This is a genomic window from Streptomyces longisporoflavus, from assembly GCF_014649775.1.
Taxonomy (GTDB): Bacteria; Actinomycetota; Actinomycetes; order Streptomycetales; family Streptomycetaceae; genus Streptomyces; species Streptomyces longisporoflavus.
The window spans coordinates 614,425-672,095 of the sequence record NZ_BMTR01000001.1 but is presented as its reverse complement, the minus strand read 5'-3'; the positions used below and the strand labels follow the sequence as shown (position 1 = coordinate 672,095).

The following is a 57,671-nucleotide window of genomic DNA, read 5'->3' as shown; positions in this document are numbered from 1 at the left end:
TCACCGCGGCCGGCCTCTTCGAACGGCAGGCGTCCGCCACCCCCGACGCCGTCGCCCTCGTGTGCGGCGACGTGACCTTGACGTACGGGGAGCTGAACGCCCGCGCGAACCGTCTCGCACGCGCGCTCCTGCGCCACGGCGCGGGGCCGGAGCAGCTGGTGGCCCTCGCCCTGCCGCGCTCGGCCGACCTGGTGGTGGGGCTCCTCGGCATCTGGAAATCCGGGGCGGGGTACCTGCCCGTCGACCCCCGCTATCCGAGCCGCCGCCTCGGCCACGTCCTTGCCGAGGCACGGCCCCGCTGCCTGCTGACCGACTCCGCGACCCGCGACGTCCTGCCGACGGGCGGCGACGGACCCGTCCGGCTGCTCGTGGACGAGCTGAGCCTGGACGAGGGCGACGGCACGAACGTGCGCGACGGCGAACGGACGGCTCCGCTGTCGCCGCAGAACCTCGCCTACGTGATGTACACCTCCGGTTCCAGCGGCACCCCGAAGGGCGTCGCGATCACCCACCACGGCGTCGTGAACGGAGTGCTGCGCCTGGCGGGCCCCGCCGGTGTCGGCGCCGGCTCGCGGATCCTGGCCGCGACCTCGGTCGCCTTCGACGTCTCGGTGTTCGAGATTCTGACGGCTCTGTCGGCCGGCGGCTCGGTCGAGGTGGTCCGCGACGTCCTGGAGCTCGCCGAACGGTCCTCCTGGAGCGGCGCGGTGATCAGCGCCGTGCCGTCGGTCTTCGCGGAGCTGGTCGACGACATCGCCGGACGCGTCGAGGTGTCCACCCTGGTCTTCGCGGGCGAGGCGCTGCCCGCCGCGCTCGTGGCCCGGCTGCGGACGGCCCTGCCCGGCGTGCGAGTGGTCAACTCCTACGGACAGAGCGAGAGTTTCTACGCGACCGTGGCCGAACTGCCGGTCAACGACGACGCCTGGAGCCCGGACGCGCCCGCCGACGCGGGCAGCGCACCGATCGGCCGGCCCCTGGGAAACATGCGCACCTACGTCCTGGGCCCCGGCCTGGGGCCGGTGGCGCAGGGCGTGGTCGGCGAGCTGTACGTCGCGGGCGCGGTGGGCCGCGGCTATCACGGGCGGCCCGCGCTCACCGCCGAACGCTTCGTGGCCGACCCGTACGCCCCCTCGCCCGGCGCCCGCATGTACCGCACCGGAGATCTGGCACGCTGGAACGAACAGGGGCAGCTGGAGTACGCGGGCCGCGCCGACGCCCAGCTGAAGATCCGCGGGCTGCGCATCGAGCCCGGCGAGGTCGAGGCCGCCCTGACCGCTCACCCCGGTGTCGCCCGGGCCGCGGTGGCCGTGCGCGCGGGCCGCGGAACGGGCCGGCAGCTCGTCGGGTATCTGGTACCCGGCACGGGCGCGAGCGGCGACGACATCGGCCTCACCGGCGGGCTTTCGGTCGGCGAGGTGCGCCGTTTCGCGGCGGAACGACTGCCGGAGTTCATGGTTCCGGCCGTGTTCGTGATCCTTGACCGGCTGCCGCTGACCCTCAACGGGAAGCTGGACCGGTCGGCCCTGCCCGACCCGGAGTGCGGCGGCGGCAGCTACCGGGCGCCGCGGTCCCCCGTGGAGCAGATCCTGGCCGAGGTGTACGCCGAGGTGCTCGGCGTGGAACGGGTGGGTGCCGACGACGACTTCTTCACCGTGGGCGGGGACAGCATCCGCTCCATCCAGGTCGTCTCCCGCGCCCGGGGCCGGGGCGTCGAGGTCACCCCGCGCCAGATCTTCGAGGCCCGCACGGTGGCCGGTCTCGCCCGGCTCGCCTCGGCGCACGGGACGCAGGCCGCGGGTGCGGTGCTCGAAGAATTCGACGGCGGCGGCGTGGGACCGATGCCGCTGCCCCCGATCGCCCGGCACATCCGCGAACTCGGCGGCAGCTGGGCCGGGTTCACCATGTCGGTGCTCGTCGCCCTGCCCGACGACATCGACGGGGCGGGTCTTGCCGCCACCCTGGGTGTGGTCATCGACCACCACGACGTACTGCGGTCGGTCCTTGATCCGGCCGGTGAGGGGAGCCTGCGGGTCGCGCCGCCGGGCTCCGTGGACGCGGCGGCGCTGATCCACCGCGTCACGTGCGACGGCCGCTGGGACAAGGACTGGCAGCGGGAAGCAGCGGCCGAACTGGGCGCCGCCACCGCACGACTGGACCCCGAAGCCGGGGTGATGGTCCAGGCCGTCTGGTTCGACCCCGCGCACCGCGGCGGCGCGGGCCGGCTCGCCCTTGTCCTGCACCACCTGGTGGTGGACGGAGTGTCGTGGCGCATCCTGCTGCCGGACCTCGCCGCCGCCCGGGCCCGCGTCCGTGCGCGCCGGGCCCCGGCACTGCCGCCCGTGCTGACCTCCGCACGGCGCTGGAAGCACGCGCTCGCGACCGAGGCGACCGCCGAGGGCAGGGTGGCGGAGCTGGAACTGTGGCGGTCCATCCTGCACGGCCCCGACCCGGTGCTCGGCTCCCGGCGGCTCGACCCCCGGATCGACCGCATGGACACGGTGGACACCGTGCGGGTGCGCCTTGCGGCGCCGGTCACCGAGGCGCTGCTCACCGCGCTGCCCGCGGCCTTCCGCTGCGGGGTCCAGGAGGCACTCCTCTCGGCTCTGGCGGTGGCCGTCGCCCGGAGAGAGGCGGCGCGCGACACGCACGTACCGACCGACCCGTCCGACCTGCCTCTGTCCTGCGACCTGCCCCTGCCGTCCGACGCGTCCCTGCCCTCCGTGCTGCTCGCCGTGGAAGGGCACGGCCGCGAGGAGAGCGCCGTCCCCGGCGCGGACCTGTCGCGCACGGTCGGCTGGTTCACCAGCCTGTTCCCGGTCCGCGTCGACCTCGCCGGATGCGATCTCGACGAGGTGCTCGCCGGCGGGCCGGCCGCCGGCGCGCTCTTGAAGTCCGTCAAGGAACACCTCCTGGCGATCCCCGACCACGGCCTGGGCTTCGGGCTGCTGCGCCACCTGAACCCACGGACCGCCGAGACCCTGCGCCAGTATCCGGCACCGCAGATCGAACTCAACTACCTGGGTCGCTTCTCCGCCGCCGACATGCCCGAGGAGCTGCGGGGCCTCGGCTTCCACCAGCTCACCGGCACCGCCGAACCGGTGGCCGCGCCCGACCCCGGCATGCCCGCCCTCGCCGCACTGCACGTGGAGGCCCTGGCCACCGACACCGCTGAAGGGCCGTGTCTGGAAGCCGAGTTCGCCTTCGCCACCGGAGTGCTGGCGCACGAGGAGGCCCGGCAACTGGCGGAAGAGTGGCGTGCGGCCCTGGAAGGCCTCGCCCGGCACGCCGCCGCGCCCGGCGCGGGCGGCCTCACCCCCTCGGACGTACCGCTGGTAACGGTCGGCCGGCGCGAACTCGAACAGTGGGAGGGCACCTACCGGGGTCTTACGGATGTGTGGCCGCTGACGCCCTTGCAGGCCGGCCTGGTGTTCCACGCGCTCCTTGCCGACGCGTCGTTCGACGCCTACCACATGCAGCTGGTGTTCCATCTGAGCGGCGACGTGGACCCGGAGCGGATGCACACGGCCGGTCAGGCTCTGCTCGACCGGTACGCGGCGCTGCGGGCGGCCTTCGTGCCCGGCGAGGCCGGCGATCCGGTGCAGCTGGTGGCCGAGGACGTGACGTTGCCGTGGCGGCACATCGACGCGACGGGCCTGGACGAGGCGGGGCGTAGCGCGGCCGTGGAGCGTTACCTGAGCGAGGACCTGCGCCGTCCCTTCGACGTGACCGTGCCGCCGCTGCTGCGGATCGGTCTGGTGAGCCTGGCGCAGGACCGCTGCGAGCTGATCCTCACCGCGCACCATCTGCTGTTCGACGGCTGGTCGTTCCCGCTCCTGATCGAGGATCTGCTGCGGCTGTACGCCTCGGCCGGGGACGCCTCGGCGCTGTCCCGGCCGCCCCAGTACCGGGACTTCCTGCGGTGGCTGTCCCGGCAGGACCAGCAGGCGGCCGCGCACGCCTGGGCCGGGGAACTCGACGGCGTGGACGGCCCGACCCTGCTGGTACCGCCACGTGCTGTCGCCGCCGGACCGCAGGACCAGCCCGCGCCGCAGGAAGTCCGCTACGGGCAGGTGGAGGTGCCCCTGCATGCGGACACCGCCCGGCAGCTGGCACGGCGGGCGGCCGGCCTCGGGGTCACCCTCAACACGGTGGTGCAGGGCACCTGGGGTGTGCTGCTCGCCGGTCTCACCGGTCGCCGGGACGTGGTGTTCGGCGCGACGGTCTCCGGCCGCCCGGCCGGGGTGCCCGGCGTGGACACGATGGTCGGCCTCTTCGCCAACACCCTTCCCGTACGGGTGCGCTGCGCGCCCGCCACTCCCCTCGCCCGGCTCCTCACCGACCTGCAACAGCGCCAGGCCGCACTCCTCGACCACCACCACTACGGCCTGTCCGGAATCCACCGGGCCACCGGCACCGACGTCCTGTTCGACACGCTCGTGGCCTTCGACTCCTACCCCGTGGACAGCGTCGGCCTCGGCGAGGCACACGCTGCCTCGGGCATCGAGGTCACCGGCCTGCGCCCGCTGTCCGGCACGCACTACCCGCTGACCGTGAACGCGGCCGTCGACCCCCATCTGCGGCTGACCCTGCAGCACTGGCCGGACGTCCTCGACCGGGCGACCGTGCAGCGGATCGCGGACCGGTTCCAGCGGCTGCTCGTCCAGTTCGCCGAGCACCCCGAAACGCCGGCCGGGCAGGCGGACCTCCTGGAGCCGGACGAGCGGGAGCAGATGCTGCACGGCTTCAACGACACCGCGGCTCCCACCCCCGATGTGACGATCCCCGCCCTCGTCGCACGGCAGGCGGACCGCACCCCGGACGCGCCCGCCGTCACCCACGACGGCCTCACCCTCTCCTACCGGGAGTTGGAGACGCGCGCCGACCGTCTCGCCCACGAGCTGATCGCCCGCGGGGTGGGCCCGGAGACCGTCGTGGCGCTGGCGCTGCCACGGTCGGCGGACCTGGTGGTCGCCCTGCTCGCGGTCCTCAAGGCGGGCGGCGCCTACCTGCCGATCGACCCGCGCTACCCGAGCGCGCGCCTCGCGCACATCCTGGCCGACGCCCGCCCGGTGCTGCTGCTCACCGACACCCCCACCCGCGACACACTGCCGCGCACCGACATCGGTGCGGCGCACCTGTTGCTCGACGAACAGCCGCTGACCGAGTCCGGTGCCACGCGGCCCGAATTCGCGCGGCCCGAAGTCGCGCTGCGGGGCGACAACGCGGCGTACGTGATGTACACCTCCGGCTCGACCGGCTCGCCCAAGGGCGTCACGGTCACCCACGCCAACGTCGTCAACGGCGTGCTCCGGCTCGCCGGGCGCACCGGCATCACCACGGGCACCCGCACCGCGGCGGGCGCTTCGGTCAACTTCGATGTGTCCGTGTTCGAGACCGTCACCACCCTCGCCCACGGCGGCACCGTCGAGGTCGTACGCGACGTGCTCGCCCTCGGCGAGCACGACGGCTGGAGCGGCGGGATGATCTCCGCCGTGCCCTCGGTCTTCGCCGAACTGCTCGACCAGGCCCGGGGCCCGATCACCGCCGACACGGTGGTCTTCGCCGGCGAGGCGCTGTCAGCGCCCGTGGTGCGGCGGGTGCGCGAGGCCCTCCCCCACGCCCGCATCGTCAACGCCTATGGACAGACCGAGTCGTTCTACGCCACCACCCACGCCCTGGAGCCCGACGAGGAGCCAGCGGCCGCCGCCCCGATCGGCTCCCCGCTGGGCAACATGCGCACCTATGTCCTGGGAGCGGGGCTCGGACCGGTGCCGGTGGGCGTGATCGGCGAGCTGTACGTCGGGGGCAACATAAGCCGCGGCTACCACGGCCGTCCGGGCCTGACCGCCGGGCGGTACGTGGCCGACCCATACGCTCCCGAACCGGGTGCGCGGATGTATCGCACCGGTGATCTGGCGCGCTGGAACGAACAGGGGCGGCTGGAGTACACGGGGCGCACCGACGCCCAAGTGAAGATCCGGGGCTTCCGTGTCGAGCCCGGTGAGATCGAGGCCGTCCTGACCGCACACGCGGGCGTCGATCAGGCCGTCGTAGTCGCCCATGAGGCTCAAGGGGCGGGCGGGGAGCGCCGGTTGGCGGGCTATGTCGTACCGGTCGCGGGCGGGCCCCTGCCGTCCCCGGCGGAGCTGCGCGCTTTTCTCGCCGGGCGGCTTCCCGCGTACATGGTCCCGGCCGCCTTCGTCATCCTCGACCGTCTGCCGCTGGCCCCCAACGGCAAGCTCGACCTCAAGGCGCTCCCGGCCCCCGTGCCGGTCGGCACGGGCCCCTACCGGGCGCCGCGCACCTCGCGGGAGGAGATCCTGTGCGAGCTGTTCGCGGAGGTGCTCGGCATCGAGAAGGTCGGGATCGACGACAACTTCTTCGAGCTGGGCGGGCATTCACTGCTGGTCACGCGCCTGGTCAACCGGATGCGTCCGGTGCTCGGCGCCGAGGTCTCCATCCGGACGGTGTTCGAGTCGGCGACGGTGGCGCAGCTGGCGGAGCACGTGGGCGCCGGAACGCGGCCCGCGCGGCCGGTGTTGCGGGCGCGGGTCCGGCCGGAGCGGGTGCCGCTGTCGTTCGCGCAGCGCCGCCTGAAGTTCCTCGACGAACTCGAGCCGCTTGCGACGTATCACCTGCCGCTCGTGGTGCGTCTCGACGGCGATCTCGACGTAGCGGCGCTTGCCGCGGCGGTGCGGGACGTGGTGGCGCGGCACGAGAGTCTGCGCACGCTCTTCGTCACGGACGCCAGGGGCGTCGCGGCACAGGTGGTGGTGCCGGCCGACGGCATCGTCCTGGACGTGCCGGTGCGGGACGTGGCGCCGGAAGCGGTAGCCGAAGCGGTGTCCCGGGAGGTGAGCCGCCCCTTCGATCTGGCGGCGGAGATACCCGTGCGGGCAAGCGTGCTGCGCTGCGGGGCCCAGGAGCACGTGTTCGTGCTGTCGATGCACCACATCGCGGCCGACGGGGAATCGATGGCGCCGCTGGTACGGGACTTCACGACCGCGTACACCGCGCGCGTGAGCGGCCGGGCGCCGCGGTGGACCGACCTGCCGGTGCAGTACGCGGACTATGCCCTGTGGCAGCGGGAGCTGCTGGGTGACGCGGACGACCGCGACAGCGTGCTCGCACGGCAACTGGCGTACTGGCACCAGGAACTCGCCGGGGCCCCGCGACTGCTCCGGCTGCCCCTGGACCGGCCGCGGCCGCCGGTGGCGAGCCACCGGGGAGACACGGTCACTTTCACCATCGATCCCGATGTGCTCGCCCGGGTCGAGGAGTTGGCGCGGGCGCAGGGCGCCACGGTCCCCATGGTGCTGCAGTCGGTGCTCGCGGTGCTGCTGCATCTGTCGGGCGGCGGCGATGACGTGGTCCTCGGGGCGCCGATCGCCGGACGCACCGACGAGGGGCTCGCCGATCTGGTGGGGTTCTTCGTCAATACGTGGGTGCTGCGGGCCGCCTTGGCGGGCGACGCGTCGTTCGAGTCCGTGGTGCGTCAGGTGCGGGACAAGGCCGTCAGCGCCTACGACCACCAGGACGTACCTTTCGAGCGGCTCGTGGAGTCGCTGAATCCCGAGCGGTCCACCGCACACCATCCGCTGTTCCAGGTCGCGTTCTTCTGGCAGATCGGCATGGCGGATCTCGAACTGCCCGGTCTGCGGGCCGCCCCCGAACCCGTCGTGACCGGTACGGCGAAGTTCGATCTGCTGTTCCAGGTCGAGGAGCCGTCCGGGCCGCACGGCGCACAGCTGTCGCGGCACGGGCTTCGCGGGCTCGTCGAGTACGCCACCGATCTGTTCGACCGCGGTACGGCAGAGGCTCTCGCCGCCCGCTTCGTACGTCTCGTCGGGGCGTTGGCCGCCGACCCGCGCCGGCGGCTCGACTCGGTGGACGCCCTGGTCCCCGCCGAGCGGGACCGGCTGCTGAACGCGGTCAACGACACGTCCGCGGCCACACCGCGGCAGACGGTCTCCGCGCTCTTCGAGCAGCGCGCCGCAACCGCGCCGGACGCCCTCGCGCTGGTGAGCGGGCACGAGACGCTGACGTACCGGGAGCTGAACGAGCGTGCCAACCGGCTCGCCCGCGAACTGGTGCGGCGGGGCGTGCGCGCCGAGTCGCCGGTTGCGGTGGCCGTGCCCCGCTCGGCGCAGTACGTGGTGGCGGTCCTGGCCGTGCTGAAGTCCGGCGGCACCTATGTGCCCCTGGCGCACGACCACCCGGCCCAGCGCCTGGAGTTCATGCTCGGCGACGCCACCCCCGCGCTGCTGCTGACCACCCGCGAGGCGGCGGCCGCCATGCCGCACGGCGACTGCCCCCGGCTGGTCCTCGACGACCCGGCGACGGCCTCGGCCGTCTCCGCCCAGCCCTGCGGCGATCTGCCCGACGCGGCCCGTCCGGACCGGCTGGCGTACGTCATCTACACCTCGGGGTCGACCGGGGTGCCCAAGGGCACCGGCGTCAGCCATCGTGCCCTGGCCGACCTGGCGCTGGACCGGCGCTGGCGCGGCGGCGTCCAGGACCGGGTGCTGATGCACGCGGCGACGACCTTCGACATCTCGGGCTATGAGATGTGGGTGCCCCTCCTGAACGGCGGCCGGGTCGTGGTCACCCCGCCGGGGAAGCTGGACGTCAACGCGCTCGCCACGGTGATCGCCGAGCAGCGGGTGACCGCGCTGTGCATGTCCGCGGGCCTCTTCTCGGTGATCGCGGACGAGCGCCCGGAGAGTTTCGCCGGTGTGCGCGAGGTGCTGCCCTGCGGCGAGCTTGTGCCCGCTGAGGCGGTGAAGCGGGTCTTGCGGGCCTGCCCCGGCCTCACGGTCACCAACGCCTACGGGCCCACCGAAGCGACGATCTTCGCCACCACGCACAGCGTGACCGCGGCCGGTCAGGTCGGGGCCGCGTTCCCGGTGGGGCGGCCCATGGACAACACGCGCGCCTACGTCCTGGACAAGCGCCTGCGGCCTGTTCCGCCGGGCGTCGAGGGCGAGCTGTACCTCGCCGGTTCGGGCCTGGCCAGGGGCTACGCGCACCGGCCGGGACTCACGGCGGGACGCTTCGTGGCCTGCCCGTACGGCGGCGCGGGCGAGCGCATGTACCGGACCGGGGACGTGGTGGTGTGGGCCAAGGACGACGAGTTGGTGTTCAAGACGCGCGCGGACGACCAGGTGAAGATACGCGGCTTCCGGGTCGAGCCCGGCGAGGTGGAGTCCGCTCTGCTGGCCCATCCGGCCGTCGCCAGGGCCGTGGTGGTCGCCAGGCCGAGCCCTGGTGGCGCCGGCGGGCAGCAGCTGGTCGCCTACGTCGTGCCGGCCGACGTGCCCCGCCCGCCCCACGGCCTCGACGCGGAGTTGCGCGCACACCTGGCCCGCGGCCTGCCGGAGTACATGGTGCCCTCCGCCTTCGTCGAGCTGGAGGCCCTGCCGCTCACCCGGCACGGCAAGGTGGACCGCCACGCCCTGCCGAGCCCCCGCGGTGCCCGGGCCCGGCCCGGGGCCGCCTTCGTGCGGCCGCGCACCGACACCGAGCGTGCGGTCGCCGCGATCTGGGCGGACCTGCTCGACCGGGACGCGATCGGCGTGCACGAGAAGTTCTTCGAGGCCGGCGGAACCTCGCTCTCCCTCCTCGCCCTGAGCAGCCGCCTGGCCGAACTCGGCCTGGCCGAGGTGCCGTTGAGCGCCTACTTCGAGCACACCTCGGTCGAGGCGATGGCCCGGCTGCTCGACGCCACCGATGACATGACCGCCCGCGAAACGACTGACGAATTGGGGTACGAACTATGACGCACCCGAGCCTCCCCCCGTCTTTGTCCGGGGGCACCCCCCTCGGCCGGGACGCCGTGGCGATCATCGGGGTGGCCATGACCCTGCCCGAGGCCGACGACCTGGACACCCTGCACCAGAACCTGCTCGACGGACGGATCAGCGTACGGGCGCCGGGCAAGGACCGGATCCACTACGCCGGGGCGCCCACCGATGTCGAGTACGTGGCGATGGGCTACCTGAACCGGATCGATCTCTTCGACCACCGGTTCTTCGGGCTCTCGCGGCGCGAAGCGGAGTTGATGGACCCGCATCAGCGTCTGGCCGTTCAGCTGGCGCACCAGGCGATCGAGAACGCCTGCTACGCGCCCGGCGACTTGAAGGGCTCCAACACCGCGGTCATCCTCAGCGCGCCCGAGCCCTATTACGCCGGCCTCTACACCGAGGACGACCCGCAGCAGATCCTCGGCTCGCACCCGTCCGCCGCGGCCGGGCGCATCGCCTACCTCCTGGACCTGGCCGGGCCCACGCTGGTGGTCGACACCGCGTGCAGCGGCAGCCTCACCGCGATCGCGACCGCCGTGGACCAACTGCGCAGCGGGCAGGCGGATCTGGCGATCTCGGGCGGGGTCAGCGTCTTCCCGGTCATCGCGCCCGAGCACGAACGCGTGCCCACGCCCGGCCTCGAATCCCTCGAGGGAGTGTGCCGCCCCTTCGACGCGCGGGCGGACGGCACCACCGGGGGCGAGGGCGGCGGGCTGCTGCTGCTCAAGCGGCTCGACGACGCGCTCGCCGACGGGGATCACATCCACGGCGTGCTGCGCGGCACAGCCGTCAATCACAACGGTTTCCGCGCCACGAGCATGAGCGCGCCCAGCGCCCGCGGGCAGGCCAGGGTGGTGGTCGAGGCCTGGCGGCAGGCCGGCTCCGGCCCGCCGGACTACATCGAGTGCCACGGTTCGGGCACCCGCCTCGGCGACGTCATCGAGGCCGAGGGGCTGCGGCAGGCCTTCGCCGAGGAGGGCCTGAACGGCCCGTGCGGGATCAGCGGCGTCAAGGGCAACATCGGCCACCTCAACCACGCGGCCGGTGTCGCCGGACTGTTCAAGGTCCTGGCCGGACTGCGGCACTCCACCCGCTATCCCAACCCCAACTTCGAGACACCCAACCCGCTGATCGACTTCACGGGTCCCGTCCGGGTCGACACACAGGCCACGACCTGGGAGCGCACGGCGGGCAGTACCCGCCGGGCGGGCCTGAGCTCGTTCGGCCTGACCGGCACCAATGTGCACGCCGTCGTCGAGGAACCGCCCGCCGCGGACCCCGCCCCGGCACCACGCGAAACCAGGGCCGAGCTGGTCACCCTCTCCGCCAAGTCGCCCCACGCCCTGGAGGCCTACGCCCAGCGCGTCGCCGACTTCCTCGACCGCACCGGGCAGCACCTGCCCGACGTGGCGCACGCCCTGAACCGGGGACGCGACGACCACCCCTACCGCTGGGCCGCGACGGCCCGCGACACCCGGGAACTGGCCGACATGCTGCGCACGCCGTTTTCCGGCGAGCGGGAGCCGGCGGCCGGGGCGCCCGTGGTGCTGCTCTTCTCCGGCGACGCCGACCTCGGCGACGAGACATGGGCGGGACTGCGCGCGGCCTTCCCCCGGCTCGCCGAGGAGCAGGACGCCGCGGGCGGGAACGGTGACGCCTCGCCCGGAGCCCGGCTGCTCGACCGGCAGCACACGGCCTACCGCCTGGCGCGCTCCCTGGGGCTGACCGAGGCACGCCTGGTCGGCAACGGGATCGGCAACCTGGTGGTGCGGTCCGTCCAGGACCCGGCGACCATGGCAGAGGCCCGGGAGAAGGCCACAGGCGCCCCGCTCACGAGCCAGGTCAACGAGGAGGGACTGCGCCGCGCGGTGCGCAGCCTCGCCGACGAGGGCGCGGTCCTGGTCGAACTGGCCGCCGACGGCGCGCTGTCCCGCGAGATCACCCGGATCGCGCCGGAACTGCCGGTCGTCCGGCTCTTCGCGGACCCCACCCGTGAGGGCGTGCTCTCCGCCCTTGCCACGCTGTACTCGCTGGGCGCGGACCTCGACTGGCACCGCCACTACGAGGGCGTCGAGGCGCACCGCATCGAGGTGCCGACCTACCCGTTCGACGTCGACGAGGTGCCCTGCTGGTGCCGGCCGCCGGGCGCCCCGCTGCCGCCCGCCCGCGCCAACGGAGCCCTTGCCGCCGACACCGCCGACGCCGCCGCCGGGCGGCCCGCACCACGGGCGGGCGCGAGCGAACCGCGGTTGGCCGAGATCTGGGCGAGCGTCCTCAAGGCCGAGAAGGTCACCGCGGACTCCAACTACTTCGACCTCGGCGGGACGTCGATCGCCGGCATCATGGTGCTGCGCAAGGCCCAGGAACTCTTCGGCGTACGCCTCACCTTCGCCGACCTGCACGAGTACCCCACGCTGCGCGAACTGGCCGCGCGGATCGACCTGCTGCGCGCAAAGGGCCCGGAGAACGACGACTGGACGATCACCCCGATCGACCGTCCTGGCCGGCTGCCGCTCTCCTTCAACCAGGAGCAGCTGTGGTATCTCGACCGGCTCAAGCCCGGCACCGCCCTGTACAACATCCCCATCAACCTGCGCTACGTCGGCCCTCTGGACCTCGACGCGTTCCGGGGCGCGCTGCGTGACGTCCTGGCCCGCCAGGAAGTCCTGCGCACGCGCATCCCGGACGAGGACGGCAGGCCGTACGTCCTGGCCGACCTGCCCGAGCCGCAGCTGACCTTCCGCGACCTGACGGACATGCCGGACGCCGAGCGCCGCGCGGAGCTGACACGGGCGATGACGGCGGAGGCGACCGAGCCGTTCGACCTCGCGCGCGGCCCGCTCTTCCGCACCGTGGTGATCAAGATCGGCGACGAGGACCACGTGGTGGCGCACACCTGGCATCACATCGCCTTCGACGGCTGGACCCCCGCCGTCTTCTACCGGGAGCTCGCCTCCTGCTACGCGGCGCGCCGCGGCCTTGCCGCCCCCGCCCTGCCCGAACTCCCCGTCCAGTACGCCGACTTCGCCGCCTGGCAGCGGCAGTGGCTTGACTCGGAGCGCATGGCGCGCGGCCTGGAGTACTGGCGTGCGCAGCTGTCCGGCCTGGACTCCCCCGAGCTGCCCCTCGATCACCCGCGCCCGGCCGTGCAGTCCTTCGCGGGCGACAGCGTGAAGTTCTGCCTCGACGATGAACTCGCCCGTCAGCTGCGCGCCTTCAGCATCCGCGAGAGCACGACGACCTTCGTCACCATGCTCGCCGTGATCGACGCGGTCCTGCATCTGTGGGCCGGCCACCGGGACGTGGTGGTGGGCGCGGCGACCACCGGCCGCTTCAACCCCGGCACACACGACCTGATCGGCTACTTCAACAACCTGCTCCCCTTCCGTACGCGGGTCGACGAGGGCCTGAGCTTCCGTGAACTGCTGGCCCGCTGCGCGACCACGGCGACCGGAGTCCTGGACCACGAGGAGATCCCCTTCGCGAAGATCGTCGCCGACACGGATCACCGCGACCCGTCGCGCCACCCGGTGTTCACGGTCTGCTACACCCACCAGAACACCGCCACCGCCCCCTTCGACCTGGCGGACCTCACAGCCGAGCGCGTGGGCGAAGAGCTCTCCACGGTCTCCGGAATCGCCCCCGGAACCTCCAAGTTCGATCTCACCTTCGGCCTGTACGACCAGGACGGCGGCCCGATGGACGGCTACCTGGAGTACGCCGTCGACCTGTTCGAGCCCGAGACCGCACGCCGTCTGGTCGGCCTCTTCCAGGATGTCGCCACGGCCGCGATGCGCGAGCCCGACCGGCCCCTGGCCGACCTCCTGAAGCAGGAGGACGAGCCATCGATCCTGGCCGGGGAGCCGTTCCGGACCCCCGACGAGCGGCTGATCGGCGATGTCTTCGCGGAGCACGCCGCGCGGCGCCCGAACGAACCGGCCGTCGTCGACGCGGCGGGCGAGCACACCTTCGCTGAGCTCGACCGGCGGGCGAACCATTTGGCCCGGCGCCTGGTCGAGCACGGCGTGGGCCCGGACGTCGCCGTCCCCGTGATCGCGGACCGCGGTGCGGACCTGGTCGTCGGCTGGCTCGCCGTCCTCAAGGCGGGCGGCGCGTTCGCGTCGGTCGACCCCGGCGTCCCGGAGCAGCGGGTGCGCTCCGTACTCGCCGGGATCACCGCTCCCGTACTCCTGGCGGGCCCGGGCATGGAGCGCTACGCGGACGCAGGCTTCCCGGTGCTGCGGATCGCCGACCCGGCCGCCGCGGCCGCGGGGACGGACACCGGTCCTGACGCCCCGCCGCAGCGGGCGGGCACGGCCAACCTCGCCTACGTGGTGCACACCTCGGGCTCCACCGGCCACCCGCAGGGCTGCGAGGTCGAGCACCGCGTCCTGATCAACCTGCTGCGCTGGTTCGGCGAGGAGGCGCAGCTCACCGCCGACGACCGGTTCGCGCAGCTCGCCGCCGCCGGCTTCGACCTGGCCGCCTTCGAAGTCCTGTGCGCCCTCTACCACGGCGTGACGCTGTGCTTCGTGCAGGACCGGCTGCAGACCCCGGAAAACCTCCTCGCCGACTTCGCCCGCCTCGGCATCACCGTGGCGGGCATGCCGACCCCGCTGGCCGAGCTGATCCTGGCCGAGCTCCCCGACGTGCCCGGGCTCGGGCTGCGCTACGTACTCACCGGCGGCGACGTGCTGCGGCTGCGGCCGCCGCGCCGCGCACCGTTCACGCTGCTCAACGTCTACGGACCCACCGAGTGCGGCCTCTGCGCGACCGCGGGCCGGGTGACCGACGCCGAGGCCGGGGACGAGGGCCTGCCGGACATCGGGCGGACGCTGCCGGGCGCCCGCGTCTACCTCCTGGACTCCAGGGGGCGGCCGGTGCACCGGGGCGAGCGGGGCGAGGTCTACCTCGGCGGCGTCAACGTCGGCCGCGGCTACCACGGCAAGCCCGGCCTGACGGCAGCCCGTTTCGTGGCCGACCCCTTCGCGGCTGAGCCCGGCGCCCGGATGTACCGCACCGGCGACCAGGCCCTGATCCGCGGCGACGGGACCCTGCAGTTCGAGGGACGCGACGACCACCAGCTCGAACTGCGCGGCCAGCGCGTGGAGCCTGCCGAGATCGAACGGGTCCTGATGGACCACCCGCAGGTCCGCGAGGCGGTGGTCCTCGCCGAGCGGCAGCCCTCCGGCGTCCAGCTCCTGGTCGCCCACGTCGCCGGCGCGTACGTCCCCGAGGAAGAACTGACCCGGTGGGTGGCCCGCGCCCTGCCGGAGTACATGGTGCCGGGCCGCGTGGAGCGGCACGACGACCTGCCCAAGACGACCAACGGAAAGCTCGACCGTAAATCGATGAAGGAGAGCAAAGTGCTCGACCACAACACGATCGACGAGCTGAGCTCGGTGACCACGGCCGCGACACCGGGCGCGGTCCTCGACGCGGCCGGGCGCGAGGCCGAGCGGATCCTCGGCGCGATCTGGGCCGAGGTGCTCGGCATCGGCCGGGTGGCGCCGGGCGACAACTTCTTCCGGATCGGCGGTGACTCCCTGCTCACCGTGGCCATCGCCTCGCGCGCCACCCGGGCCGGGCTGCGGCTGACCCCGCACGACGTGCTCGAACACCCGACTCTGCGCGAGCTGGCCGCGTTCGCCGGGAAGGGATCGGTGCTCGTGGCCTCCGCACCGGAGCCGGCCGCGCGGTCCGCGGCCCCGGCGCCCGTGGTCGAGCCGATACCGCCGAGCCCGCTGGTGCAGGCCATGCTCGCCGAGTCGGGCTACGACGCGAAGGACTTCATCCGGCCCGTGATCCTGGAAACCGCGCCCGGCGTCCGGGGCGACCAGGTGCGCGCCGCCTTCGAGCGCCTGGTCGAGATCCAGGAGCCGCTGCGCTACCGCTTCCGCCACAACAGCCTGGGCTGGCGCATCGAATGCGCCGAACGCGAGACCGCTCCGGTCGTCGACGTCAGGGTGCTGCCGCCACTGGACGAGGAGCAGCTGGACGCCTATCTGGAGGCCGACCTGGACGAACTCCTGGCCGACGTGGACCTGGGCCGCGGTCCGCTCCTTCGCGCCAGGTTCTACGACCGCGGCGCATCCCTGCCTGGCGTGATCCTGTTCGTCATCCACCACTTCGTCTACGACGCCCTGTCGTTCGTGCCGCTGGTCGACGACCTCAACGCCGCCTTCGCCGGCCAGGCCGCGGCCGCCGTCCGCCCGGCCGCCTGGCGGCAGTGGACCCATCAGCTGCGTGCGATGTCCGCATCCGACGAGGTCGCCGGTGAACTCCCCTACTGGCAGGGCATCCTGAGCGCCGGGACCGGTGCGCTGCCCGCGCCCGAGAACGGCACGGCCGGTGAGCCGCCGAGCCTGGTGCGCCGTACCGTCGAGGGCCGCGTCGCCGCGCGGCTCTCCGACAGCGGGCCCTCGGGCCAGCAGGCCGCGCTGGCCGCGGTCGCGGTGGCCTGGTCCCGGTGGCGCGGCACGCCCGACGCCTACCTCAGCGCGCTGGGCATGGGGGCCGCGCCGAACGCCCTGTGGCACGGAGACCGCAGCACGTCCTTCGGCTGGTTCACCCATCTCTTCCCGGTCTTCCTGCGCGTCGAGCCCGGGGCCGGGCCCGCCGAACTCCTGCCCGCGGCCGGTACGGCGCTCGCCGTGCCCAACGACGGCATCGGCTACGGCGTCCTGCGCCACCTCAGCCCGCCCACCACCGAGGTCGCACAGCTGCGCGAGCTCCCGGAGCCGCAACTCCTCGTCGAGCACCTGGCCAACGCCAACAACGGTCTTGCCAAGCTGGCCGGCGACTCGATCCGGATGCGCTCCATGGCCCTGTCGACACTGCCCGAGTCGCTGCTGGCCCAGGTGCCGATCGTGGTCGAGAGCCATGTGATCGACGGGGTCCTCGAGATCGGCGTGGTCTCCCGCGGATCGGTGGCCGACGCCGACATGGAAGCCCTCGCCGACCACCTGGTCACGGCGTTCACCGAGCTCGCCGCGGCGGAAAACACGGACACCACGGGAAACACGGACAGCACGGAGAGCACGGAGAGCACGGACGACACAGAAGGCGACCGCTGATGGCCTCCGCGACGGCCCTCGACACGGTGGCCGTCTACCAACCGGACGGCGTGCTGCCGCTCGCCGAGCTGCCCGGCCTCGACGAGCTCGGAGAGGCGGCGCGCGAGACCTGTGCGCAGCTGGGCATCGACGAGGTCCGCGCGGACGACACCCTGGGCGCCTTCGACCTCGCGGGACGGGCCGCCCAGCGGGCCCTGGCCGAGGCCGGGCTCGCGGCGGACGACCTGGGCGCGCTGATCCTGATCGACTCGCGTGCCCCCGAGACGCTGATGAGCTCGTCGGCCACCCGGCTGCAGGACCTGCTCGGGGCCCGCAAGGCGCTGACGTTCTCCGTCGGCGGCCTGGGCTGTGTCTCCCTGACGCCCGCCCTGCTCGCCGCCCGCGGACTGCTCGCCGCCGACCCGGAGCTGGAGCACGTCCTGGTGGCCCACGGCAGCAAGCCGCCCACACCGCAGCGCTACCGGCACCCGGTGACCGTGAGCGGCGACGGCGGCGCGGCCGCGCTCGTCTCACGCAGCGGCCCGATCCGCATCCTCGACATCGTCCAGGAGACCAACGGCGCCTACTGGGACCTCTTCCACGTCGACTACCGCGACCGGCCCACCGACCGGTGGCGCGAGGAGTGCGGCGACCTGACCGCGTACTCCTTCAAGCTCGCGGTCGAGACCCGCAACCGGCTGCGCGCCATGTACCGGCGCCTCCTTGAACGCAACGGCCTCACGGCGGCCGACATCGACTGCCACCTCAGCCACAACCTGTCCGCGGGGGGCTTCCGGTTCACCGAGGAGACACTCGACATCAAGATCAGCACGACGTGCTTCGACAACCTCCGGCAGTACGGCCACCTGGGCCCGAACGACGTCCTGCTGAACCTGCACACAGAGCTGGAACGCGGCGGCCTGCAAGACGGACAGCGCGCCGTGCTGCTCAGCGCGAGCCCGGCCGCCGCGTGGAGCCTGCTGCTCGTGGAGATCGGTGAGGGCGCCGCGACCCACTACTTGTGACCCGCACCGCGTGTGCCACCGGGGCCGCCCGTGCCCCCGAATCCCGTACCCCTTGCCCGCGAGACCCGAGGAGAGAGATCACCCATGCCGACAGCACCCGCGACGACCACGGTCGACGACGTCCTGGTTTTCCTGACCGCCGCCCTCGGCACCGAGGTCGGCCCCGACGACGACTACTTCGCCACCGGGCTCGCCGACTCGCTCTTCGCCCTGGAACTGGTCACCTTCGTGGAGCACCGCTTCCAGCTGACGGTGGAGGTCGAGGACCTCGCCATCGACAACTTCCGCACGGCCGCCCGCATCATCGACTTCGCCCGTACCCGGAGCGGTGCGGCGGCATCATGACGCAGGCAGCCGAACCCACGGGCCTCCCGGACGCGGCGGAGTTCGCCGCTGCCGTCCGGCACGAGGCCGCGGACTGGGACCGCTCGGGCACCCTTCCCGAGCGGGTACGCAAGGCCGTCGCCGCGGCCGGGCTCTTCGGGGTCGGGCTGCCCGGGCGCTACGGCGGCGCGGGCGGCGGCCCCGCCGACCTCGGCGAGGTCTGCGCCCGGATCGGCGGGGTGTGCAGCGCGCTGCGCGGCCTGCTCACGGTGCAGGAGATGGTCGCCGCCGCGCTGCTGCGCTGGGGCACGGCGGCCCAGCGCGAGCAGTGGCTGCCGCAACTGGCCCGCGGGGACCGCTTCGCCGCCTTCGCCGCGACCGAGGCGGCGGCGGGCACGGACCTGGCCGGCGTCCAGACGCGCATCGACGAGGACGGCGACCAGCTGGTCGTCACCGGCCGCAAACTGTGGATCACCTTCGGCAGGACCGCCGGGGTGTTCCTGGTCCTCGGCCAGATCGCCGGACGCCCCTCGGCGGTGCTCGTCGAGGGCGACCGTCCCGGCGTGCGCAGAGAGCCCGTCGAGGACCAACTGGGCATGCGCGCCGCCGAAATCGCCCATGTCGACTTCGACGCGGTACGGGTCCCGCGCGACCACCTCGTCGGCCCGCCCGGCATGGGCCTCACGCATGTCATCGGCACGGCCCTGGACCACGGGCGCCACACCGTGGCATGGGGCTGCGTCGGAATGGCCGAGGCATGCCTCGACACCGCGGCCGACCACGCGGCGCACCGCCTGCAGCGGGGCGTCGCACTGGCCGAGCACCAGCTCGTACGCGCCGAACTCGCCCGCGCCTCCGTGCGGGCCGTCGCCGCCCGTGAACTGTGCGCCCGCGCCGCCCGACTGCGCGAGCAGTGCGACCCCTCGGCCGTGGCCGAGACCGTGGTCGCCAAGTACACGGCAGCCGGCGCCGCCACCGCCGTATCCGGGGCGGCAGTGCAGATCCTGGGCGCCGCGGGGATGGCACCGGACAGCCTGGCGGGCCGCTTCTTCCGCGACGCCAAGGTCATGGAGCTCATCGAGGGCTCGCAGTTCGTCTCCGAACTGCACATCGCGGGCCGGCTGTTGCGCCGCCACGGCTACCGGCCCGCACCCACCGAACGGACCCGCACGGTAATCCAGGAAGGACCGCGATGACCACCGAAGCCCACCCGACCGGCACCACCGCCAGCACCGAGGTGCCCGCGCCGGCGCCGACCGTCAAGTGCCTGGTGTGGGACCTCGACGACACCGTGTGGGACGGCACCGTCCTGGAGGGCGACGCCCCGCAGGCCTTCCCCGCCGTCCTGGCCACGCTGCACGCCCTCGACGAGCGCGGCATCCTGCACGCCGCCGCGAGCCGCGGCGACCACGACACCGCCGTCGCACACCTGAAGGCCCTCGGCATCGAGGAACTGTTCACGGTCCTGGAGATCGGCTGGGGCGCCAAGTCCGACGCGGTACGCCGCGTCGCCGAGGCACTCAACATCGGTATCGACACCGTGGCGTTCATCGACAACGACGCGGTGGAGCGCGCGGAGGTCGCAGCCGCCCACCCCGCCGTCCGCGTCCACCCCGCCGAGCAAGCTGCCGAACTGCCCGAACTGGACGCCTACCGGCCCCCGTTCATCACCGACGAGAGCCGCGGCCGCCGCCACCTCTACCGCGGGGAGCTGCGCCGCAAGCGCGCCCAGGACACCCACACCGGTCCCGCGAAGGACTTCCTGGCGACCCTGGGCCTGGTCCTCACGGTGCGCCGGGCCACCGAGACGGACCTCGAACGCGCCCACGAACTCACCGTCCGCACCCATCAGCTCAACACCACGGGCCGCACCTACGACATGGCCGAGCTGCGCGAACTGAGCGCCTCACCATCACACCAGGTCCTGGTGGCGAGCCTCGAGGACCGCTTCGGCTCGTACGGCACCATCGGCCTCGCGCTCACCGAACTCTCCGGCAACGACAGCGTGCTGAAGCTTCTTCTGCTGTCCTGCCGCGTCATGTCCCGCGGCATCGGCCCCGCCCTGATCGGCCACATCGTGCGCGACGCGCTCGCCCGAGGCCGCCGCCCGGTGGCGGAGTTCGTGCCCACCGAAGTGAACCGGGTGATGCTGGTCAATCTGCGCTTCAGCGGCTTCGACGTCATCGAGCGCAGCGGCGACCGGGTCCTCCTCGGCTTCGACACCGCGCGGACGCCACCCGCCCCGGACGCCACGGTACGCGTCATCACTCGCGCCTGACCCGGACACCCTCACCTTCCCCTTTGTACGCCGACCCAGGAGTAGCCATGTCCCACGCCACCCCGCCCCCCACTCCCAGCCGTACGGTCGGCGTCGTCGGCGCAGGCACCATGGGCGTCGGCGTCGCCCACTGCCTGGCGGCCGCAGGCCATGAAGTCATCGTCGTGGACCCCGTGCCGGAGGCCCTGGACTCCGCGCCCGCCCGGCTGAACGCCGGACTGCGCATGGCCGCACTGCTGCGCCGCGGACCGGCCGACGGGGCCGAGCGCACGGTGGCGCGGGTGCGCTTCGGCTCCGACCTGACCGAGCTGCGTACCGCCTCGTTCGTGATCGAGTGCGCCCGCGAGAGCATCCCCGTGAAACAGGAGGTCTTCCGCTCCCTCAATGCCGTGCTGCCACCCGCCACGGTCATCGCGACCTGCACGTCCGCGATCCCGGTCGGTCTGCTCGCCGAGCACGTCGACGAACCCGGCAGGGTCCTGGGCATGCACTTCATGAACCCGGCCTACGCCAAGGACTCCGTGGAGATGATCCGCGGCGAACAGACCGACGAGCAGACTCTCGCCGACGCCCACGACCTGCTCGGCAGCATGGGCAAGCAAGGCATCGTGGTCGGTGACGCGCCCGGCTTCGTCTCCAACCGCCTCTCGCACGGCACGTACAACGACGCGGCGGGCGTGGTCCAGGCGGGCACCGCGGACGCCGCCACGGTGGACCGGCTCTTCCAGGAGTGCTTCGGCCACGCGATGGGCCCGCTGCGTACCGCCGACCTGATCGGCCTGGACACCGTCGTGGACACTCTGCACGTACTTCACGACCTCACCGGGGAGGCCCGCTTCGCCCCGTGCGCGCTGCTCACGGACCTGGTGGCGGCGGGCCGCCTCGGCCGCAAGAGCGGACAGGGCTTCCACGCCTACGCGAGCGCGAGGCGCTGACGCGGGCCCGGCGACCGGCCGGCGGCGCCGGGCTCAGTTTTGCGGTCCTTCCACCGGCCCCCCGCCGAACCCGATCTCGTTGCCGTCCGGGTCGCGGAAAGTGGCTTTGCGGACGCCGTTGGCGTAGGTCTCGCGCATGTCCGGCTTCAGACCGCGCTCGGCGATCTCGGAGATGCGGGTGTCGAAGTCCCCGACGAAGACGGTGTGCATGGCGTGCCCGGCGTGCTCGGGCCGCACCTCGACGAAGACGTAGCGGTGTTCGGCGAGCTCCCACACCGCCTCGGTGTCGTTGGGCAGGAAGGACGGCGGTGTGCCGAGAAGTCGCCCGTACCAGGCCACCGCCGTGTTGTAGTCGCGAACAGGAATGCCCGCGAACAGATCTACATCTACGGTCATGGCGCCCATGCTAAGCACGCCGCAGGCCGCACGGGGCCGCAACGGGCGCGCTGCGGGAGTATCCGAATTGCGCTTGTCCCGAAGATCGTTCCATTGGAGGCTACGGGCATGCCACATCAGCCGACATTCGTATTTGTTCATGGTGCCTTCGCGAACTCCTTCTCGTTCGCGCCGCTGCAGGCCGAGCTCGGTCTGCTCGGGCACCGCTCCGTGGCGGTCGACCTCCCCGGCCACGGCTTCGAGGCGACCTACCCCGCGGCCTACCAGGCCCCTCAGGACCTCGACGCGCTCGCCGCGGAACCGGGCAGCATCAAGGGGGTCACCCTCGCCGACAACGCCGCCCGCGTGATCGGCGTCCTCGAGCGGGCGAAGGAGAACGGTCCGACGATCCTCGTCGGCCACAGCAGGGGCGGCGCCACGATCACGGCGGCGGGTAACGCCCGGCCCGACCTGATAGACCGGATCGCTTACGTCTCCGCCTGGTGCCCCGTCAGCATGGACGTGGGCGGCTACTACGCGGAACCGGAGATGGCGAGTGTCGACCCGGCCGCGTTCGCTGCGGCGCTGGTCGGGAATCCGGCCGAACTCGGCCTGCTCCGGGTCAACTTCCGCACCGCCGCGCCCGAGACACTCGCCGCGATGAAGCAGGCCTTCTCCGCCGACCTCACCGACGACGAGTTCCGGAACTTCCTGAACACCTTCCAGCCCGACGAGAACCTCGACGTCGGCACGTCCGCCGACCGGGCACAGGCCCCCACCTGGGGCCGCATCCCCAAGACCTACGTACGCCTGAGCGCGGACACCAGCATTCCGCTCGCCATGCAGGACCGCATGATCCGCGAGGCCGACACGCTCACCCCCGACAACCCCTTCGACGTCGAGACCCTCGAAAGCAGCCACCTGAGCTGGCTGGTCCGCCCCGGGCCGGCCGCCCGACTGCTCGCCGCCCTCGCGGAACGCTAGGCGCCCCGCTTCCGTGACACTCCCCGGTCCGGCGGCTGCGTTGCCCGCCGGGCCGCGTCACACGTGTTCGCCGTGCGGAGGACCATGGTGGATGTACCACTCGGTGCCGAGCAACGCCTCCCGGTCGGACGCCGGCAGGCGGGCGATCAGCCCGGGAGCGGCGCCCCGCTCCACCTCGGTGCCATGAGCCAGCACCGCGGCGACCTTCTGCTCCAGCCAGGGCCTGACGTCGACGACGTGAGTGACCCACGCGTCCGGGACGCTGCGCATGGCCTTGCCTGTCGGCGCCAGATGACCGCCCCACACCCGCAGGGCCGAGTGCGGGTGTGTGGCCAGATACAGGGCGCTCGGCTGCCAGGGCGCCCCGGTGTCCGGGTAGAGCCGCTCGAGCCCGGCCGCCTGGAACGCGAGCATGGTCACCCGGTGCGTGTGCACATGGTCCGGGTGGCCGGTCAGCCCTCCGTACGCGTCATGCGTGACCACGGTCATTGGGCGGAACTCCCTGATGTGCGCCACCAGTTCCCGCACCGCCTCGTCGATCGGCGCGTCACACCACCGCGCCGCGCCCGGTGCCGAGTCCGGTACGCGGGCGTCGGCGTAGCCGAGCAGCCGCGGCTCACCGGCGCCGAGGACCCGGAGCGCTTGGGCGAGCTCCGCGGCACGCGTGGTGCCCGTGGCCCAGGTCGCCGTGACAACCGCGGTGCGCGCGCCCTCCGTTGCCCGGCGGGCGAGTATTCCGCCCGCCGACAGGGACTCGTCGTCGGGATGAGCGAAAACGCCGAGCAGACCCGACGCGGGCACAGGCGGTTTCCGTTCCTGCGCATGTGTCCTCACGGGTGCTGACCGGGACCGCGCTCGTTCCCGGCGAGCCTGCTGGGTGACAGGTCCGTCGGATCCTCGCCCGCTTCGAGGAGCGTGTCCGCCGGGCCGATGATCAGCGGGTCCGCCTCTCCCACCGCGTCTTTGTCCATGGACTCGTAGTCGACACGCAGCAGCAGGTGCCGCATGGCTTCGAGGCGCCCGCGGCGCTTGTCGTTGAACTTGATCACCGACCACGGGGCGTGGACGGTGTCCGTGGCACGGAACATCTCCACCTTGGCGTGGGTGTAGGCGTCCCAGAGATCGAGTGAGGCGAGGTCCGTGGGCGAGAGCTTCCACTGGCGTACGGGATCAACCTGGCGGATCGCGAAGCGTGTGCGCTGCTCCGCCCTGGACACGGAGAACCAGAACTTGACCAGCACGATGCCGTCGTCGGTGATCATCTTCTCGAAGAGCGGCGCCTGCTGGAGAAACTCCTCGTGCTCTCGGGGAGTGCAGAAACCCATGACGGGCTCGACGCCGGCACGGTTGTACCAGGAGCGGTCGAAGAAGACGATCTCCCCGGCGGACGGCAGCTCGGCGACGTAGCGCTGGAAGTACCACTGGCCCGCCTCCCGCTCGGTGGGCTTGTCCAGCGCCACGATGCGGGCCCCGCGGGGGTTGAGGCGCTCGGTGAAGCGCTTGATCGTGCCGCCCTTGCCGGCGGCGTCGCGCCCCTCACATACGACCACGACACGTTTGCCCTGATCACGCACCGATTTCTGCAGCTTCAACAGCTCGATCTGCAGGATCCGCTTCCGGCGCTCGTACTCCTTGCGCCGCAGCTTCTCCTCGTAGGGGTAGTTCTCCTGCCAGGTCCGCAGTGGCTCTCCCTGCGCGTCGAGCAGCACCGGACGCTCCGGTCGGGCCTCGTCCACCGACAGCCCCTCGAGCAAACCCTCCGCGTCCTTGTCCTCCGACGCCACACCGGCTCCTCTCATCGACGTATGCCGTATTCCTACTACCCAGTCCGAGCCCCGGGCCGCAGAAATCGCCATACAGGCGAACGCGGATACTCGCGGGCTCGGACCCCGGCCCGCCGCCACGGCTCCCTCAGCCCGCGTGTCGTACGTGCAGGTGTCCCTCGCGGGGGAAGACGGGCGGCGCCGCGGGCAGGATTCTGTCCAACTCGTACCGGGCCTTGTGTGCCACGCGGCACGAGGCCAGGTTGTCCTCCTGGTGGAGAAGCTCGAGACGCTCGAGTCCGGTGGCGCCGAAGGTGTCGAAGGCCCACCCGGTGAGGGCTTCCAGGGCCCGGGCTGCCACACCTCGCCCGCGCGCGTGCGCCGCCGTCCAGTAGCCCACCTCGGCCCACGGCCGACCGGGCGCCGCTTCCTTGAGGACCACACTGCCGGACAGTCGCCCGTCAGGAGCGTGCGGTTGTTCCTCGAGTACGGCGAAGTCGAGCCGCTCTCCCGTCGCCCACCCCTCTTGCTGTGATCGCAGCCACCGCGCGGCATCGGCGGCGTTGTCGACGACGGAACTCGTCCACCGGCGCAAGTGCGGGTCCCGGTAGGCGTCGACCAGCGCGGCGGCGTCCTGGAGTCGCCACGGTCGAAGCACGAGGGCGGGGGCGGACGGGGTCGCGCTGACCCGCAATATGACGGCGTCGTTCACCGGCCAAGCATACGAGGGCCCGGGCGGGTCGTCCTGGTCTGCGAGTTATCTTGCTCGGGCGAGGGCCGTTGCGAGGAGCGAAGAGGACGATGGGCGCACAGAGCACACACGACCAGAGCACGCACGACGCCCGGGAGACGGCCGAGCGGCTGCGGGCGATCAGCGACGAGTTGTCGGACCGCTTCTACGAACGGGCCGACGTGGTGCGGACACTGGTGGTGACGCTGCTCGCCGGGCAGCACTCCCTGATCCTCGGCCCGCCCGGTACCGCGAAGTCCGAGATGGCCCGGGAGCTCACGGGCAGGGTCCAGGGGGCGTCGTACTGGGAGATCCTCCTGTCGAAGTTCACCGCGCCGACGAAGATGTTCGGGCCCATCGATGTCGCCGCGCTGGCCCGCGGCGAGTACCGCCAGGTCTACGACGGCCGCGCCACGACCGCGCATGTCGCGTTCATCGACGAGATATTCAAGTGCTCCACGGCCGCGCTGAACGAGACGTTGGGCTACCTCAACGAGCGGATCTACCACCCCGAGAGCGGCGGCGAGCCGATCCGCTGTCCTTTGATCGGGGCCATCACCGCGAGCAACGAACTGCCCGGCGAGCAGGACGCGGCCGCGATCTACGACCGGCTGCTCGTACGGATCGAAGTCGCCTATCTGGAAGACCCCTCGAACTTCGCCGCACTGGTCCGCTCCGCCGTCGGCCGCCCGGCGGCGCCGCCCCGGACCACCATCGAGCTGTCCGCGCTGCAGCACGCCGTGAGCGACTTCGTCCCGTCCGTGGAGGTGCCCGACGGGATCGTGGACGCGGTGTGCACGCTGCGGGCGGCCCTGCGCCGCAAGGAACTTGTCGCCTCCGACCGCCGCTGGCGGCAGGCGGTGGGGCTGCTCCAGGCCTCCGCGTACCTCGACGGCCGCCCGGCCGTCGCCGAGACGGATCTGTCCGTACTGACCCACGTCCTGTGGGACTCCCCCACCGAGCGTCCCACCGTCGAGCGCGAGGTGCTCCAGCTCGTCAACCCCGACGCCAAGGAAGCGCTCGACCTGGCCGACACCATCGAGGAGTTGGAGGTCCAGCTCGATGCCATGGCCGGGCAGTCCCGTGAGGCGCTGAGCGACTGGGTCATCAAGAAGGCCCACAACCAGCTCGCCATGGCCGGCAAGCGGCTGGAGAGGCTGCGCGAGGAGGCGGCGGGGGCCGGCCGCTCCACCGCCACCATCGACCGGGTCACCGGACGCCAGCGTGCCGTCCGTGCCCGCGTTCTCACCGAGGCCCTCGGACTGGACGCGAGCATGGTCCAGGCCCAGCTCTGAGCCCCGGGGAGTCGAGACCATGGCCAAGACGACACCGAACACGCTCGACGATCTTGCGGGCCGGGGCGGGAAGTGGCTCGGCCTGTCCGCTGCCGCGCCCCAGCGGCACACCGCGGCCGTCGTCGCGGACCGGTTCGAGCAGATCACCTGGCGCGACACATACGCGCAGTCGGCCGGACTGCGCGACCTGGCCGAGGAGTTGAGCGCGCGCCACGCCTGCGCCGCCGACCTCCTGACCGACGTGTTCCTGGCCGCCTACAAGGTCAGCCCGCGGCTGCGTGAGCACGCGGACATGTCCCCCTCCCGGCTGCCCAATCACCGGATCATCACCGCGCTGATGGAGTCACCGGAGTTCGACGAAATGCGCCGGGAGACGGTCGGCGACCCCTACGCCGCCGCCATGGCCGTGCTCGCGCAGAGCGCCGCGCTGCGCGGGATGCTGGAGCGTGTGCGGGACGCACAGGACCGTGCCGAGCGGGCGCGGCAGGTCCAGCAGGGCGCCGAGGGCGCGGCTGACGCCGTGGGCGAGGCGCTCCGGCAGGCCGCCGACGCAGCCGACGAGGACGGCACCGTACCGGCAGCGGACGCGGACGCCGTACACCGGGCGATCACCGACGCCGAAGCCGGCGAGGCGGCTGCCCGGCAGGCCGCCGGCGAGGCCGCCCTGGCCCTCTCCCCGGCGGCCCACGTCATCCGTACCGGCGCGCGAACGGCTGCGACCAAGGCCGCCGAGGCCGTACGGCAGGAAGCCACGCTCATGAAGGCGTGGGGCGTGGGCACCGGCGAGCTGGAGCGGATGCCGTTCGACCAGCGCGCCCGGCTCGCCGAGCGGCTGCGTACCGGCCGTCTGGCCCGGTGGGCCGAACTGATCGGCCGCTTCCGGCAGATGGCGGAAGGGGAGCGCGCCCGGAAGGTGGAGAACGCCGTCGGCGAGCTCGTCGGCGTCACACTCGGCAATGACCTCTCCCGCGTCATCCCCTCCGAACTCGCCAATCTCGGACTGCCCGAGCTGCGTGCGGTGTTCGCCGCGCGTTACGCCGCCGGGGAGCTGATGCTCTACGACATCCAGGGAGAGCAGACCACCGGCAAGGGCGCCGTCATCGCCTGCGTGGACACCTCGCACTCCATGTACGTCGCAGGGCCCGGCGGCATCACCCGTGAGGCGTGGGCCAAGGCGTGCGCCCTGGCGCTGCTCGACCAGGCCCGCCGTGCCAAGCGTGACTTCGTCGGCATCCTGTTCGCCGCCGCCGACAAGCTCCAGGTCTTCCGCTTCCCCGCCGACCAGCCCGCCGGCATCACGCAGCTGCTCGACTTCGCGGAGACATTCCTCGGCGGCGGCACCAGCTACCAGCGGCCGCTGACGGCCGCCGCGGAGCTGCTGAAGGAGGAGTTCGACGACACCGCCCGTACGCGCGGCGACATCGTGATGCTCACCGACGACGAATGCGACGTCACGGAGGAGTGGATGCGCGGCTGGAACGACGCCAAGCACCAACTGGGCTTCCGCGTCTTCGGCCTGGCCATCGGCGCCCCGCGGGCCGCAGACACCGGTTCGGTCCTGGAGGCGCTGTGCGACAACCTCCGCTGCGTCGAAGACCTCACCGACGTCCACGTCGCCGCCGACCTGTTCCGCGTGATCTGACCGATCCACCGCCTACCGGTCGTGGCGGCGCACTCGAATGGTCAGCCCCTCAGGGCTGCGCAGCCGCACCTCGTGGCGCCCCTCGGTCTCTTCGGCCTCTTCGGCGCGGACGACAGAGCCCGGACCGTGGTCGCCTGAGATGACACTGTCCAGATCGTCCACACCGACCGCGAGTTCCCACTGAGGTCCTGACCCGGCGGCGGGGCCGTGCGTAGTGACGAAGTCGGCACAGTCAAGACGAGCTCCCAGCGTCTCGCGGTAGAAATGCCGGGCCCGTTCGGGCTGTTCGCAGGCCAGGACCATCCGCTGTGGGGCGCCCGCAGCACGGGCGGGGAGCTCCCAGCCGCTGAAGCGGTGCGGCTGCCACAAGGAGAACGCCGCGCCCACGGGATCGATCAGCGTGGCCATGCGGCCCTGATCGCCCGCGTCGAAGGGAGCCACCACGAGACGCGCACCGTTCGCCGTCGCTGCTTCGACGCGGCGGTCGACGTCGTGGACCGCCAGGTAGTAAGCGATGTGGGCGGGAGTTCCCGGCGGATAGACCGGATTGGCAAGGTCGCTCACGCTGCCGATCCGATGACCGTCGACGGATATTTTCGTGGCCCGGCGCCAGTCGTCTTCATCCACCGCGAAGTGCCATCCCAGAGCCTTGGAAAAGAAGGCGGCGGTGCCGGTCAGGTCACGGGTCTTGACATCCATCCAGCAGAACTCGTTCAGTGAACCCAGACGGGCGGTCATTCCATGCTCCTTGTCGTCAGAATGCTGGCTATCGCGTCTCCTGACGACTACACAAGCGGATTTCCGTCTCGCGTCCTCGTGCACACCCGTGCCGAAGGCGGAGATGATCGCCGGCAGTCGGACAACTTGCCCGGCAGCGCCGCCGTTTCGAGCAGGCCCTTGCGGCGGGTCAGATCGCGCGCCTTGCGGGCCGCGGCCTGTGCCGAGGCCGCCTCGACGGCCTTGCGCACGATGTCCGCGACCTCGTTCGATTGGCGCTCGAACCAGTCGCTCAGACGCTCGTGGACGTCCTTCTGCACAAAGGTGCGCGCCTCCGAGTTTCCGACGTCTCCCGGAGGCCGCCAGTCGCGCTGCGCGGGGCCGCCGTCTTCCCGGCCGCGCGCTACCCGGGGCCGCCGATGCCCCGACCGGTTCCAGTGCCCCAGCGCGCCTTGAAACCACCGTGAAACCCCGCTGAACGCGCCCTGCCACAACCTGTGCGCCATGACGACATCGACAACCCCCGCGCTCGCCATCGCGGCCACTGGCCTGCGCAAGGCATACGGGGACAAGACGGTCCTGGACGGCATCGACCTGGCTGTCCCCGAAGGAACAATCTTCTCCATGCTCGGCCCGAACGGGGCCGGCAAGACCACCGCCGTCAAAATCCTCTCCACCTTTATCTCCGCCGACGCCGGTGACCTGCGTGTCGGTGGCCACGACCTGGCCGCCGATCCGCAATCCGTACGCGCCATGATCGGTGTGACCGGGCAGTTCTCCGCCGTGGACGGCCTGATCACCGGCGAGGAGAACATGCTCCTCATGGCAGATCTGCACCATCTGTCCCGCCACGAAGGCCGCCGAGCGTCTGCCGAGCTGCTGGAGCGCTTCGACCTGACCGAGGCGGCGGGAAAGCCCGCCGTCACCTACTCCGGCGGCATGAAGCGCCGCTTGGACCTCGCCATGACGCTGGTCGGCAGCCCGCGCGTCATCTTCCTCGACGAGCCGACCACCGGACTCGACCCGCGTTCACGGCACAACATGTGGGGCATCATCCGCGAGCTGGTCTCGGACGGCGTCACGGTCTTCCTCACCACTCAGTACCTGGAAGAAGCCGACCAACTCGCCGACCACATAGCGGTGTTGCACGAGGGCAAGATCGCCGCCCTGGGTACGGCCGACGAACTGAAGCGCCTCGTCCCGGGCGGGCACGTCCGGCTGCGCTTCTCCGACCCGGCCGCGTACGAGGCCGCCGCCCTGACCCTGGGTGAGGTCACGCGCGACGACGAGTCCCTCTCCTTGCAGATCCCCAGCGACGGCAGCCAGCGCGAACTGCGCGCCATTCTCGACCGGCTGGACTCCGCGGCCATCGAGGCTGACGTACTGACCCTGCACACACCTGACCTCGACGACGTGTTCTTCGCCCTGACCGGCGCCGACCGTCGCGCCGAGCAGCCCGCCGACCAGTCAGCCGCCCGATCCGCCGCCCAGCCCAAGGAGACCGTCCGATGAGCTCGCTCCCCCTCGCCGTACGCGACTCCACCACCATGCTGCGCCGCAACCTCCTGCACGCGCGCCGCTATCCCTCCCTCACGCTCAACATTCTGCTGACGCCGATCGTCCTGCTGTTGTTGTTCGTCTACGTCTTCGGCGACGTGATGAGCGCCGGCATCGGAGGCGGCGGCGCCGACCGGTCCGACTACGTCGCCTATCTCGTCCCCGGCATTCTGCTGATGACCATCGGCGCCACCCCGGCCGGGACAGCGGTGTCCGTGTCCATGGACATGGCCGAGGGCATCATCGCCCGCTTCCGCACGATGGCCGTCCACCGCGGCTCCGTGCTCATCGGGCACGTCGTCGGAAGCGTGCTGCAGGCGATCCTCAGTGTGCTGCTCGTCGGCGCCGTGGCCGTGGCCATCGGCTTCCGGTCCACGGACGCCACACCCCTGGAATGGTTCGCGGCGTTCGGACTGCTCGCGCTGGTCGCCCTGGCGTTCACCTGGATCGCGGTGGGGATGGGCATGGCCAGCCCCAATCCCGAGGCGGCCAGCAACAACGCGCTGCCGCTGATGATCCTGCCGCTCATCTCCAGCGCCTTCGTCCCGGTCGACGCGATGCCGGGCTGGTTCAGGCCCATCGCCGAGTACCAGCCCTTCACTCCGGCCATCGAGACCCTGCGCGGCCTGCTGCTCGGCACCGGGATCGGCAACAGCGGCTGGATCACCGTCGTCTGGTGCATAGCCCTGACCGCGCTCGGCTACCGCTGGTCGACGTCGCTGTTCAACCGCGAACCGAAGTAGACGCTCGCGACGCCGCACCCGCCCATTTTGGCGCGACAGCCGGCCCCGCACTCGTCTCATCCTCCGTCGTCGGGAACCCAGCGCAGTACGTCGCCGGGCTGGCAGTCGAGGGTGCGGCAGATGGCGTCCAGAGTGGTGAACCGGATCGCCTTCGCGCGGCCGTTCTTGAGCACGGCGACGTTGGCGGGGGTGATACCGATCGCGGCGGCGAACTCGCCGACCGACATGTTGCGCTCCGCGAGCCGTCGGTCGATGTCGACGACGATGGCCATCAGATGACCTCGGCCATCTCCGTCTGGAGCGCCGTCGCCTTGCCCAGGAGGCTTCGCATGATCACGGTGAGCATGGTGAAGGAGGCCCCCACACCGGCCGCCGTGATCGCTGCCGCCAGGGCGCTCTCGACGTCCATCCCCTCGTCCGGAGAGGGGATCTCGGCCAGTGCCAGGTGGACGGCGGCGCCCATCGCAAGCGCCGTCGCCGCCATCGCCGAGCCGATGATGACATCGACCCAACGGAAGGCCTTCGGCGCGAAGATGACGCCCTCCTGCGCCATGCCGAGCAGCCTCCAGGTGGCGACGAGGGCGACCTGGACGCAGGCGACGCCGAGGATGGCCAGCACCGCGTACGGCGCGGCGAGCGGGCCATACGCGGGAAAGCGGTCGACCTCATCGGCCGCCGTCACCGGGATGACGACGACCTGGCCGAAGAGGCCGACTGGAACGACCACTGCGATGACGGCTCGTAGCGCGCCCGTGATGAAGTGATGCATCTATCGATTTTCGATCGGAATCTATCGTTGGTCAATAGATCGGCCAGGCTCTCCGCTCAGTGCGCGGGCCGCCCCCCACAGCTCGTCCCGCTCCAGGGCGGCGTACTTCGACACGGCGTCGGCGTACGCCGTCCCGTCGGCGTTCCGCGCCGCCTGCCGGGCGCGGTCCGCCGACATCGTCGGCTGGAACTCGCGCTGCACCCGCAGCCGTTCGGCCAGCGCGATCATCCGTACGGCGGAAACGTCGCCGGAGGCGAGTCCCGCCATGCCGAGCGCGTGCAGCACCGTCCCGAACACCGGTAGCTCCATGGGTGAGCGGGGCGGACCGGCGAGCAGGGTCCGCAGCCGCCGGCGGAGCCGATCGACCGGGTCCGCGACGAGTTCGAGGCGACCGGCGTGCGCATGCGCCGTCACGGCCGCCGACTGGATCTGCAGGGCCCACGGGTCGAGCCAGGGATCACCGCTGTGCAGCGAACCTGCCTCGGGCATCCGCTCAAGGGCGCTGCGCCACAGACCGAGGCCGGTCTCCGTGAGGCCGCGGGCGAGTGCCATCTCGGCGCGGGCGCCGACGTCGGGGCTGTAGAAGGCGTCGTCCGGCGCGGTGTTGTCCCCCCGCACCTCCCGCAGCCAGGACTCGGCCTCGTCGGGGTCACCGCGCTGCAGGCAGGCGAGGACGAGGGCCGAGCGGATGCCGATGTAGTCGTGCTCGTCGCCCAGCCGCGGCAGCGTCCGCAGCGCCGCCCGCAGGTTCTCGTAGGCGACCTCGCCCTGTCCCGTGCGCAGGCTCAGTTCGCTCAGCCGGGAGTGCCCCATGAGCTGCAGGGCCGGGTTGCCCACCGGATCCAGCGCGGTGATCATCCTGCGGGCCGAGACGAGCGCGCGGTCGATGTCGTGCTCGTACTCCCACACGTAGGTGGCCACGCATTCGGCGATGCCCGCGAGCAGTGGCTCCTCGCTGTCGCACAGGGCGTGCAGCACGGCGTAGCCGGGAGGCCGCACCGCGGGCAGGGCGCACAGCACGACGGCGACGGCGCGCGGCAGCGTGTCGGGCGGGGCCGGCGGCAGCCGGCGCAGGGTGACGAGCTGGCGTACGGCACGCGGACCCAGGTTCATGAACTGGCCCGCCGCGCACAGCACCGCCGCGGCACGGGCGACTTCGACGTAGGCGGGGTCGGGGCGGTAGTGCGAGAGCAGCGGTCCCGTGTCCGTGGCGAGGCTCGCCAGGCGGGGGTAGTTGGAGCCGGTGCACCACAGGGCGGCAAGTACGGCGGTGAGGGCCGCGGTGGCGGGGCCGTCCGCACGCGCCAGGGCGTACCGCAGGGCCGCCACGAGGTTGTCCTGCTCGATCCTGATCCGCTCGCGGGCGGCAAGGGGTTCCGGGCCCATGAGCACGTGATGGTGCGCGAGCCCGAAGTCCCGCGCCCAGGCGAGGAACCGGCCGATGGCCTCGTCTGTCTCCCCGGTCTCCGCGCGGCGGGCCGCACAGAACTCCCGTACGGTCTCCAGCATCCGGAAGCGCGCACCGGCCGGAGCGTCCGCGACGGTGAGCAGCGACTGCCCGGCCAACTGCTCCACGAGGAACAGCGCGTCCTCGCCGAGGACCTGTGCCGCCGCTTCGCCGGAGAAGCCGGCGGGGAAGACGGACAGGGTGCGCAGCGCCGCCCTGGCGTCTTCCGCGAGCAGGTTCCAGCTCCACTCGACGACCGCGTGCAGGGTGCGGTGCCGCTCCGGCACGTCCCGCGCCGCGCCCCGGAGCAGCGCGAACCGGTCGCCGATGCGGCGGGCGATCTCCTTCACCGAGAGGACCCGCACCCGCGCCGCGGCCAACTCCACGGCGAGCGGCAGCCCGTCGAGGTGGCAGCACAGCTCCTCCACCGCGTCCGGCGGCAGCTCGACGCCGCTCCTCGCGGCCCTCGCCCGCTGCGTGAACAGTTCGGCCGAGGTGGCAAGACCGAGCTCCGGCAGCGCGTACACCGCCTCCGACGTAAGGTCCAGCGGCGCCCGGCTCGTGGCGAGCACCCGCAGCTCCTTCGAGGCGGCGACCAGTGCCTGTACGAGGTCGGCGGCGCCGCGGATGACGTGCTCGCAGTTGTCGAGGACGAGCAGGGCGGGCCCGGAGCCGAGCACGCCCAGGACGGCGGACACCGGGTCGACCGGGCCGTGGCCGCTCACCACGCCGTGCCGTCCCTCGCCCGCGCCGAGCGCGGAGGCCACCTCCGTGGCCACGTCCTGGTCCTCGGTGACGCCGGCGAGCGGCACGAAATGCACCACGCGCTGTTCGGCCCGGCGGCTGACGGCATGCGCGAGCCGGGTCTTGCCGAGGCCGCCGGGGCCGATGACGGTGACGGCGCGCGAGTGGCGCAGCAGCCGTTCCACCGCGGCGATGTCCGCCTCCCGGCCGAGCAGCGGGTTCGGCTCGTGCGGCACGCCGTGCCTGACCGCGGGCGCCTCGTCACGCAGCAACTCCTGTTGGAGGGCCCTGAGGGCGGCGCCCGGCTGCGTGCCGAGCGTGTCGCGCAGCTCGCGCCGGTAGGCCTCGTAGCGCACCAGTGCGGCGGACGGGCCCGCCGTGGCGGCCTCACCGCGCAGCAGCCCGGCAAGGACCTCCTCGTCGCGGGGATGCTCCGAGGCGGCCACGGCCAGCGGGCCCGCTGCCTCCGCGTGCCGTCCCAGGCGGGCGAGCGCGAGCGCCTGCGCGCGTATGAGCGTGCCGCGCACGGGGGCGCGTTCGGTGCGCAGCGCGGCTACGGGGTCCTCGCTGTCGCCGCTCTCGTTACGAGTGCCCTCCCACAGCGCGAGGCCGGCCTCGGCCGCGGACAGCGCTCCCGCGTGGTCCCCGGCCCTGGCCCGTTCCGCGCTGACGGCGGCATGCCGCAGCAGGGCGGAGCTGTCGATCTGCTCCTCGGCGAGGGCGAGCCGATAGCCCGTCGGTGTGCTGGCGATGACGTCGGCCCCCAGCTGCGCCCGCGCCCTGGAGACAAGCACCTGCAGCGCCTTGGCCGGACGCTCCGGCAACGCGTCCGGCCACAGCCCTGCCACGAGTCGTTCGGTGCTGCAGCCCGTGCGCACGTCGCCCGCGAGCAGCGCGAGGAGGCCGCGCAGCCGGGGCGCGGTGACCTCTTGCCCGCGATAGGCGACACGCGGCAGCAGGGTCAGATCGGTGGTCACGCGTGCAGGTTAGCCAAGGTGCCGCCGGGCCCGAATGCCTTTACGGCCGGACGCGGTGTCAGGCGGGCGTCTGTTCGCGGTGAGCGGGCGGTGGAGCAGGGGGCGCCAGGGGACGTCAGAGGGTGTCAGGTCACGTCAGGGGGTGTCACCGGACCAGTCCCAGCGGCGCCGCTCGCCGGGGCGCGGGTCGCGCGGGTCGTACATTGCCCGTCCGCCTGCGCCGAAGTGGCCGAGCTCCGTGGGCAGCGCGACACCCGTTTCTATCTCGCCCTTCGTCCAGCCGGTGATGTCGAGCAACAGGCCGTCCAGCGGCCCGCCGACCAGTTCGGCGTAGTCCCGGCCCGGCTGCGGGCCCTGGCGGGGGTCGTCATGGTCCTGGCCGTAGACCCGGCCGCGCAGCAACTCCTCGTCCCTGTCCATGCACCCACACTCTCAGCCGCCACTGACAATGCGGCCCGCCCTGCGGGCAGCGGCCCGCAGGCACCGCGCACGGCTCACGGCGCACCGCGCACGGCTCTCACGCGGCCTTCACTCACCGTCCGGCAGCGGCAACGGCAGCTCCGGGTGGTGCCGCAGTGCTTCCAGTACGGCGCGCACCGCCGCGCGCGGCGGGGAGCCGCGGCGGATGGCTGCCGTGATGGTGCGTGTGACCGGCGTGGCCAGTTCCCTGGTGGCGACGCGGTAGCGGCGGTCGACCGCGAGACCGGGCAGCAGCGCGATCGACAGCCCGGCCTCGACGTGCTGCAGGCTCATCATGTAGTTGCTGAACCGGCACACCACTCGCGGCTCGAAGCCCGACTGACGGCACAGCCGCAGCGCGAGGTTGGCCATGTAGGACTGCGGGATGTCGAAGGCCCACGGCTCGTCCGCGTAGGCCGCCAGATCGACCGCGCCACGGCCGACGGCGGGGTGATCGGGCGGCACCACCAGCAGGACCGGGTACGTCGAGGTGCGGATGCGCGCGTGCCAGGCGGCTCACCGCCGGCACGGCCATCGTGTGGATCGCGCTCTGGAACGCCCCCAGGCGCACAAGACCGGCCGGTTCCTCGCCGAAGCCGCGCAGCTCCGCCTCCACGCTGCTCATGTGGTCGAGGATCGCCCGTGCCCGTCGCGCCAGGATCAGCCCGGCCGGGGTCAGCCGCACGCGGCGTCCTGTCCGCTCGAGCAGTTGGGTGCGGGTCTCGGTCTCCAGAACGGCGAGCTGCTGGGAGACGCTCGACGGGCTCAGATTGGCGGCTTGGGCGACCGCGCGCACCGTGCCGAGCGTGTCGAGCTGGCTCAGCAGCCGCAGCCTCCAGGGGTTCATCACGCCCCCCATTGTTGTGCGGGTTTCCCGAACAGGAAAGCCGGAATCGTGAGATGGACGTGTCGCTCGGGTGCCGCCTACCGTCGATGGGCATGACCGCTTCGACTGCTGCTTCCGCCACCGCCGCCGACACCCACTCGGCCACCGCATCGCTGTCCGCCGGAGCCTTCTGGTCCGACGCGGAGAGGCATCTCGTGCGCTACGGACCCGAATTCACCCCGGAGATCATCGAGCGTGCCGCCGGGAGCTTCGTGTTCACCGCGGACGGCCGGAAGATCCTGGACTTCACCTCCGGCCAGATGAGCGCGATCCTGGGTCACTCGCACCCGGAGATCGTCGCGACCGTCCAGCGGCAGGTCGCCTCCCTCGATCACCTCTTCAGCGGCATGCTCAGCCGCCCGGTGGTCGACCTCGCCCGGCGTCTGGCAGAGACGCTGCCCGCTCCGCTGGAGAAGGCACTGCTCCTGACGACCGGCGCCGAGTCCAACGAGGCCGCCATCCGGATGGCCAAGCTCGTCACCGGCGGGCACGAGATCGTCTCGTTCGCGCGGTCGTGGCACGGCATGACTCAGGCCGCCGCGTCCGCCACCTACAGCGCGGGCCGCAAGGGCTACGGCCCGGGCGCGCCCGGCAACTTCGCCATCCCCGTGCCGAACACCTACCGGCCCGACTTCACCGCGGACGACGGCTCGCTGGACTGGCGCCGCCAACTGGACTGCGCGTTCGACCTGATCGACGCCCAGTCGACCGGCAGCCTGGCCGCGTGCCTGGTGGAACCGATCCTCAGCTCGGGCGGCATCATCGAGCCTCCGGCCGGGTACTTCGCGGCGCTGCGGGACAAGTGCCGGGAACGCGGCATGCTGCTGATCCTGGACGAGGCCCAGACCGGCCTGTGCCGCACGGGAACCTGGTACGCGTTCGAACGCGACGGCGTCGTCCCGGACATCCTCACGCTGTCCAAGACCCTGGGTGCGGGACTGCCCCTGGCAGCCGTGGTGACCAGCGCCGAGATCGAGCAGGAGGCGTACGAGCGCGGCTACCTGTTCTTCACCACGCACGTCTCCGACCCGCTGGTGGCCGCGGTCGGCAACACCGTCCTGGACGTCCTGACCCGCGACAGGCTCGACGAGCGTGCGCGGGCGCTCGGCGCGTTCCTCCACCGCGGCCTGACGGACCTCGCCACGCGGCACCCGGTCGTCGGCGACATCCGGGGCCGTGGCCTGCTGGCCGGGCTCGAACTCGTCGCCGACCGCGAGACGAAGCAGCACTCGAACGAACTGGGGGCGCGGGTCACCCGCCGCTGCCTCGAACTCGGTCTGCACATGAACATCGTCCAACTCCCCGGCATGGGCGGCGTCCTGCGCATGGCACCGCCACTGACCGCCACCGAGGAGGAGCTTGACCTCGGCCTGTCGATCCTGGACCAGGCGATCGGGGACGCCACCGCCACACTGTGAGCCGCCGGTGCCGGCCCGCGTGGCCGACTACCGCAAGGGTTTACGGCGAAGCCAACCCTGCCCGCCGGGATGGCCGTCGGTGGTCCTGATGTCGTAGGTCCACTGTGGGGCGGAGGCGGGTGTGCCACCGTGTCTACTACTGCCGGACAGCCTGAGCACGTACCGCAGCGCCCCTGCCCGCCGGGCGGGGGCGGCTTGCCGGGCTCCCCTTCTTGCGGGGGCTATTGACAAGCCACCGGCTTTACCGTCGCCCCCAACGAGACTGCTCGCCCATACCGTTGGAACATCGGGGGCAACGTCGCCAGACTGGGGTCGAGGGCGTTTCCGCCGCGAAGGGCCCTGCCATGTCCGCTGACTCCGTCCTGCAAATCAAGGTCACTCTGGACGGCATCCGCGCGCCGGTCTGGCGGCGGCTGCAGGTCCCGGCCGACTTCACCCTCGACCGCCTGCACAGGGTGATCCAGGACGCGATGGGCTGGGAGAACTGCCACATGCACCTCTTCGAGACTCCGGTCGGCGACTACGGGCGCCGCGACAGCGGACTCGGCCACCGCGACGAACGCAGGGTTCCACTTTCGGCGGTGGCTCCCTCGGCCGGGGACCGCATCAGCTACGCCTACGACTTCGGCGACGACTGGGTGCACCACATCGAAGTGGAGAAGGCCCTGCCCCGGGACCCTGGCGTGACCTACCCCCGCTGCGTGACCGGCCGCCGGGCCTGCCCTCCAGAAGACTGCGGCGGTCCATGGGGGTACTCGAATCTCGCCGCCCAGTAGCCCCTGCCTCTACCGCCCCAAGCCACCCGCTCTGGCCGCCCGTTGCGCGAAGACGTCCTCCCGGCGGTCTTCCATCTGTCGCAGGGCGTCCTTGCGGTCGCGTTTGGAGAGGCGGTCGAGGTACGTGTGGCCCATGAGGTGGTCGGTCTCGTGTTGCAGGCAGCGGGCGAAGTAGCCCGTGCCCTCGATGACGAGGGGGTTGCCGTCCTTGTCGAGCCCGCGAACGACTGCCCGGTCGGTGCGGGGGACCGTCATGGTGGCGCCCGGCACGGACAGGCAGCCCTCGGAATCGTCGACGAGTCGGCGGCTGCCCGGAGCGGGCAGGTCCAGTACGGGGTTGATGATGTGGCCGATGTGCCGGATGCCGTCGTCGTCCGGGCAGTCGTAGACGAAGAGCCGCAGGTCGACGTCCACTTGGTTGGCGGCAAGCCCGGCGCCTTCGGCCACGTACATCGTCAGGAACATGTCGTCGATGAGCGTCGAGAGTTCCGCGGCCCCGAACTCGGTCACCTCCTGGCACGGACGGCTCAGGATCTCCTCCCCCACCACAGTGATCCGCCGCACCGAACCGCGCTCCGCCTCCGGCGACAGCGCGGGGTACCCGTCGACGGGCTTGCCTTGTACACGGACCCGCCGGTCCACGGCACGGGGCTGGTCGTGACGTACAGGCATCGCTGTCTCCTTCCGGGCAAGACCCCCTTGCCAACAGCTTTGCAAAGTAGCAGACTTTGCAAAGTGACTGAAGACGACCTCAACGCTCCCGCCCCCGGCCGGACGCGGGAGACCGGCGACGCCCTGCCCCGGCACGAGGTGCGTACGGCCCTGATGGATCTGCTGGCCGAGGTCGGCACCGTCACGGCCACCGAGGCCGCCGCCCGCCTCGGCTACAGCTCGGGGCTCTGCTCGTTCCACCTGCGGCAGCTCGCACGCCACGGCCGCATCGAGGAGGCCCCGCACCACGGCGGACGCGCACGCCCCTGGCGCCTGAGGCAGCGGGAGCCCGAGAGCGGCGGACCCGAGCAGGAGCACTTCGGCGACCTGGCCCGGGGTCTCGAGGACGAGAGCTGGCAGCATTGGCTCGCCCGGCGCGACCAGGCACCGGCCGACTGGCGCCGCGACGAGGCCTTCAGCGCCATCGCCTATCTGACGCCCGAGGAGATGAGCCGGGTCGCGGAAACCATCCGCCGGGCACTGGCTCCCTACCAGGACCGCGAGCAACGCCCCCTGGCCCGCCCGGACGGTGCCCGCCCGGTGGCTCTGATCACCCGGCTGTTTCCCCTGCTGCCGCAGCACGATCCCGGTGCGGAGGGGGAAGACCTTCCCCCGTCAGGTACCTAGTTGGCGCCTCGGCGGTATTCCGGCCCACGGCCCTCCGGTCACGGGCGATCAGCAGGCCCCTAACGGGCGAACGCGCTGCTCTTCAGCGAGGACAGCAGGTGGGCGGTGTCGTCGTACACCTCCTCCGCCCCGGCCCGGGAGAGGTCCTCGCGGGGGATGCCGCCGCTGAGCAGGGCCAGCGGTGTGACGCCCGCGCGGCGAGCGGCCTGCATGTCCCACACCGAGTCACCGACGAACACACTGTCCCGCGCGCTCGCACCGGCCAGTTCGAGCGCGTGGGCGACGGGCTCCGCCGCGGGTTTGCCCTCGTCGACGTCGTCGGCGCTGGCCGTCGCGGTGATGACGTCGTCGGCGTCGATGGCGGCGCGCAGGGCGTCGAGTTCGGCGCCGTCCGCGGAAGTGGCGAGGACAATCGTCCAGCCCTCGCCCGCGAGGGTACGCAGCAGCTGTCCGGCGTCCTCGAAGGCTTCGAGCCGGTCGAAGTGGGTGCCGTAGAGCGTCTTGTGCGCGGCGCTGATGGTGGCGTCCTGGTCCTGATCGCGGTCGTCGCCCAGAACATGTGCGATGAGGTCCGTGCCGCCCAGGCCGATCGCGTGGTGCACGGCGCGCATCGACACCCGGTGGCCTGCCTGCCGGAAGGCCTCCCACCAAGCGGTGACGTGCAGGTAGTTGGTGTCGACGAGCGTTCCGTCGACGTCGAACAGGGCGGCACGCGTCACGAGAACTCCATTCATGGGGTGGGGCGGATCAAGGTGTGCGGGTCAACGGCTTCACGTGCGCGGGCGAAGCGCCTACGACGCAAGGAGCTCCTCCGCCGCCTGCTTGTCCAGGGCGACCCGGATGAGCGCCGCCGCGAGGGCCGCGGGATCCGCGTCATCGGCGAGCCGCACCAGCTTCCCGGGGTCCTCCGGCAGGTCGAGCCGGCGTGCTCCTTGCATGGCCTTGTCGCCGAAGCAGGGCTCGACCTGCGGCCACACCCGCTGCACCTCGCGCAGGAAGATGTCGGCGCCCACGGGCCCGAGGCCCGGCACCTTGCGCAGGCTCCGGCGCAGAGCCGCCTCGTCCCCGTCGGCTTCGTCGCGGAGCCGCCGCAGGTCACCTCCGTAGTCCCGCTGGATAAGCTCGGCGCCTTCGCCGAGCTGGGTGCTGGTGCGCTCGTCGTAGCGCCGGTAGCCACCGCGGCCGAGTGCGTCGACGCGGGTCTGCCACGAGGCTTCGGCCATACGGCGCGGGTTGCGCAGCCCGGCGTCGAAGAGTTCGCGTGCCGCGGCCACGGCGATGGCGCTGCGGATGCGTGCGCTCAACAGGTCGGAGAGCACGAGGAGTTGGTAGAGCGGCTGCGGAGTGTCCCGCAACCGGATTCCGGCTTCCTCGGCATAGGTGCGCCCATGGGTCTCCAGGAGGCGGCGTACGAGCGTACGCGGGGCCGGCTTGCGTCCGCGCTTCCCGCTCTCCCCCGTCATGCCGACGCCATGGGGTCGTGGCCGGGTGACGCCGGCCGGTGTGCAGGGTGGGGGGCGGCCGGCCAGGGGTCCCGTCCGGGGAGGCCCCTCGATTCGACGGTGTCCGCGACACCGTGGAGTTCCGCCCGCGGTGCGGCGGGTCCCCGGCTGCTTCGGTCGGCCATTGCTTCTCTCCCGATCTGTCGCGCTGGCTCTGTTCCTGTGGCCCTGCGGCCCTGTGGTCCTGTGGCGTCCGTGAGATCCGGGTGCCCGGGTGTGCGGCTCTTCATGACCCCGGGAAACCGGCCCGTCTCGATCCTGCGCCATCGGGCCTGCCGGGCGGCGCAACGGCGCGAGGCAACGGGCTGACATTCCACCGGGGCCCATCCCGAACACGTACGCGTCGGCCGGATACGGATGGTGCCCGGTACGCCGAGTGGCGCTGCCGCGTTAGCGGAAGCCGGGATGGGTACCCGGCGCGATATCCGTACCCGCGATCCGGAGGTCCCCATGCTGTCCGAGACTGTCACCGTGCCTAGCGGCGAGGGGGCTCTCATCGGTGAACTGACCGTGCCGGACACGGTGTTCGGTGTCGCGGTCCTCGCCCGCAGCAGCGGCAGTTCCCCGCACAACCCGCGTAGCCGGGCTCTGGCCGGCACGCTGCACAATGCCGCCCTCGGGACCCTGGTCATCGACCTGCTCACCGACGACGAGGCGGCCGCGGACCGGGCCACCGGCCGCCGGCACCGCGACGTGGAGCTGCTGACGGACCGGCTGACCGCGTCCGTCGACTGGCTGGCTCCCCAGGTCTCCGACCTGCCGGTCGGCCTGTTCGGCGCGAGCACGGGAGCGGCTGCCGCGCTCGGGGCCGCGGCCGCAAGGCCCGGCCTCGTGGACACGGTGGTGTGCCCCGACGGCCGTCCCGACCTGGCCGGAGACTATGTGCTCGGCCACGTACACGCCCCCGTCCTGCTCCTCGTCGGAGGGCTCGACACCGAGATACTGCGTCTCAACCGGGAAACGGCCAATCGGCTGCGTGTCCTCAGCCGACTGCGCGTGATCCCGGACGCCACGCATCTTTTCGAGGAGCCCGGAGCGCTGGACGAGGTCGCCTCCGTGGCGGCCCGGTGGTTCGCCGGCATGGGCCAGTCGCCGGTCTTCGCCGGTATGGGGCACTCGCCGATCTGATCCTCCCCGGCGGGCGCCTCGGTGCCCGCCGGGCTCGCGCCCCAACCACTCCCTGCCCGGCCGCAGCGCGCGCCCGTCTCCCATCACCCGGCCCAGACCCGACAAGTCGGCAAGAGCTCCGTTGAGGGTCGCTTCAGTACGCATTCAGCACGTACTGCCTAGTCGCAGCCGTGTGCCGGCATCCCAGTGCGCCCGCCCCGCACCCTCAGGTCATCATATGACCTGTTCGCCGCACGGAATTAGTACCGCCCCACCGACGCGGCCCCGGGGTTCCTGGAGCCCGAGCGGCTCGCCCTGGTCGACGCGGCGGGCAACCTGGCGGGCTTCGTCAGCCCGTACATGATCGGCGGGCTCAAGGGCGCCACCGGATCGGCGTCCATCCCCACGTACGTCCTGCCCCTGAGTCTGGTCATCGGCGCGGGTGCCGTACTGACCGCCAAGAAGCACCTAGTCAACCGGTGACCGGGCCTCCGCACTCCGCCCTCCACCCCCAGGGAGCAAGCATGCCGAGGTTCGCCGCGAACCTGTCCATGATGTACACCGAGCACGACTTCCCCGACCGCTTCGCCGCGGCATCGGCGGACGGCTTCGAAGCCGTCGAGTACCTCTTCCCCTACGCCTACGACGCCGGTGAGCTGCGCCGCCGCCTCGACGCTCACGGCCTGCGGCAGGTGCTGTTCAACGCGCCGCCCGGCGACTGGGAGTCCGGCGAGCGGGGCATCGCCTCGCTGCCGGGACGCGAGGCCGAGTTCCGTTCCGGGATCGAGCGGGCGCTGGAGTACGCGGCGGCGCTCGGCTGCTCGCGGGTGCATGTGATGGCCGGTCTCCTGCCGCCCGAAGCGACCCCGGCCCGGCGGGCCGCGCACCGCGACACCTACCTGGCGAATCTGTCATGGGCCGCCGAGCGGGCCGCTGCCGCCGGCGTCGACCTCCTGATCGAGCCGATCAACGGACGTGACATGCCGGGCTACTTCCTGCATCGGCAGGCCGAGGCGCACGCTGTCGTACGGGAGGTGGGCGCCGCGAACCTCAAGGTGCAACTCGACCTGTACCACTGCCAGATCGTGGAGGGCGACCTCACCACGACGCTGCGCCGCGACCTGCCCACCGGCCGCGTCGGCCATCTGCAGATCGCCGGCGTGCCCGACCGCCACGAACCCGACCGCGGCGAACTCGACGTGCGCCACCTGTTCGACGTCGTCGACGAGCTGGGCTTCGACGGGTGGATCGGCTGCGAGTACATCCCCCGTGCCGGTACGAGCGAAGGGCTCGGCTGGCTCAAGGACTACCGAGGAGAAGAACACGCATGAGGATCGTCATCACCGGAGGCTTCGGCTTCCTGGGCCGGCAGGTCGCCGACGCCCTGCTGAGGCGGCGGACCCTGTGCGGAGCGCCCATCGACCGCCTTGTGCTCGCCGACCGGTTCGTGCCCGAAGGGACACCCCCGGCGACTGACCCGCTGGTCGACGTCGTCCGGGGCGACCTGCGCGAACACCTCGACGAGATCTTCGCGCAGCCGGTGGACGTCCTGATCCACCTGGCTTCGGCCGTCTCCGCCGAGTGCGAGGCCGACTTCGACCTCGGCATGAGCGCCAACCTGGACACCACCCGCGCGCTGCTCGACGCCGCCCGCGCCCAGTGCGCCGCCGGCGGCCCCACGCCCCGCGTGGTGTTCTCCAGCAGCGTCGCGGTCTACGGCTCCGATGCCGCGCTGCCGCTGCCGCCCGTGGTCAGCGAGGCGACGCTGCCCGTCCCGCAGTCCAGCTACGGCACGCAGAAGCGCGTCTGCGAGCAGCTGGTCGCCGAGTACACGCGCCGCGGCTTCGTCGACGGACGCGTGGCGCGCCTGATGACCGTCTCGGTGCGGCCCGGCAAACCCAACGCGGCCGCTTCCGGCTTCCTGTCCGGCATCGTCCGCGAACCTCTCGCCGGGCTGCCTGCCACCTGCCCGGTCAGTCCCGGCCTGCTGGTCGCCCTGGCCTCGCCGCGCCGCACCGTCGAGGGCATCCTCCGTATCACCGAAGCCGAGCGCGGCGTCGGCGGCCTCGAAGGCGGACTCCCGGTCAACCTGCCGGCGCTGACGCTCACGGTCGCCGAGATGCTCGCCACCCTGCGCCGGGTGGCCGGCGACGCCGTCGCCGACCTGGTGACGCTCGCGCCCGACCCCGCCATCGAGGCGATCGTCGGCTCCTGGCCGGCCGCCTTCGACAACGCGCGCGCCACCGCGCTCGGCCTGGAGCCCGACGAGAACTTCGAGTCGGTCATCCGCGCATACATGGCGGACCACCCCGAAGCCGTCACGGCCACGGCCCTGCCCGCCACCGGGGCGATCGGGCCCTGACGGATAGTCTGACGAGCATGTTCTCCAAGGTGAGTGGCACCACGCGATCCTGGCAGCCATCGAGGCAGGCGGACACGGACGCGGCCCGCAGCGCCGTACGCCGCCACATGAAGCATGCGCTCAGTCCTGCCGCTGACCGGCGGGATCCTCGCTGAGGAAGTCCCCGACCAGTTCGGGCGGGTTGGCCGCGCGCGTCAGCGTGAACATCGCGTCGGGGTCGAACATGTCGTAGAGGATCACCGGCAGGGGACGCCCGAAGATGCCGGCGAGGTGGCCGTCCGTGTGGAGCCGGCGCGCGAGGTCGACACAGAGTTCGTGGAACTGCTCCGCGAGTTGTTCGCCGCGCTCGTCCTCGTCTGCGTCGTTGTCTCCGTGGTCGCCTGCGTCATCGTCCTCGTACCAGAGGCCCCGGGCGGCTGCTTCCTGCCTGTACAGCTCGGCGCCGACCGGATCGCGTTCCGGGTCGTGGCCGACGACGCGGACGCCTTCCAGCCCTGACGGCGGGAAGTAGGCGTAGTTCCAGCGGGCCTCCCACGGCTCCGCCCCGCCCGCCGCCGCGAGCGCCCGGGCCACCTCGGTCTCGGTGTTGTAGCCGATCGCCAGGTACGGGAATCTCGGGTCCTGGTCGACGCTGTCGATCCGGAAGGTGACCGCGTAGATGTCGGAGGTCAGCTCTTTCGGGAATTCGGCCAGGGCACGCGAAACCGCCTGCCCCATGTGCAGTCGGAATGTCGTCAACAGCTCGTCTCCTCAGCCATGTCGCGGTGATGTCGCGGCCTAACGTGCCAGGTCTGCGGCGTCGAAGGACGCCACGTTCTTTCCTGCGCCGTCGATGATCCACCAGTCCCGGGCGAGGTTCTCCTGGTAGGCCGTGGCCAGGACGAGTTCGTCGCGCTCGTCTGCGACGAGATCGGCTGCGCCTACGAGCTGTCCCGCCCACTGCTGCGGGTCGTAGGGGTCGGGATCGGGTGCGGGACGGGTGCGGTGCAGGTGCTTCCACGGCCGGGAACCTAGGCCGGGCGAGGAGCCGCCGTGCAGGATGTCGACGCGGTCGCCGGAGCCCTCGCGGTCGCCCGCGCGTTGGACGGCGAGGTCGTCGCAGCCGTCGGCGTCGAGGTCCGCGGCCATCAGGCCGATACCGAAGCCGCCCTTGCGGGCGCCGCCCTCGATGACGACGGGCGCCCCGGGAGCCTTGCCGTAGCGGATGGTCACCCTGCCCAAGCGGTCGGCCGGTTCCAGTTCCTCGTCCGTCGAGATGCCGCTGTTGCCCACGGCGATGTCGGTCCGGTGGTCGCCGTCGAAGTCGCCGACGGCGATGTTCTCGCCCTCGGGCAGCTTCTCGGGCTCCTTGCTCAGTGCGGTCGCGGTGTCCGTGCCGCCGGTGAGGAGCAGCGGCGAGCCCGTCCCTCCGGGTTCGTGGACGAGCAGGTCGGTGGCGCGGTCGCCGGTGACCTCCGCCGCGATCAGCTGGAGGTCGACCACGCGGCCGAACCCCCGCGGGTCCGGGTCGGCACGCTCACTGGTCCGTGCGGGCTCTCCGTCGCGGCTGAAGGGGCCGTGCAGAACGACCAGCCGCCGCTTTTCCGGACCGGTGCGGTAGGTGGCCAGATCGGTGTGGCCGTCGCCGTCGAAGTCTCCGGCCACCGGCGGGTCCGTATAGAAACTGTTGCCCTTGGCGTCGAGCGCGGTACGGCCTTCTCCGACGTGCGGAAGCCGGACGCGGGCGGGCCGGTTGCCGGGGGCCGGGCCGCCGGGTCGGCCCCACTGGACATGGGCGCCGGCACCCGCGACGAGATCGGGGCGGCCGTCGCCGTCGAGGTCGGCGACGGTCGGGACGGACAGGCCGCCGGTCATCACGTCTTCTTCGGGCAGTTCGAAGTCATCGGGGGTGAACACCGTCCGGTGCTCGGTGCGCGGGCCCTGCTCCGAGCCGTACACCAGGGCGATCCGGCCCGTCTCCGAGGCGTCGCCGTTGTCGGCCGGTACCTCAAGAGCCAGGTCGGGGTGGCCGTCGTCGTCGAAGTCGGGTGCGGGCAGGCCGACCCGGCCCCGGCTCGCGGGCCCTGGTGTGCCGGCCGGTGCCGACGGTCGGCAGGCGCTGTCCGCGATCGGCCGGAGTACCTCCTGGTTCTGGGCGCCTGTGGCGGTGCCCATCACCACTACGGCGGCCAGCAGGCCGAGCCCTCCTCGCCGCCGGAAGCCCTTGCCGCGTCCCCCTGCCGATCCGTACTTCATGTGGCCACTACAACTGACACGCTCGACCGGTTCCAAGATCCTGGATCACTTTGTTACGCCCCCGGGACGGGACGGGGCGGGGTCAGCGGGACGGGACGGGGCGGGGTCAGTCGATGACCGCGGTGGCCTCGACCTCCACCAGATGCTCGGGCACATCCAGCGCCGCCACCCCCACCAGCGTGCCCGGCGGCACGAGAGCCTCCCCCAGCTGCGCGGCCGCCCGGGCGACTCCTTCTCCGAAGAGGGCCATCTTGTCCGGGGTCCAGTCGACGACGTACACGGTCAGCTTCGCCACGTCGGCGAAGGAAGCTCCGACTCCCGCCAGGGCTTTGGCGACATTGAGGTAGCACTGCTCGACCTGAGCGGCGAGGTCGCCTTCGCAGACCGTGACGCCGTGGGCGTCCCGGGCGACCTGCCCGGCGACGAACACCAGCTTCGACCCCGTGGCGACGGACACCTGCCGGTAGGCATCGATTTCGGGCAACCCGTCGGGATTCACCAGGGTGATGGCCATGTCGTCTGTCTCCTTGTCATGGAAGCCCCTACGGGCTCGATGCTCATCCGGCCCACGCACGCGTGCTCTCCGGGAGTTACCGGGAAACCGTAGGAGAGCGGCCGCTGACGTGGAAGAACGCACTTTGCGGTGACTGGGGAACCAGATGGTGACCAAGGAGTTCAGGGCCTTCCGCGGCGTACAACCGCCGTCACATTGACAGTGATGGTGGCGGTTGGGCAGGCTTCCCGGCGCAGAGGATCGACACATGTCGTTTACTGCGGGTGGTTGGCGAACCCCGCGCTCGGGGAGATGAGTTGCCGCTCTGGCCAGGTACGCAACAGCGCTGCCCGAGGCAGCCCCCGCCTTCAGGAGACCGATGCCCACCCCGCCCGCCCCCGACGCCGACCTCGTGCGCCGGCTCCTGGCCGACCAGTTTCCGCAGTGGGCCGGTCTTCCGCTGAGCCCGGTGGTGCCGGGCGGCTCGGACCACGCCCTGTTCCGGCTGGGCGAGGAGTTGCAGGTGCGGCTGCCGCGCGGGGAGTGGGCGGCCGGACAGGCGCAGAAGGACCGGCGGTGGCTGCCCCGGATCGCCGGACACCTTCCGCTGCCGATCCCCTCGCCGCTCGCCGTCGGCGAACCCGCCTTCGGCTACCCCTGGCGGTGGTCCGTCACCCACTGGCTGCCGGGGGAAACCGCCCGCCACGACGGCCTGGCGGATTCGGTGGCGACGGCGGTGCAGACGGCCGGGTTCCTGTCCGCCCTCCAGCACCTCCCGCCGCCGTCCGCCCTGCTCCCCGGCCCCCACTTCGACCTGGAGTCCAGCGACTTGCGGACCCGGGACGCCTCGACCCGCGCCGCCATAGCGGCCGTCGAGGGGACCTTCGACCAGCGGGCGCTCACCGCGACGTGGGACGCGGCGATGGAGGCCACCGGCTGGGAGGGCGACCCGGTCTGGTTCCACGGGGACTTCCACGTCGGCAACCTGCTGACGGTCGACGGCCGCCTCAGCGCCGTGATCGACTTCGGCGGGCTCGGGGTGGGCGACCCGTCCTGCGACCTGGTGATCGCCTACACCCTGCTGGACGAGAAGACCCGCCCGGCCTTCCGCGAGGCCCTCGCCGTCGACGACGCGACCTGGGCCCGTGGCCGCGGCTGGGCCCTGTCGACGGGGTTGAACGCCTACACCAACTACGCCCACGTCAATCCCCACGTGGCCAAGGCGACCACGTACCAGATCACTCAGGCACTGCTGTGAGGGACACCCCCTCCGCCTTCGACAGGGCCCGACCCGGCGGAGTCCGCGCCGACGGCACATCACCGTCCACGACCACGGGCGGAAACATGAACACGGCTCGCGCGAGACGTACCCACCGGCTCGGACGCACCTCGGTGGAGGTCAGCGAACTGGGCTTCGGCGGCGGACCGCTCGGCGGCCTGTTCGCCCCCTTGGACGACGCCACCGCCGCGCAGGCGCTGGAGACAGCCTGGGAGGGCGGAATCCGCTATTACGACACCTCACCGCACTACGGCATCGGCCATTCCGAGCGCCGCATCGGGGAGTTGCTGCGCGACAAGCCGCGGACGGAGTTCACGCTCTCGACGAAGGTCGGCCGGCTGCTGGTCCCGCAGGACCCGGCCGGGCACATGGACGAGAGTTTCGCCGTCCCCGCCACGCACCGCCGGGTGTGGGACTTCACGCGCGACGGCATCCGGCGCAGCGTCGAGGACTCCCTGACCCGTACGGGCGCCGAGCGCATCGACGTGCTCCATCTGCACGACGCGGAGGAGCACTTCGAGGAGGCGCTGCGCACCGGCTTTCCCGCGCTGGCCGAGTTGCGCGCCGAAGGCATGGTCGGCGCGATCGGCGGGGGCATGTACCACCCCGGCAAACTGACCCGCCTGGTCCGGGAGACCGACGCGGATGCGGTGATGCTTTCCGGCCGCTACACCCTGATGGATTCCAGCGCGCTCGACTCACTGCTGCCCGCCTGCACCGAACGCGGCGTGTCGGTACTGGCCGCCTCCGTCTTCAACTCCGGCCTGCTGGCCACCGATTGGCCCGAGGAGGGCGCGTTCTACGACTACGCTCCCGCCGCGCCGGAGCTGCTGGAGCGGGCGCGGCGGATCGCGGACGTGTGCCGGGCACATGGCGTGCCCCTCCCCCGGGCGGCCATGGCCTTCCCCCCGCACCATCCCGCCGTCGCCGGGATCGTGGTCGGCATGCGGACGGCGGAGGAAGTGCGGCACAACATCGCCGCGTTCGAGGCGAATGTCCCGGCGCAATTGTGGTCCGACCTGCGCGGCCAGGGCCTGCTGGACGAACGCGCCCCCACCGGGGCGGCGTCGTGACGCCGGTCCCGCGCGTCCGTGTCGCCGCCTATGTGATCCGGCACCGCGCCGTCCCCGAGGTCCTGGTGTTCGACCACGTCGGCATGCCGGACGCGGGCACCCAGATCCCGGCCGGCGGAGTCGGGCCGGGCGAAGACCCGGAGGATGCGGTCCTTCGCGAAGTCGCCGAGGAGACCGGGCTGCTGACCGCCACCGTCATCCGGCCGATCACCGTGGAGGACAAGCCGCACCCCGACACGGGACAGCCGCGCCGCACCACGTTCTTCCTGCTGCGGGCACCGGCCGACGCCGCCGATGCCTGGGTCCATCAGGTCCGCGGCGACGGAGCCGACGCCGGCCTGGCCTTCGCCTGCCGGTTCGTCCCGCTTCCTCTCGACCGGCCGCTGGCCGACGACCAGGACGCGTGGCTGGGCGACGTCGATGTGCGGTTCACCACGGCGGCCGGGGGCGACCGGCAGCAGCCTCAGCCGGGGGTCACATCCGCCGGGACGCGGCGGCGGATGTCCTGAAGCAGGTTCCGTATCGCCATGCGGAACAGCTCGTCCTGGTGACCGCCGAGAAACGCCGTGTGCCCGAACACCTCCAGAGTCACGAGACCGTGCAGGTGCCCCCACGCGCTCAGGAAGAGAGCCGTCGCGGGCGGCGGCAGATGTCCCTGGCCGAAGTGCGGCAGCTGTTCCAGATATGTGTGGAGCGGGGACGACAGCTCGGGGCCTTCTGCGGCGGCGAGTTGCTCCGTGGTGAAGCCGGCGAACAGCTCGCGCTCGAAGATCGCGCTCATCCGGCGCGACGCCCGGGTGGTCGGGCCGTCGGCGGGGGCCGCGTAGTCCCGCAGCGGCGTTCCGTACAGGAGCTGGAAGCGCTCGGGGTGGGCTGTGGCCCATCCGCGATATCCCTCGGCAGCGACCACCAGACGCGGCAGTTGCGCGTCGTCGGCCGCGTCGTCCGCCGCGCTGTCCACGGCCGCCTGCACCGCGTCGGCCAGATCGTCGTACGCCTTGGTGACCAGCGCCGTGATGAGGGCGTCCCGGCTCGGGAAGTAGTGGTAGAGCGCCTGCACGGTCATCTGGAGGTCGCGGGCGACTGCTCGCAGGGATAGGGCCACGGGCCCGTGCGCGGCCACCTGGCGTTCGGCGGCATCCAGGATCTCTTGCGTGGCGGCGGTCCGGCGCCGCTCGCGCAGGGAGGGCAGCGTCATCGCGTGATCCTCTGCTTCTTCCGTCGTCGGACGCCCGTCACCCACAAGGCGTGAAGAAAATCTAACACTGCCAAATTTCTTGTTGTCTCGCTAGCTTCGTGCACGGCGACGAAGCGTGCGGCACCGCACCTGCCCGGCCAACTCCGGCCATTTCACGTCGCTTTCACCGCATGGACACCAAAGGAGAGCGTGCGTGTTTGAACGCATAGCCGAACTGGCCATCCGCCGGGCCAGGCTGATACTCGTCGTCGCCGTCGTGGCCGTGGCCCTCATGGGCGCCCTGGGCGCCGGGGCGTTCGGGAAGTTGCTGGGCGGCGGCTACGACGATCCGGCCTCTCATTCCAGCCGGGCCGGAAAGGTCATCGACGAGAAGTTCGGCGGTGAGCCCAACCTGGTCCTGCTGGTCCGCGCCACCGAAGGCGACGTCGACACCGCCGCTGCCCGCCGGGGCGGCCGGGCCCTGACGGCCGACCTCAAGGAGGAGAAGAACCTCGCGAACGTGATCTCGTACTGGGACACGGCAAGCCCCGACCTCCGCTCCGAGGACGGCCGGCAGGCGATGGTGCTCGCCCACGTGCAGGGCGACGACGTGGAGCGCGACGAGAACACGAAGAACGTCATCGACGCCTACACCGGCTCTTACGAGGGCGCCCTGACCGTCAAGTCCGGCGGCGGGGCCACCGTGAACGCCGAGATGGGCACGCAGTCGGGCAAGGACCTCGTCCTGGCCGAGGCCATCGCCGTGCCGCTGACCCTGGTACTGCTCCTGCTCGTCTTCGGCAGCCTGGTGGCGGCGCTGCTGCCGCTGGCGATCGGCCTCTTCGCCATAGCGGGCACCTTCGCCGAACTCTTCGTCCTCGGCAGCATCACCGATGTCTCCGTCTTCGCCGTCAACCTGACCACGGCCCTTGGCCTCGGCCTCGGCATCGACTACGCCCTGCTCATGGTCAGCCGCTTCCGGGAGCAACTCGCGGCGGGGGCAGGCGTGGAGGACGCCGTGCGCCGGACGGTGAGCACCGCGGGCCGCACGGTCGCGTTCTCCGCGGCGACGGTGGCCGCGGCGCTCGCGGCTCTCCTGGTGTTCCCGCAGTACTTCCTGCGCTCGTTCGGCTATGCCGGGGTCGGTGTCGTCGCCATCGCCGCCCTCAGCACGCTGTTCGTCATGCCGGCCCTGTTCGTCGTCCTGGGGCACCGGGTCAACAGCGGACGCCTGCCGTGGGCCGGGCGCGGGCACACCGCCGTCCGGGCCCCGCTGTGGGGGCGCCTGGCCGGCACCGTCATGCGGCGCCCCGCGCTCACCGCGCTGCCCGTACTCGCGGTCCTGCTGCTTGCGGCGAGCCCACTGCTCGGCATCACCTTCGGCACGCCGGACGAGCGCGTGCTGCCCGAGGACGCGCAGAGCCGCCAGGTCTCGGCGGTGCTGCAGGAGAAGTTCAACGGCAGCGACGACGCGGCCCTTCACGTCGTCATCGACGCGCCCCTGGGCAAGGCCCCGCTGACGGCGTACGCGGCCGGCCTGTCCGGGCTCGAAGGCGTCGTCCGCGTCGAGAGCAGCGCGGGAACCTACGCCGACGGGCGGCCCGCGGCCGCCGACCCCGGCGACAAGGCCCTCGGGCGCCCGGACGCACAGCAGATCAACGTCGTGCACTCCTTGGCCCCGAAGTCGGACGCGGCCCAGAGCCTGGTCGAGAAGGTGCGGACGGTCGCTCCGCCCGCCGGGGCAGAGGCCCTGGTCGGCGGGGTGGACGCCGAGCTGGTCGACTCCAAGGACTCCATCGGCAGCCGGCTGCCCCTCGCCGTGGCCCTGGTCGCCGTCACCACGTTCCTCCTGCTGTTCCTGTTCACCGGCAGCATCGTGCAGCCGGTGCGCGCGCTGCTCCTCAACATGATCAGTCTGGGGGCGACGCTCGGGGTCATGACCTGGATCTTCCAGGACGGCAACCTCTCCTCCCTGCTCGGCTTCACCGCACAGCCGATGGAGGTGTCCATGACGGTGCTGATGTTCTGCATCGCCTTCGGTCTCTCGATGGACTACGAGGTCTTCGTCACCAGCCGCATCAAGGAACTGCACGACCAGGGCGCGGACAACGAGTCCGCCGTGACCGACGGACTCGGGCACACCGGACGCATCGTCACCGCGGCGGCCTGCCTGCTCGCGGTGAGCTTCTTCGCGTTCGGCACGGCCGAGCTCAGCTTCATGCAGATGTTCGGCCTGGGCAGCGGCCTTGCCATCCTCATCGACGCCGTCGCCGTCCGCGGCATCCTCGTACCCGCCGCGATGCGTCTGTTCGGCCGCTCGGCCTGGTACGCCCCCGGCTTCCTGCGCAAGGTCCACGGGCGCTTCGGGCTCAGCGAGGGCGGGCCCGCGCCCGTGGCCGAACCGGAGGTCTTGGCGGAGTCGCGCAGCTGAGGGCGGCTGCCCTACGTGGCGGGGGGCGGCGGCGGGCCGTCGACGGTGCCCGGTGCGGGCAGCCGGGCGGTGGAGTCCGTGTACTTGAGCAGGAGGCGGGCGAATTCGAGGCGCTCGGCTTCGGGCCAGTCGCGGGTGATGTATTCGAACGCCTGCCGCTGCTGCCGGCGGAAATGCCGGAGGAGGGCGGTGCCTTCCCCGGTGAGGTGGAGCACGGTGCGGCGGCCGTCCTGCTGCGAGGCCGCGCGGACCAGGTAGCCGTGGGAGATGCAGTCGCTCACCATGCGGCTGGCCACCGACGGGTCGACCTGGAGGTGCTCGGCGAGCCCGCCGACCGTCATCTCCGCGCCCGTCTCGGCTGCCTCGTCGACGAGGTTGAGGACCAGGTTGCGCTTGAGGTCCTTGGGTCCCGCAGGGCCGTCGACCGGGGCCTGCATGGTGCGCCGCCGCAGCCGGGCGAAGGCCGTGCCGACGGCGTCCAGGAGGGCCTGGCCCTGCGGCGTGGGGGCGTCCGTGTCAGTCACCTGCGCAGCTTATCGCATACATCTGCAATCCACAGATACATGCAAAGGTGCATGGACTTGCTGGTTGCACTAATGTGGTCGTCGCGGCGGGGGACCTCGGCACCAGCGGAGCGACGTACCTGCCCGGAGAAGAGAGAGTCATGATCACAGCCATCATCAACGGCCGCGTGTTCGACGGTGAGCGCCTGCTGGAGGACACCACCGTCGTACTGGACGGCACGCGGATCGCTGCGGTCGGCGGCGAGCCGCCCGCCGGGGCGGACATCGTCGACGCCGGGGGCGGGACCCTGCTGCCCGGCCTGATCGACGCCCATGTGCACACCTCCGAGGAGGCACTCGCGCTGGCCCTGCGCTTCGGCATCACCACCGAACTGGAGATGCAGGGCATGAACACCATGCCCGGCCGCGCCCACCTCGCGGAGAAGGACTCGCTCGCCGATGTCCGCTCCGCGGGGTTCGGCATCACCCCTCCCGGCGGCCATCCCAGCGAACTCATGCCCAAGGGCTTCAAGCCGGGAGGCCCCAGTTCGGCGGGCCACGGCGGACCAGGCGAGCGGCCCCTGCCGCGCGAGAAGCCCCTGATGCCGTTCTCCACCACGCCCGAAGAGGCGGTCGGCTTCATCCCCCAACTGGTCGCGGCGGGCTCGGACTACATCAAGTTCATGGTCGACGACGGCACCGTCGAGGGCCACCCCGGTCTGCCCATGCTCGACCAGGCGACCCTGAGCGCCGGTGTCGCCGAGGCGCACCGGCACGGGATGCTCACCATCGCCCACACCCTGACCGTCGACGCCACGCGGATGGCGATCGAGGCGGGCATCGACGGCTTCGCCCACCTGTTCATGGACCGGCCGCACACCGACGAGATCATCGACCTCATCGCCGCCTCCGGCGCGTTCGTGGTCCCCTGCGTCGTCCTGAACGCTTCCATGATGGGCATCACCGGCGCACCCCTCGCCGAGGACCCGCGGGTAGCCGCCCGCCTGGACGAGGCATGGACGAACACCCTCAACAGCAGCTACGACCGCTATCCGCAAGGGAAGCTGGAGGACGTCCTGGCCTCGGTCAAGGCCCTGCACGACGCCGGTGTCGACCTCCTCGCGGGCACCGACGCGGCCCCGATGCCGCTGCCGTTCATGGGTGGGGTGGTCCACGGCGCCAGCGTCCACCAGGAGTTGCAGTACCTCGTCCGGGCCGGGCTCACCCCGCTCCAGGCCCTGCGCGCGGCGACCCGCACCCCGGCACGCCGTTTCGGCCTGGAGGACCGCGGCCGCATCGCCGAGGGTCTGCGGGCCGACCTGCTGCTCGTGGACGGCGATCCCACCACCACGATCGGCGACACCCTCAACCTGCGTGAGGTGTGGCGCCGGGGCACCCGCACCACGCTGTCGGCGTCGTAGGCACACGCCCCTCTCCCGCTGCTGCCCGCCACGTCTTCGGTGGCGGGCAGCAGCCGTGCGGTGGTCGTGTGCGTGTTGGTCACGCCGGGTCGATGCGGTAGACGCTGCCGCCGATGTCGAGCACGTACAGCTCGCCCTTGCCGCCCTGCACGAACGAGATGACCTCGCCGCCGTTGACTCCCAGGTCGCTCGCCCCGGTCACCTTTCCGTCCTTGAACCGCAGGGCGCGGATGGTGCCGTCGCAGTAGTCACTGAAGACGTACTGGCCCCTGAGGCCAGGGATCGCCTTGCCCCGGTAGACGTATCCCCCGGTCACCGAGCAGCCGAGGCCCGTGCGGTCGTACTCGTACACCGGCCGCACATGGTTCGCGGGCTCCGTGCCGCCACGGAAGGGATGGTTGCCCTCCATCTGGGACCAGCCGTAGTTCTCGCCGCCCTTGCTGTCGGCCGGTGCCCGGTCGATCTCCTCCCAGTCGCTCTGGCCGACGTCACCGATGAGCAGGTCGCCGGTGCCCGAGTCGAAGGAGAACCGCCACGGGTTGCGCAGCCCGTAGGCCCAGATCTCGCCCTTCGCCTCCGGATCGCCGACGAAGGGGTTGTCCGCCGGGATCGCGTACGGCTTGGCTCCCCGCGGGTCGATCCGCAGCAGCTTGCCGAGCAGCGTGTCGAGGTTCTGCCCGTTGCCGTGCGGGTCGCCGCCCGAGCCGCCGTCGCCGAGCGCGATGTAGAGATAGCCGTCGGGGCCGAATTTGATGTCGCCGCCGTTGTGGTTGGCGTAGGGCTGGGTCTGGGTCAGGACGGTGCGCCGGGTCTCGGGGCGGATCTTGCCCTTCCGTACGGCGAACTCGTCCACCGTGCTCGTGCCTTCGAGGTCGGTGAACGAGATGTAGAAGTGCGCGAGCTTCTTGTCGAACGCGATGCCCAGGAGACCGCGCTCACCGTCGGTGGTGGTCTCCTTGGTGATGTCGAGGACGGGGTCGCTGAGCCCTTGGCTGCTCAACACCCGTACGGTGCCCGCGCGTTCGGCCACCCAGACCGTGCCGCCGGGGCCGGCGGCGCCGGCGGACGGGTTGGCGGCCGTCGTCACTTTCGTGAGCGCGACCTTCGGGGCCTGGCGCGCGGCGGCCGGCTCATCGGCGGAGGCGGTGGTCAGGGCGAGGGACGCGACAAGGCACAGGGTGCCGATGATCGCCGTGCTTCTGGTGCGAACTTTCACCGTGATCCTCCTGGAGGCGGCGAAGGGGAGGTCACCCGGCTGCTGGGGGCAGAGAGAGGGGAAGCCCGCGCCAGCACGCAACCAGGGTGGGGGGATGGTGTGCTACTGGCCACGGATGAGGATACTGAGACACGGGGAGCTGGTATAGACCAAGACCCCGCGCATTCAGGCCGAGTTGCGCCACAGTGCCGCGATGACGGCCGATCCGAGCCCCGGGTCGTCGCAACGGGGCGACCGTGCGGCGGCGGGGGCGCCGGGCAGTGGGGAACTGCCCTCGGCGCGGCCCGCCGCGCGTCCTACTTGTTCGGGTCCCGGAAGCGGCCGAACGCTTTCGTGAGGGCGCTCAGCGGGGAGCCGTCCGCCTTCGCCGCCCCGGCCGTCGGAGGCCGCGGCACACCATCACCGCCGGTCACCTCGGCCAGCGCGGCCTGCGCCGCTTCGGCTGCCTGCTGGTAGAGGTCACGGGACTTCGTCATGGCCTCGAGCGCCTCGGCGTACTTGGTGACCATGTCCCGGGCGTGGGCCAGTTCCTCGTCCGCGGTCAGCAGGTGCCAGCCCTGCCGCAGCTGCGTCAGGGCGCGCTCGGCCTCGGCCGGCAGCGGCCTCGGCAGCGCGGCGAACTCCTTGATCCGGTCGAGGAGTTCGGTCGGTTCCGAGCCGTCGAGGAAGACACTGCGCACCGTGAAGCGATCCGTGTCGTAGTCCGCGGTCCGGGGCTCCGCGGGCAGGACGACGGCGCCGCCGCGCGGCATGCGCACGCTCAGCTCACGCTTCATCGCGAAGTCGGCGATCTGCGCCTGCTCCGGCGTGCCCCGGTGTTCGACCACCCGGT

General features: G+C 71.9%; 43 protein-coding genes and 2 pseudogenes (2 of these 45 only partly in view). 24 read left to right on the top strand and 21 right to left on the bottom strand.

All coding sequences use genetic code 11. The features are described from left to right. From IE226_RS03110 to IE226_RS03080, 7 genes are all read left to right on the top strand, one after another. Nucleotides 1–9,779 carry the 3' portion of a non-ribosomal peptide synthetase gene (locus IE226_RS03110; protein WP_190079350.1) on the top strand. 5,203 nt of this gene lie to the left of the window's left edge, so 9,779 of the gene's 14,982 nt are visible here — the last part of the coding sequence; its start codon lies off the left edge, out of view; its stop codon occupies nucleotides 9,777–9,779. After that, nucleotides 9,776–16,879, top strand: a complete 7,104-nt coding sequence (locus IE226_RS03105; protein WP_190079349.1) for a non-ribosomal peptide synthetase — start codon at nucleotides 9,776–9,778, stop codon at nucleotides 16,877–16,879. Before IE226_RS03110 ends, IE226_RS03105 begins: the two co-directional genes overlap by 4 nt. After that, on the top strand, nucleotides 16,879–17,883 hold the full coding sequence (locus IE226_RS03100; protein WP_190079348.1) for a ketoacyl-ACP synthase III family protein: 1,005 nt from the start codon (nucleotides 16,879–16,881) through the stop codon (nucleotides 17,881–17,883). Before IE226_RS03105 ends, IE226_RS03100 begins: the two co-directional genes overlap by 1 nt. Nucleotides 17,884–17,967: 84 nt before the next feature. Further along, the gene (locus IE226_RS03095; protein ID WP_190079347.1) at nucleotides 17,968–18,228 is read left to right on the top strand and encodes an acyl carrier protein; all 261 of its coding nucleotides are present in this window, start codon (nucleotides 17,968–17,970) and stop codon (nucleotides 18,226–18,228) included. Continuing rightward, nucleotides 18,225–19,403, top strand: coding sequence for an acyl-CoA dehydrogenase family protein (locus tag IE226_RS03090; RefSeq protein WP_190079346.1), 1,179 nt, complete (start codon nucleotides 18,225–18,227; stop codon nucleotides 19,401–19,403). The genes IE226_RS03095 and IE226_RS03090 overlap by 4 nt, the downstream gene beginning before the upstream one ends. Further along, entirely contained in the window at nucleotides 19,400–20,485 is a 1,086-nt protein-coding gene (locus tag IE226_RS03085) for an HAD-IIIC family phosphatase (RefSeq protein WP_190079345.1), read from the top strand. The genes IE226_RS03090 and IE226_RS03085 overlap by 4 nt, the downstream gene beginning before the upstream one ends. A 47-nt stretch (nucleotides 20,486–20,532) precedes the next feature. Further along, entirely contained in the window at nucleotides 20,533–21,420 is an 888-nt protein-coding gene (locus tag IE226_RS03080; RefSeq protein WP_190079344.1) for a 3-hydroxyacyl-CoA dehydrogenase family protein, read from the top strand. A 33-nt stretch (nucleotides 21,421–21,453) separates the two neighbouring features. Here IE226_RS03080 and IE226_RS03075 read toward each other — a convergent pair whose 3' ends face one another. After that, on the bottom strand, nucleotides 21,454–21,816 hold the full coding sequence (locus IE226_RS03075) for a VOC family protein (RefSeq protein ID WP_190079343.1): 363 nt from the start codon (nucleotides 21,814–21,816) through the stop codon (nucleotides 21,454–21,456). Between the two features lie 108 nt (nucleotides 21,817–21,924). Between IE226_RS03075 and IE226_RS03070 the strand changes: the two genes are divergently transcribed. Further along, a complete protein-coding gene (locus IE226_RS03070; RefSeq protein WP_190079342.1) occupies nucleotides 21,925–22,779 on the top strand; it encodes an alpha/beta fold hydrolase in 855 nt (284 codons plus the stop codon). 57 nt (nucleotides 22,780–22,836) lie between these two features. On the opposite strand, the gene IE226_RS03065 is transcribed toward IE226_RS03070, so the two are convergent. From IE226_RS03065 to IE226_RS03055, 3 genes are all read right to left on the bottom strand, one after another. Further along, the gene (locus IE226_RS03065; RefSeq protein WP_190079341.1) at nucleotides 22,837–23,580 is read right to left on the bottom strand and encodes a PIG-L family deacetylase; all 744 of its coding nucleotides are present in this window, start codon (nucleotides 23,578–23,580) and stop codon (nucleotides 22,837–22,839) included. 29 nt (nucleotides 23,581–23,609) lie between these two features. Continuing rightward, complete coding sequence (gene ppk2, locus IE226_RS03060) at nucleotides 23,610–24,563, bottom strand: polyphosphate kinase 2 (RefSeq protein WP_308429390.1); 954 nt, start codon at nucleotides 24,561–24,563, stop codon at nucleotides 23,610–23,612. 127 nt (nucleotides 24,564–24,690) lie between these two features. Continuing rightward, a complete protein-coding gene (locus IE226_RS03055) occupies nucleotides 24,691–25,254 on the bottom strand; it encodes a GNAT family N-acetyltransferase (protein WP_190079339.1) in 564 nt (187 codons plus the stop codon). Nucleotides 25,255–25,343: 89 nt separating this feature from the next. On the opposite strand from IE226_RS03055, the gene IE226_RS03050 reads away from it, so the two are divergent. Then, the gene (locus IE226_RS03050; protein ID WP_190079338.1) at nucleotides 25,344–26,567 is read left to right on the top strand and encodes an AAA family ATPase; all 1,224 of its coding nucleotides are present in this window, start codon (nucleotides 25,344–25,346) and stop codon (nucleotides 26,565–26,567) included. Nucleotides 26,568–26,586: 19 nt separating this feature from the next. Beyond that, nucleotides 26,587–28,209: a VWA domain-containing protein gene (locus tag IE226_RS03045; protein ID WP_190079337.1), complete on the top strand. Its 1,623-nt coding sequence runs from the start codon at nucleotides 26,587–26,589 to the stop codon at nucleotides 28,207–28,209. A gap of 12 nt (nucleotides 28,210–28,221) precedes the next feature. On the opposite strand, the gene IE226_RS03040 is transcribed toward IE226_RS03045, so the two are convergent. After that, nucleotides 28,222–28,947, bottom strand: coding sequence for a VOC family protein (locus IE226_RS03040; RefSeq protein ID WP_190079336.1), 726 nt, complete (start codon nucleotides 28,945–28,947; stop codon nucleotides 28,222–28,224). An 83-nt stretch (nucleotides 28,948–29,030) separates the two neighbouring features. Continuing rightward, a pseudogene (locus IE226_RS43915) lies at nucleotides 29,031–29,309 on the bottom strand (DNA topoisomerase IV subunit B); the annotation flags it as partial. A gap of 121 nt (nucleotides 29,310–29,430) precedes the next feature. Here IE226_RS43915 and IE226_RS03030 point away from each other — a divergent pair. After that, nucleotides 29,431–30,438, top strand: coding sequence for an ATP-binding cassette domain-containing protein (locus tag IE226_RS03030; RefSeq protein ID WP_190079334.1), 1,008 nt, complete (start codon nucleotides 29,431–29,433; stop codon nucleotides 30,436–30,438). Next, entirely contained in the window at nucleotides 30,435–31,226 is a 792-nt protein-coding gene (locus tag IE226_RS03025) for an ABC transporter permease (RefSeq protein WP_190079333.1), read from the top strand. Before IE226_RS03030 ends, IE226_RS03025 begins: the two co-directional genes overlap by 4 nt. A 56-nt stretch (nucleotides 31,227–31,282) precedes the next feature. Here the strand turns inward: IE226_RS03025 and IE226_RS03020 are convergent, their stop codons facing one another. From IE226_RS03020 to IE226_RS03000, 5 genes and pseudogenes are all read right to left on the bottom strand, one after another. Further along, nucleotides 31,283–31,498, bottom strand: coding sequence for a helix-turn-helix domain-containing protein (locus tag IE226_RS03020; protein ID WP_190079332.1), 216 nt, complete (start codon nucleotides 31,496–31,498; stop codon nucleotides 31,283–31,285). Further along, nucleotides 31,498–31,995 (bottom strand): DUF2975 domain-containing protein, encoded by a 498-nt coding sequence (locus IE226_RS03015; RefSeq protein WP_190079331.1) that lies wholly within the window; start codon nucleotides 31,993–31,995, stop codon nucleotides 31,498–31,500. The genes IE226_RS03020 and IE226_RS03015 overlap by 1 nt, the downstream gene beginning before the upstream one ends. Before the next feature lie 21 nt (nucleotides 31,996–32,016). Next, on the bottom strand, nucleotides 32,017–35,163 hold the full coding sequence (locus tag IE226_RS03010; protein WP_190079330.1) for an ATP-binding protein: 3,147 nt from the start codon (nucleotides 35,161–35,163) through the stop codon (nucleotides 32,017–32,019). Between the two features lie 135 nt (nucleotides 35,164–35,298). Next, the gene (locus tag IE226_RS03005; RefSeq protein ID WP_190079329.1) at nucleotides 35,299–35,583 is read right to left on the bottom strand and encodes a hypothetical protein; all 285 of its coding nucleotides are present in this window, start codon (nucleotides 35,581–35,583) and stop codon (nucleotides 35,299–35,301) included. A 108-nt stretch (nucleotides 35,584–35,691) separates the two neighbouring features. Beyond that, nucleotides 35,692–36,469: pseudogene (locus IE226_RS03000) on the bottom strand (LysR family transcriptional regulator). 92 nt (nucleotides 36,470–36,561) lie between these two features. On the opposite strand from IE226_RS03000, the gene IE226_RS02995 reads away from it, so the two are divergent. Both IE226_RS02995 and IE226_RS02990 read left to right on the top strand, forming a co-directional pair. Further along, complete coding sequence (locus tag IE226_RS02995) at nucleotides 36,562–37,926, top strand: aspartate aminotransferase family protein (protein ID WP_190079328.1); 1,365 nt, start codon at nucleotides 36,562–36,564, stop codon at nucleotides 37,924–37,926. A gap of 344 nt (nucleotides 37,927–38,270) precedes the next feature. Next, nucleotides 38,271–38,702, top strand: coding sequence for a plasmid pRiA4b ORF-3 family protein (locus IE226_RS02990; RefSeq protein ID WP_190079327.1), 432 nt, complete (start codon nucleotides 38,271–38,273; stop codon nucleotides 38,700–38,702). A gap of 9 nt (nucleotides 38,703–38,711) precedes the next feature. Here IE226_RS02990 and def read toward each other — a convergent pair whose 3' ends face one another. Then, nucleotides 38,712–39,374 carry a peptide deformylase gene (gene def, locus IE226_RS02985; RefSeq protein WP_190079326.1) on the bottom strand — a complete coding sequence of 221 codons (663 nt, stop codon included), beginning with the start codon at nucleotides 39,372–39,374 and terminating at the stop codon, nucleotides 38,712–38,714. A 63-nt stretch (nucleotides 39,375–39,437) separates the two neighbouring features. Here def and IE226_RS02980 point away from each other — a divergent pair, with 63 nt between their 5' ends. Further along, the gene (locus IE226_RS02980) at nucleotides 39,438–40,040 is read left to right on the top strand and encodes an ArsR family transcriptional regulator (protein WP_190079325.1); all 603 of its coding nucleotides are present in this window, start codon (nucleotides 39,438–39,440) and stop codon (nucleotides 40,038–40,040) included. A gap of 59 nt (nucleotides 40,041–40,099) precedes the next feature. Here the strand turns inward: IE226_RS02980 and IE226_RS02975 are convergent, their stop codons facing one another. Together IE226_RS02975 and IE226_RS02970 are read right to left on the bottom strand one after the other, a co-directional pair. Further along, nucleotides 40,100–40,759, bottom strand: coding sequence for an HAD family hydrolase (locus IE226_RS02975; RefSeq protein WP_190079324.1), 660 nt, complete (start codon nucleotides 40,757–40,759; stop codon nucleotides 40,100–40,102). 72 nt (nucleotides 40,760–40,831) lie between these two features. Continuing rightward, nucleotides 40,832–41,503, bottom strand: coding sequence for an HhH-GDP family DNA glycosylase (locus IE226_RS02970; protein WP_190079323.1), 672 nt, complete (start codon nucleotides 41,501–41,503; stop codon nucleotides 40,832–40,834). A gap of 489 nt (nucleotides 41,504–41,992) precedes the next feature. Here IE226_RS02970 and IE226_RS02965 point away from each other — a divergent pair, with 489 nt between their 5' ends. The 4 genes from IE226_RS02965 to denD all read left to right on the top strand — a co-directional run bounded on the left by IE226_RS02965 (nucleotide 41,993) and on the right by denD (nucleotide 45,011). Continuing rightward, the gene (locus IE226_RS02965; protein ID WP_190079322.1) at nucleotides 41,993–42,670 is read left to right on the top strand and encodes a dienelactone hydrolase family protein; all 678 of its coding nucleotides are present in this window, start codon (nucleotides 41,993–41,995) and stop codon (nucleotides 42,668–42,670) included. Nucleotides 42,671–43,009: 339 nt separating this feature from the next. Further along, nucleotides 43,010–43,132 carry a hypothetical protein gene (locus IE226_RS44805; protein WP_268251270.1) on the top strand — a complete coding sequence of 41 codons (123 nt, stop codon included), beginning with the start codon at nucleotides 43,010–43,012 and terminating at the stop codon, nucleotides 43,130–43,132. 41 nt (nucleotides 43,133–43,173) lie between these two features. Next, the gene (gene otnI, locus IE226_RS02955; protein ID WP_190079321.1) at nucleotides 43,174–43,980 is read left to right on the top strand and encodes a 2-oxo-tetronate isomerase; all 807 of its coding nucleotides are present in this window, start codon (nucleotides 43,174–43,176) and stop codon (nucleotides 43,978–43,980) included. Next, complete coding sequence (gene denD / locus IE226_RS02950) at nucleotides 43,977–45,011, top strand: D-erythronate dehydrogenase (protein ID WP_190079320.1); 1,035 nt, start codon at nucleotides 43,977–43,979, stop codon at nucleotides 45,009–45,011. The genes otnI and denD overlap by 4 nt, the downstream gene beginning before the upstream one ends. A 120-nt stretch (nucleotides 45,012–45,131) precedes the next feature. Here denD and IE226_RS02945 read toward each other — a convergent pair whose 3' ends face one another. The 3 genes from IE226_RS02945 to IE226_RS02935 all read right to left on the bottom strand — a co-directional run bounded on the left by IE226_RS02945 (nucleotide 45,132) and on the right by IE226_RS02935 (nucleotide 47,760). Further along, nucleotides 45,132–45,749 (bottom strand): hypothetical protein, encoded by a 618-nt coding sequence (locus tag IE226_RS02945; RefSeq protein ID WP_229870364.1) that lies wholly within the window; start codon nucleotides 45,747–45,749, stop codon nucleotides 45,132–45,134. Nucleotides 45,750–45,788: 39 nt separating this feature from the next. Further along, a complete protein-coding gene (locus IE226_RS02940) occupies nucleotides 45,789–47,246 on the bottom strand; it encodes an FG-GAP repeat domain-containing protein (protein ID WP_190079319.1) in 1,458 nt (485 codons plus the stop codon). Between the two features lie 106 nt (nucleotides 47,247–47,352). Then, the gene (locus IE226_RS02935; RefSeq protein ID WP_190079318.1) at nucleotides 47,353–47,760 is read right to left on the bottom strand and encodes a RidA family protein; all 408 of its coding nucleotides are present in this window, start codon (nucleotides 47,758–47,760) and stop codon (nucleotides 47,353–47,355) included. A 358-nt stretch (nucleotides 47,761–48,118) separates the two neighbouring features. Between IE226_RS02935 and IE226_RS02930 the strand changes: the two genes are divergently transcribed. From IE226_RS02930 to IE226_RS02920, 3 genes are all read left to right on the top strand, one after another. Continuing rightward, nucleotides 48,119–48,997, top strand: coding sequence for an aminoglycoside phosphotransferase family protein (locus IE226_RS02930; protein WP_190079317.1), 879 nt, complete (start codon nucleotides 48,119–48,121; stop codon nucleotides 48,995–48,997). Between the two features lie 86 nt (nucleotides 48,998–49,083). Beyond that, a complete protein-coding gene (locus IE226_RS02925; RefSeq protein ID WP_190079316.1) occupies nucleotides 49,084–50,091 on the top strand; it encodes an aldo/keto reductase in 1,008 nt (335 codons plus the stop codon). Then, a complete protein-coding gene (locus IE226_RS02920) occupies nucleotides 50,088–50,600 on the top strand; it encodes an NUDIX hydrolase (protein ID WP_190079315.1) in 513 nt (170 codons plus the stop codon). The genes IE226_RS02925 and IE226_RS02920 overlap by 4 nt, the downstream gene beginning before the upstream one ends. Here the strand turns inward: IE226_RS02920 and IE226_RS02915 are convergent. Beyond that, entirely contained in the window at nucleotides 50,555–51,289 is a 735-nt protein-coding gene (locus IE226_RS02915) for a TetR/AcrR family transcriptional regulator (protein ID WP_190079314.1), read from the bottom strand. The two genes, IE226_RS02920 and IE226_RS02915, sit on opposite strands and share 46 nt — an antisense overlap. Nucleotides 51,290–51,482: 193 nt before the next feature. Here IE226_RS02915 and IE226_RS02910 point away from each other — a divergent pair, with 193 nt between their 5' ends. After that, on the top strand, nucleotides 51,483–53,699 hold the full coding sequence (locus tag IE226_RS02910; protein WP_190079313.1) for an MMPL family transporter: 2,217 nt from the start codon (nucleotides 51,483–51,485) through the stop codon (nucleotides 53,697–53,699). Between the two features lie 11 nt (nucleotides 53,700–53,710). On the opposite strand, the gene IE226_RS02905 is transcribed toward IE226_RS02910, so the two are convergent. Then, nucleotides 53,711–54,223: a MarR family winged helix-turn-helix transcriptional regulator gene (locus IE226_RS02905; RefSeq protein ID WP_190079312.1), complete on the bottom strand. Its 513-nt coding sequence runs from the start codon at nucleotides 54,221–54,223 to the stop codon at nucleotides 53,711–53,713. A gap of 140 nt (nucleotides 54,224–54,363) precedes the next feature. Between IE226_RS02905 and IE226_RS02900 the strand changes: the two genes are divergently transcribed. Beyond that, entirely contained in the window at nucleotides 54,364–55,623 is a 1,260-nt protein-coding gene (locus tag IE226_RS02900) for an amidohydrolase family protein (RefSeq protein WP_190079311.1), read from the top strand. A 79-nt stretch (nucleotides 55,624–55,702) separates the two neighbouring features. Here IE226_RS02900 and IE226_RS02895 read toward each other — a convergent pair whose 3' ends face one another. Both IE226_RS02895 and IE226_RS02890 read right to left on the bottom strand, forming a co-directional pair. After that, nucleotides 55,703–56,839: a PQQ-dependent sugar dehydrogenase gene (locus tag IE226_RS02895; RefSeq protein WP_190079310.1), complete on the bottom strand. Its 1,137-nt coding sequence runs from the start codon at nucleotides 56,837–56,839 to the stop codon at nucleotides 55,703–55,705. 296 nt (nucleotides 56,840–57,135) lie between these two features. After that, nucleotides 57,136–57,671, bottom strand: partial view of a hypothetical protein gene (locus IE226_RS02890; protein WP_190079309.1) — the end only. The gene runs 616 nt beyond the window's last position; 536 of the gene's 1,152 nt are visible here — the last part of the coding sequence; its start codon lies beyond the right edge, outside the window; it ends in the stop codon at nucleotides 57,136–57,138.

Excerpts from the sequence above, each read along its gene's own strand:
- IE226_RS03030 (WP_190079334.1), top strand. The coding sequence starts at position 29,431 with ATGACGACATCGACAACCCCCGCGCTCGCCATCGCGGCCACTGGCCTG.
- IE226_RS44805 (WP_268251270.1), top strand. The coding sequence starts at position 43,010 with ATGATCGGCGGGCTCAAGGGCGCCACCGGATCGGCGTCCATCCCCACG.
- denD (WP_190079320.1), top strand. The coding sequence starts at position 43,977 with ATGAGGATCGTCATCACCGGAGGCTTCGGCTTCCTGGGCCGGCAGGTC.
- IE226_RS03080 (WP_190079344.1), top strand. The coding sequence starts at position 20,533 with ATGTCCCACGCCACCCCGCCCCCCACTCCCAGCCGTACGGTCGGCGTC.
- IE226_RS02900 (WP_190079311.1), top strand. The coding sequence starts at position 54,364 with ATGATCACAGCCATCATCAACGGCCGCGTGTTCGACGGTGAGCGCCTG.
- otnI (WP_190079321.1), top strand. The coding sequence starts at position 43,174 with ATGCCGAGGTTCGCCGCGAACCTGTCCATGATGTACACCGAGCACGAC.
- IE226_RS02930 (WP_190079317.1), top strand. The coding sequence starts at position 48,119 with ATGCCCACCCCGCCCGCCCCCGACGCCGACCTCGTGCGCCGGCTCCTG.
- IE226_RS02995 (WP_190079328.1), top strand. The coding sequence starts at position 36,562 with ATGACCGCTTCGACTGCTGCTTCCGCCACCGCCGCCGACACCCACTCG.
- IE226_RS03015 (WP_190079331.1), bottom strand. The coding sequence starts at position 31,995 with ATGCATCACTTCATCACGGGCGCGCTACGAGCCGTCATCGCAGTGGTC.
- IE226_RS02925 (WP_190079316.1), top strand. The coding sequence starts at position 49,084 with ATGAACACGGCTCGCGCGAGACGTACCCACCGGCTCGGACGCACCTCG.
- IE226_RS03070 (WP_190079342.1), top strand. The coding sequence starts at position 21,925 with ATGCCACATCAGCCGACATTCGTATTTGTTCATGGTGCCTTCGCGAAC.
- IE226_RS03045 (WP_190079337.1), top strand. The coding sequence starts at position 26,587 with ATGGCCAAGACGACACCGAACACGCTCGACGATCTTGCGGGCCGGGGC.
- IE226_RS03100 (WP_190079348.1), top strand. The coding sequence starts at position 16,879 with ATGGCCTCCGCGACGGCCCTCGACACGGTGGCCGTCTACCAACCGGAC.
- IE226_RS02915 (WP_190079314.1), bottom strand. The coding sequence starts at position 51,289 with ATGACGCTGCCCTCCCTGCGCGAGCGGCGCCGGACCGCCGCCACGCAA.
- IE226_RS03075 (WP_190079343.1), bottom strand. The coding sequence starts at position 21,816 with ATGACCGTAGATGTAGATCTGTTCGCGGGCATTCCTGTTCGCGACTAC.
- IE226_RS03040 (WP_190079336.1), bottom strand. The coding sequence starts at position 28,947 with ATGACCGCCCGTCTGGGTTCACTGAACGAGTTCTGCTGGATGGATGTC.
- IE226_RS03025 (WP_190079333.1), top strand. The coding sequence starts at position 30,435 with ATGAGCTCGCTCCCCCTCGCCGTACGCGACTCCACCACCATGCTGCGC.
- IE226_RS03050 (WP_190079338.1), top strand. The coding sequence starts at position 25,344 with ATGGGCGCACAGAGCACACACGACCAGAGCACGCACGACGCCCGGGAG.
- IE226_RS02965 (WP_190079322.1), top strand. The coding sequence starts at position 41,993 with ATGCTGTCCGAGACTGTCACCGTGCCTAGCGGCGAGGGGGCTCTCATC.
- IE226_RS03020 (WP_190079332.1), bottom strand. The coding sequence starts at position 31,498 with ATGGCCATCGTCGTCGACATCGACCGACGGCTCGCGGAGCGCAACATG.
- IE226_RS02990 (WP_190079327.1), top strand. The coding sequence starts at position 38,271 with ATGTCCGCTGACTCCGTCCTGCAAATCAAGGTCACTCTGGACGGCATC.
- IE226_RS03005 (WP_190079329.1), bottom strand. The coding sequence starts at position 35,583 with ATGGACAGGGACGAGGAGTTGCTGCGCGGCCGGGTCTACGGCCAGGAC.
- IE226_RS03090 (WP_190079346.1), top strand. The coding sequence starts at position 18,225 with ATGACGCAGGCAGCCGAACCCACGGGCCTCCCGGACGCGGCGGAGTTC.
- IE226_RS02940 (WP_190079319.1), bottom strand. The coding sequence starts at position 47,246 with ATGAAGTACGGATCGGCAGGGGGACGCGGCAAGGGCTTCCGGCGGCGA.
- def (WP_190079326.1), bottom strand. The coding sequence starts at position 39,374 with ATGCCTGTACGTCACGACCAGCCCCGTGCCGTGGACCGGCGGGTCCGT.
- IE226_RS03085 (WP_190079345.1), top strand. The coding sequence starts at position 19,400 with ATGACCACCGAAGCCCACCCGACCGGCACCACCGCCAGCACCGAGGTG.
- IE226_RS02935 (WP_190079318.1), bottom strand. The coding sequence starts at position 47,760 with ATGGCCATCACCCTGGTGAATCCCGACGGGTTGCCCGAAATCGATGCC.
- IE226_RS03095 (WP_190079347.1), top strand. The coding sequence starts at position 17,968 with ATGCCGACAGCACCCGCGACGACCACGGTCGACGACGTCCTGGTTTTC.
- IE226_RS02970 (WP_190079323.1), bottom strand. The coding sequence starts at position 41,503 with ATGACGGGGGAGAGCGGGAAGCGCGGACGCAAGCCGGCCCCGCGTACG.
- IE226_RS03105 (WP_190079349.1), top strand. The coding sequence starts at position 9,776 with ATGACGCACCCGAGCCTCCCCCCGTCTTTGTCCGGGGGCACCCCCCTC.